At 67.9% G+C, this 55,279-nt stretch carries 54 protein-coding genes, 3 tRNA genes and 1 riboswitch (1 of these 58 cut by a window edge); of the genes, 34 read left to right on the forward strand and 23 right to left on the reverse strand.

From position 1 onward, the window contains the following. Positions 1-81 precede the first annotated feature (81 nt). The 5 genes from AC3WJI_RS11335 (at position 82) to AC3WJI_RS11355 (ending at position 7,734) form a co-directional block, all read left to right on the forward strand. Positions 82-1,089 carry a PfkB family carbohydrate kinase gene (locus AC3WJI_RS11335; RefSeq protein WP_492757377.1) on the forward strand — a complete coding sequence of 336 codons (1,008 nt, stop codon included), beginning with the start codon at positions 82-84 and terminating at the stop codon, positions 1,087-1,089. A gap of 24 nt (positions 1,090-1,113) precedes the next feature. Next, on the forward strand, positions 1,114-2,448 hold the full coding sequence (locus AC3WJI_RS11340) for a methyl-accepting chemotaxis protein (protein ID WP_492757378.1): 1,335 nt from the start codon (positions 1,114-1,116) through the stop codon (positions 2,446-2,448). Positions 2,449-2,457: 9 nt separating this feature from the next. Next, entirely contained in the window at positions 2,458-3,408 is a 951-nt protein-coding gene (locus AC3WJI_RS11345; RefSeq protein WP_492757379.1) for an alpha/beta hydrolase, read from the forward strand. Positions 3,409-3,867: 459 nt separating this feature from the next. Further along, entirely contained in the window at positions 3,868-7,263 is a 3,396-nt protein-coding gene (locus AC3WJI_RS11350; RefSeq protein ID WP_492757380.1) for an eCIS core domain-containing protein, read from the forward strand. A gap of 9 nt (positions 7,264-7,272) precedes the next feature. After that, positions 7,273-7,734 (forward strand): hypothetical protein, encoded by a 462-nt coding sequence (locus tag AC3WJI_RS11355; protein WP_492757381.1) that lies wholly within the window; start codon positions 7,273-7,275, stop codon positions 7,732-7,734. A 139-nt stretch (positions 7,735-7,873) separates the two neighbouring features. Here the strand turns inward: AC3WJI_RS11355 and AC3WJI_RS11360 are convergent. The 4 genes from AC3WJI_RS11360 to AC3WJI_RS11375 all read right to left on the reverse strand — a co-directional run bounded on the left by AC3WJI_RS11360 (position 7,874) and on the right by AC3WJI_RS11375 (position 10,698). Next, a tRNA-Thr gene (locus tag AC3WJI_RS11360) sits at positions 7,874-7,949 on the reverse strand. A gap of 17 nt (positions 7,950-7,966) precedes the next feature. After that, positions 7,967-8,914 (reverse strand): hypothetical protein, encoded by a 948-nt coding sequence (locus tag AC3WJI_RS11365; RefSeq protein ID WP_492757382.1) that lies wholly within the window; start codon positions 8,912-8,914, stop codon positions 7,967-7,969. A gap of 2 nt (positions 8,915-8,916) precedes the next feature. Beyond that, positions 8,917-9,264, reverse strand: a complete 348-nt coding sequence (locus AC3WJI_RS11370) for a hypothetical protein (protein ID WP_492757383.1) — start codon at positions 9,262-9,264, stop codon at positions 8,917-8,919. 114 nt (positions 9,265-9,378) lie between these two features. Beyond that, the gene (locus AC3WJI_RS11375) at positions 9,379-10,698 is read right to left on the reverse strand and encodes a replication-associated recombination protein A (protein ID WP_492757384.1); all 1,320 of its coding nucleotides are present in this window, start codon (positions 10,696-10,698) and stop codon (positions 9,379-9,381) included. Positions 10,699-10,823: 125 nt separating this feature from the next. Between AC3WJI_RS11375 and AC3WJI_RS11380 the strand changes: the two genes are divergently transcribed. From AC3WJI_RS11380 to AC3WJI_RS11390, 3 genes are all read left to right on the forward strand, one after another. Beyond that, complete coding sequence (locus AC3WJI_RS11380) at positions 10,824-11,420, forward strand: PadR family transcriptional regulator (RefSeq protein ID WP_492757385.1); 597 nt, start codon at positions 10,824-10,826, stop codon at positions 11,418-11,420. 59 nt (positions 11,421-11,479) lie between these two features. Next, positions 11,480-11,806, forward strand: a complete 327-nt coding sequence (locus tag AC3WJI_RS11385; protein ID WP_492757386.1) for a DUF2218 domain-containing protein — start codon at positions 11,480-11,482, stop codon at positions 11,804-11,806. A 249-nt stretch (positions 11,807-12,055) separates the two neighbouring features. Continuing rightward, positions 12,056-12,460, forward strand: coding sequence for a DUF7674 family protein (locus AC3WJI_RS11390; protein ID WP_492757387.1), 405 nt, complete (start codon positions 12,056-12,058; stop codon positions 12,458-12,460). Between the two features lie 125 nt (positions 12,461-12,585). On the opposite strand, the gene AC3WJI_RS11395 is transcribed toward AC3WJI_RS11390, so the two are convergent. Genes AC3WJI_RS11395 through AC3WJI_RS11405 form a run of 3 tightly spaced genes read right to left on the reverse strand, consistent with a single transcriptional unit; the run spans position 12,586 to position 16,694 of the window. Further along, positions 12,586-13,011 (reverse strand): hypothetical protein, encoded by a 426-nt coding sequence (locus AC3WJI_RS11395; protein WP_492757388.1) that lies wholly within the window; start codon positions 13,009-13,011, stop codon positions 12,586-12,588. Between the two features lie 30 nt (positions 13,012-13,041). After that, positions 13,042-14,202 carry a glycosyltransferase family 4 protein gene (locus AC3WJI_RS11400; protein ID WP_492757389.1) on the reverse strand — a complete coding sequence of 387 codons (1,161 nt, stop codon included), beginning with the start codon at positions 14,200-14,202 and terminating at the stop codon, positions 13,042-13,044. Between the two features lie 38 nt (positions 14,203-14,240). Then, positions 14,241-16,694, reverse strand: coding sequence for a sensor histidine kinase (locus tag AC3WJI_RS11405; RefSeq protein WP_492757390.1), 2,454 nt, complete (start codon positions 16,692-16,694; stop codon positions 14,241-14,243). A 55-nt stretch (positions 16,695-16,749) separates the two neighbouring features. Here AC3WJI_RS11405 and radA point away from each other — a divergent pair, with 55 nt between their 5' ends. The 9 genes from radA (at position 16,750) to AC3WJI_RS11450 (ending at position 24,728) form a co-directional block, all read left to right on the forward strand. Then, positions 16,750-18,117, forward strand: coding sequence for a DNA repair protein RadA (gene radA / locus AC3WJI_RS11410; protein WP_492757391.1), 1,368 nt, complete (start codon positions 16,750-16,752; stop codon positions 18,115-18,117). 43 nt (positions 18,118-18,160) lie between these two features. Then, the gene (locus AC3WJI_RS11415; RefSeq protein ID WP_492757392.1) at positions 18,161-18,529 is read left to right on the forward strand and encodes a ribonuclease HI; all 369 of its coding nucleotides are present in this window, start codon (positions 18,161-18,163) and stop codon (positions 18,527-18,529) included. After that, positions 18,526-19,065: a pseudouridine synthase gene (locus tag AC3WJI_RS11420; protein ID WP_492757393.1), complete on the forward strand. Its 540-nt coding sequence runs from the start codon at positions 18,526-18,528 to the stop codon at positions 19,063-19,065. The genes AC3WJI_RS11415 and AC3WJI_RS11420 overlap by 4 nt, the downstream gene beginning before the upstream one ends. A gap of 62 nt (positions 19,066-19,127) precedes the next feature. Beyond that, the gene (locus AC3WJI_RS11425; RefSeq protein ID WP_492757394.1) at positions 19,128-19,691 is read left to right on the forward strand and encodes a lipocalin family protein; all 564 of its coding nucleotides are present in this window, start codon (positions 19,128-19,130) and stop codon (positions 19,689-19,691) included. 148 nt (positions 19,692-19,839) lie between these two features. Then, entirely contained in the window at positions 19,840-21,513 is a 1,674-nt protein-coding gene (locus tag AC3WJI_RS11430) for an eCIS core domain-containing protein (protein ID WP_492757395.1), read from the forward strand. Positions 21,514-21,597: 84 nt separating this feature from the next. Then, on the forward strand, positions 21,598-22,146 hold the full coding sequence (locus AC3WJI_RS11435; protein ID WP_492757396.1) for a CvpA family protein: 549 nt from the start codon (positions 21,598-21,600) through the stop codon (positions 22,144-22,146). Between the two features lie 43 nt (positions 22,147-22,189). Further along, on the forward strand, positions 22,190-22,615 hold the full coding sequence (locus AC3WJI_RS11440; protein WP_492757397.1) for an iron-sulfur cluster assembly scaffold protein: 426 nt from the start codon (positions 22,190-22,192) through the stop codon (positions 22,613-22,615). Further along, on the forward strand, positions 22,615-24,396 hold the full coding sequence (locus AC3WJI_RS11445; RefSeq protein WP_492757398.1) for a cation:proton antiporter domain-containing protein: 1,782 nt from the start codon (positions 22,615-22,617) through the stop codon (positions 24,394-24,396). The genes AC3WJI_RS11440 and AC3WJI_RS11445 overlap by 1 nt, the downstream gene beginning before the upstream one ends. Continuing rightward, on the forward strand, positions 24,393-24,728 hold the full coding sequence (locus tag AC3WJI_RS11450) for a DUF423 domain-containing protein (protein WP_492757399.1): 336 nt from the start codon (positions 24,393-24,395) through the stop codon (positions 24,726-24,728). Before AC3WJI_RS11445 ends, AC3WJI_RS11450 begins: the two co-directional genes overlap by 4 nt. Positions 24,729-24,755: 27 nt before the next feature. On the opposite strand, the gene AC3WJI_RS11455 is transcribed toward AC3WJI_RS11450, so the two are convergent. The 5 genes from AC3WJI_RS11455 to AC3WJI_RS11475 form a co-directional block, all read right to left on the reverse strand. Next, positions 24,756-26,639: a M1 family metallopeptidase gene (locus AC3WJI_RS11455; protein WP_492757400.1), complete on the reverse strand. Its 1,884-nt coding sequence runs from the start codon at positions 26,637-26,639 to the stop codon at positions 24,756-24,758. 172 nt (positions 26,640-26,811) lie between these two features. After that, a complete protein-coding gene (locus AC3WJI_RS11460) occupies positions 26,812-27,183 on the reverse strand; it encodes a hypothetical protein (RefSeq protein ID WP_492757401.1) in 372 nt (123 codons plus the stop codon). Positions 27,184-27,188: 5 nt separating this feature from the next. After that, positions 27,189-27,629, reverse strand: a complete 441-nt coding sequence (locus AC3WJI_RS11465; protein ID WP_492757402.1) for a hypothetical protein — start codon at positions 27,627-27,629, stop codon at positions 27,189-27,191. Beyond that, positions 27,630-28,739, reverse strand: coding sequence for a 3-dehydroquinate synthase (aroB, locus tag AC3WJI_RS11470; protein ID WP_492757403.1), 1,110 nt, complete (start codon positions 28,737-28,739; stop codon positions 27,630-27,632). Further along, positions 28,736-29,275: a shikimate kinase gene (locus tag AC3WJI_RS11475; RefSeq protein ID WP_492757404.1), complete on the reverse strand. Its 540-nt coding sequence runs from the start codon at positions 29,273-29,275 to the stop codon at positions 28,736-28,738. Before AC3WJI_RS11475 ends, aroB begins: the two co-directional genes overlap by 4 nt. A 73-nt stretch (positions 29,276-29,348) precedes the next feature. On the opposite strand from AC3WJI_RS11475, the gene AC3WJI_RS11480 reads away from it, so the two are divergent. The 4 genes from AC3WJI_RS11480 (at position 29,349) to AC3WJI_RS11495 (ending at position 33,241) form a co-directional block, all read left to right on the forward strand. Then, entirely contained in the window at positions 29,349-29,486 is a 138-nt protein-coding gene (locus AC3WJI_RS11480; protein WP_492757405.1) for a hypothetical protein, read from the forward strand. Between the two features lie 46 nt (positions 29,487-29,532). Then, the gene (locus AC3WJI_RS11485) at positions 29,533-31,251 is read left to right on the forward strand and encodes a hypothetical protein (RefSeq protein WP_492757434.1); all 1,719 of its coding nucleotides are present in this window, start codon (positions 29,533-29,535) and stop codon (positions 31,249-31,251) included. After that, a complete protein-coding gene (locus AC3WJI_RS11490) occupies positions 31,248-32,168 on the forward strand; it encodes a tyrosine recombinase (protein WP_492757406.1) in 921 nt (306 codons plus the stop codon). Before AC3WJI_RS11485 ends, AC3WJI_RS11490 begins: the two co-directional genes overlap by 4 nt. Before the next feature lie 125 nt (positions 32,169-32,293). After that, positions 32,294-33,241: an acetyl-CoA carboxylase carboxyltransferase subunit alpha gene (locus AC3WJI_RS11495; protein WP_492757407.1), complete on the forward strand. Its 948-nt coding sequence runs from the start codon at positions 32,294-32,296 to the stop codon at positions 33,239-33,241. A 113-nt stretch (positions 33,242-33,354) separates the two neighbouring features. Here AC3WJI_RS11495 and AC3WJI_RS11500 read toward each other — a convergent pair whose 3' ends face one another. Both AC3WJI_RS11500 and AC3WJI_RS11505 read right to left on the reverse strand, forming a co-directional pair. Then, a complete protein-coding gene (locus AC3WJI_RS11500) occupies positions 33,355-33,522 on the reverse strand; it encodes a Flp family type IVb pilin (protein ID WP_492757408.1) in 168 nt (55 codons plus the stop codon). Between the two features lie 131 nt (positions 33,523-33,653). Next, positions 33,654-33,836, reverse strand: coding sequence for a Flp family type IVb pilin (locus tag AC3WJI_RS11505; protein ID WP_492757409.1), 183 nt, complete (start codon positions 33,834-33,836; stop codon positions 33,654-33,656). A gap of 41 nt (positions 33,837-33,877) precedes the next feature. Between AC3WJI_RS11505 and AC3WJI_RS11510 the strand changes: the two genes are divergently transcribed. Continuing rightward, the gene (locus AC3WJI_RS11510; RefSeq protein ID WP_492757410.1) at positions 33,878-34,306 is read left to right on the forward strand and encodes a (deoxy)nucleoside triphosphate pyrophosphohydrolase; all 429 of its coding nucleotides are present in this window, start codon (positions 33,878-33,880) and stop codon (positions 34,304-34,306) included. On the opposite strand, the gene AC3WJI_RS11515 is transcribed toward AC3WJI_RS11510, so the two are convergent. After that, positions 34,303-35,193: a methyltransferase domain-containing protein gene (locus tag AC3WJI_RS11515; protein ID WP_492757411.1), complete on the reverse strand. Its 891-nt coding sequence runs from the start codon at positions 35,191-35,193 to the stop codon at positions 34,303-34,305. The two genes, AC3WJI_RS11510 and AC3WJI_RS11515, sit on opposite strands and share 4 nt — an antisense overlap. Here AC3WJI_RS11515 and AC3WJI_RS11520 point away from each other — a divergent pair. From AC3WJI_RS11520 to AC3WJI_RS11555, 8 genes are all read left to right on the forward strand, one after another. After that, the gene (locus AC3WJI_RS11520; protein ID WP_492757412.1) at positions 35,192-35,923 is read left to right on the forward strand and encodes a ComF family protein; all 732 of its coding nucleotides are present in this window, start codon (positions 35,192-35,194) and stop codon (positions 35,921-35,923) included. The two genes, AC3WJI_RS11515 and AC3WJI_RS11520, sit on opposite strands and share 2 nt — an antisense overlap. A gap of 33 nt (positions 35,924-35,956) precedes the next feature. Next, positions 35,957-36,214: a glutaredoxin 3 gene (gene grxC, locus AC3WJI_RS11525; protein ID WP_492757413.1), complete on the forward strand. Its 258-nt coding sequence runs from the start codon at positions 35,957-35,959 to the stop codon at positions 36,212-36,214. Continuing rightward, positions 36,211-37,032 (forward strand): carbon-nitrogen hydrolase family protein, encoded by an 822-nt coding sequence (locus AC3WJI_RS11530; protein ID WP_492757414.1) that lies wholly within the window; start codon positions 36,211-36,213, stop codon positions 37,030-37,032. Before grxC ends, AC3WJI_RS11530 begins: the two co-directional genes overlap by 4 nt. Then, complete coding sequence (locus AC3WJI_RS11535; protein WP_492757415.1) at positions 37,029-37,487, forward strand: DUF1178 family protein; 459 nt, start codon at positions 37,029-37,031, stop codon at positions 37,485-37,487. The genes AC3WJI_RS11530 and AC3WJI_RS11535 overlap by 4 nt, the downstream gene beginning before the upstream one ends. Before the next feature lie 34 nt (positions 37,488-37,521). After that, positions 37,522-37,598: transfer RNA gene (locus AC3WJI_RS11540), tRNA-Arg, on the forward strand. Between the two features lie 131 nt (positions 37,599-37,729). Then, positions 37,730-37,972, forward strand: a complete 243-nt coding sequence (locus AC3WJI_RS11545) for an acyl carrier protein (protein WP_492757416.1) — start codon at positions 37,730-37,732, stop codon at positions 37,970-37,972. Between the two features lie 116 nt (positions 37,973-38,088). Then, positions 38,089-39,351: a serine palmitoyltransferase gene (spt, locus tag AC3WJI_RS11550; RefSeq protein ID WP_492757417.1), complete on the forward strand. Its 1,263-nt coding sequence runs from the start codon at positions 38,089-38,091 to the stop codon at positions 39,349-39,351. Positions 39,352-39,401: 50 nt separating this feature from the next. Continuing rightward, a complete protein-coding gene (locus AC3WJI_RS11555; protein WP_492757418.1) occupies positions 39,402-41,393 on the forward strand; it encodes an ATP-binding protein in 1,992 nt (663 codons plus the stop codon). A gap of 282 nt (positions 41,394-41,675) precedes the next feature. Here the strand turns inward: AC3WJI_RS11555 and AC3WJI_RS11560 are convergent, their stop codons facing one another. From AC3WJI_RS11560 to rplU, 4 genes are all read right to left on the reverse strand, one after another. Then, positions 41,676-42,260 (reverse strand): TetR family transcriptional regulator, encoded by a 585-nt coding sequence (locus AC3WJI_RS11560; RefSeq protein WP_492757419.1) that lies wholly within the window; start codon positions 42,258-42,260, stop codon positions 41,676-41,678. Positions 42,261-42,389: 129 nt separating this feature from the next. Continuing rightward, complete coding sequence (locus tag AC3WJI_RS11565) at positions 42,390-42,947, reverse strand: GNAT family N-acetyltransferase (protein WP_492757420.1); 558 nt, start codon at positions 42,945-42,947, stop codon at positions 42,390-42,392. 174 nt (positions 42,948-43,121) lie between these two features. Then, positions 43,122-43,391 carry a 50S ribosomal protein L27 gene (rpmA, locus tag AC3WJI_RS11570; protein WP_492757421.1) on the reverse strand — a complete coding sequence of 90 codons (270 nt, stop codon included), beginning with the start codon at positions 43,389-43,391 and terminating at the stop codon, positions 43,122-43,124. A gap of 24 nt (positions 43,392-43,415) precedes the next feature. Further along, on the reverse strand, positions 43,416-43,799 hold the full coding sequence (gene rplU / locus AC3WJI_RS11575; protein WP_492757422.1) for a 50S ribosomal protein L21: 384 nt from the start codon (positions 43,797-43,799) through the stop codon (positions 43,416-43,418). A gap of 260 nt (positions 43,800-44,059) precedes the next feature. On the opposite strand from rplU, the gene AC3WJI_RS11580 reads away from it, so the two are divergent. Continuing rightward, the gene (locus tag AC3WJI_RS11580; protein WP_492757423.1) at positions 44,060-46,648 is read left to right on the forward strand and encodes a TonB-dependent receptor plug domain-containing protein; all 2,589 of its coding nucleotides are present in this window, start codon (positions 44,060-44,062) and stop codon (positions 46,646-46,648) included. Between the two features lie 134 nt (positions 46,649-46,782). Here AC3WJI_RS11580 and hspQ read toward each other — a convergent pair whose 3' ends face one another. Further along, complete coding sequence (hspQ, locus tag AC3WJI_RS11585; RefSeq protein ID WP_492757424.1) at positions 46,783-47,163, reverse strand: heat shock protein HspQ; 381 nt, start codon at positions 47,161-47,163, stop codon at positions 46,783-46,785. 135 nt (positions 47,164-47,298) lie between these two features. Between hspQ and AC3WJI_RS11590 the strand changes: the two genes are divergently transcribed. Continuing rightward, positions 47,299-47,388, forward strand: a tRNA-Ser gene (locus tag AC3WJI_RS11590). Positions 47,389-47,406: 18 nt separating this feature from the next. Here AC3WJI_RS11590 and AC3WJI_RS11595 read toward each other — a convergent pair. Beyond that, complete coding sequence (locus AC3WJI_RS11595) at positions 47,407-47,880, reverse strand: Lrp/AsnC family transcriptional regulator (protein ID WP_492757425.1); 474 nt, start codon at positions 47,878-47,880, stop codon at positions 47,407-47,409. 98 nt (positions 47,881-47,978) lie between these two features. On the opposite strand from AC3WJI_RS11595, the gene putA reads away from it, so the two are divergent. Together putA and metE are read left to right on the forward strand one after the other, a co-directional pair. Then, positions 47,979-51,629 carry a trifunctional transcriptional regulator/proline dehydrogenase/L-glutamate gamma-semialdehyde dehydrogenase gene (gene putA, locus AC3WJI_RS11600; RefSeq protein ID WP_492757426.1) on the forward strand — a complete coding sequence of 1,217 codons (3,651 nt, stop codon included), beginning with the start codon at positions 47,979-47,981 and terminating at the stop codon, positions 51,627-51,629. A 67-nt stretch (positions 51,630-51,696) separates the two neighbouring features. Further along, positions 51,697-51,884, forward strand: a riboswitch (cobalamin riboswitch). A gap of 105 nt (positions 51,885-51,989) precedes the next feature. After that, entirely contained in the window at positions 51,990-54,269 is a 2,280-nt protein-coding gene (gene metE / locus AC3WJI_RS11605; RefSeq protein WP_492757427.1) for a 5-methyltetrahydropteroyltriglutamate--homocysteine S-methyltransferase, read from the forward strand. 91 nt (positions 54,270-54,360) lie between these two features. Here the strand turns inward: metE and AC3WJI_RS11610 are convergent, their stop codons facing one another. Then, positions 54,361-54,588 (reverse strand): hypothetical protein, encoded by a 228-nt coding sequence (locus tag AC3WJI_RS11610; protein ID WP_492757428.1) that lies wholly within the window; start codon positions 54,586-54,588, stop codon positions 54,361-54,363. Next, positions 54,585-55,279: the 3' portion of a M28 family metallopeptidase gene (locus tag AC3WJI_RS11615; RefSeq protein WP_492757429.1), read on the reverse strand. The gene runs 664 nt beyond the window's last position; only the last 695 of its 1,359 coding nucleotides appear in the window; the start codon falls outside the window, past its right edge; it ends in the stop codon at positions 54,585-54,587. Before AC3WJI_RS11615 ends, AC3WJI_RS11610 begins: the two co-directional genes overlap by 4 nt.

Below are 55,279 nucleotides of genomic sequence, written 5' to 3' on the forward strand. Positions count from 1 at the left end.
GACGCATCGCTCGCGGCCAGCCCCTCCCCCGACCCCTCCCGCAAGCGGGAGGGGAGCGATCCTCGCCCGGGGAGCGGCCGCATGACGATCGCCTTTTTCGGCGAGCTGATGCTGCGGCTCTCGCCCCCCGGGCGTGAGTTGCTGCTCCAGACCCCGAAGCTCGAAGTCAATGTCGGCGGCGCCGAGGCGAATGTCGCCACCGGGCTCGCCTGCCTCGGCCATTGCACGCGGATGATCAGCGCCGTCGCCGACAATCCGCTCGGCGGCGCGGTGATCGGCGAACTCCGCCGCCGCGGTGTCGACACGGCGCACGTCGCGAGCGAGGAGGGCCGGCTCGGGCTCTACTTCCTCACTCCCGGCGCTGGCCTGCGCGCCTCCGAAGTCGTCTACGATCGCGCGCATTCCGTCTTCGCCACCCGGGCCGCGGACAGTTGGGATTGGGACCGCGCGCTGGACGGCGCCACCCGTCTTCACCTTTCGGGCATCACTCCGGCGCTCGGCCCGAACACAGCCGCCGCCGCGATCGCCGCGGCCGAAGCGGCGTCGGCGCGCGGCGTACCAGTGTCGTTCGACGGCAATTACCGCGCCAAGCTGTGGGAAGCCTGGGACAGCAATCCGCGCAGCGTCCTCACGCAGCTCATCGGCCATGCCGACATTCTGTTCGGAAACCATCGCGACGTTTCGTTGCTGCTCGGCAAGCCATTTTCGGGCGAAGGCTCGGATCGCCGCCGCGAGGCGGCCGAGGCGGCGTTCAACGCCTTCCCTAAGCTCCAGGTCATCGCCTCGACTGCGCGCCATGTCGACGACGCCGACAGTCATCGGGTCTCGGCGCGCGTCGATGCCCGTGGCGGCGCGCACCAGACCGACGAAGTGCTGATCGCGGGCATCGTCGATCGGATCGGCGCGGGCGACGCCTTCGCCGCCGGTGTGCTCCACGGTCTGATCGAGAGCGACGGCGATCCGCGCGCTGCGGCCAAAGCCGGGCTGGCACTCACCGCGCTCAAGCATTCGCTGCCTGGCGATGCCAGCCTGTTCACGCGGGCCGATCTCGCGGCGTTCGACGGCGGGGGGCTGGACGTGCGGCGGTAGCAGAGGCGCAAGGGGGAGGGGTGAATGCTGGTGGAGACGGTCGACACCGCCGATCATGATGTTGCCCTGCCACGGCAAAGCGCCGCGGCGTTACGGCGAGACTATGCGATCGACGCACAGTTCGAGGCCGAGCTGCACGAGGCGTGGCGCTTCATCGAGCCGCATATCGCCGGCATCGCGCGTGACCTGCTCGAGCGGCGCGCCGGCGGGCCGGTGTCGGACGCGCTGGTCGCCTCGCGGGTCGATTATGCCCGTGCGAAGCTTGCCCGGCCGATCGACCAGGACTGGCTCGATGCGGTGATCGCCGAAGCCGATCGCATCTCGCAGAACGATCTCGACTTCGCGGTGGTGGCCGCATCGATGCTGGTCGCGCAGATGCGTATCCACGCCTTGTTCTTCGAGCTGACCCAGGATCCTGCCCAGCTCGAACGGCTCACCCGCTCCACCCAGAAGCTCGCCGGCATCGAGTTCGAGATCATCGCCAGCCGATTGCGCGCGATCGCCCGTGCGCGCAACCAGGCCGCGGTGCGCGCCGAGGCCAAGGCGGTGCGCCAGCAATTGGGCGAAGCGATCACCACCAGCGTCCGCGCCAGCCGCGACGTCGCCGGCTTCACCGAGCGTACCGCCGCCGAGATGCAGGCGCTCAGGCGGCCGGCCGCCGAAGTCGCGACGGCGGCAGACCAGTCGGCGACGGCGATGGGCCAGTCGGCGGAGAGCGCCTCGGTGCTGATCTCGGCCTTCGATCGGGCGCGCGAGGAGGCAGTCACCGCCACCGAAGTCGCCAGCCGCGCCGACGCAATCGCGGCACAGGGCGCGGAGAATGCCGCGAGCCTCGCCTCGCACACGGCTCAGATCGAATCGGTGCTGACACTGATCGCAGGTATTGCGCAACAGACCAAGCTGCTGGCGCTCAACGCGAGCATCGAGGCGGCGCGCGCGGGCGACAGCGGGCATGGCTTCGCAGTGGTCGCGCAGGAAGTGCGCAGCCTTGCCGACCAGGCCGCCGACGCCACTGGCGGGGTCACCGCCACGATCCGCCAGGCGCAGAATGCCAGCGAGATCATGGCGCACACCAACCAGGCCATCCTGGCGATCGTCAGCGAACTGATGGAACGCGTCCGCGGACTGTCTTCGGAAATGGAGGCGCAAGTGGCGACGGTCGGCGCCATTCTGGCTTCGATCGACGAGACCGCGATGTCCTCACGCGAGATCGCGGTGCTGATCGCGCAGATCAGCGACCGCGTCTCCGAGCTCGCCGCCGCGGCGCGGGACGCTGGGCGCCGGGCGGCCGAGGCGGGTGGCGCCCTTCATCACGTTGAGGAAACCGTGGCGCAGTTCATGGCCGAAGTGTCGCAATAGGAATTGCCGATGGACCGTCGTACCGTAATCACATCGGGGCTTGCGCTCGGGATCGCCGGCGTCGTGCACGCCGCAGAGCCTGCGGAGCGCATCGCGCTCTGGCCCGGCACACCGCCGGGCGGCGAAGGGCTAGCGGTCCGCGACGAGACCGTCCTGCGTTCGCTCGGCGGCGCGCCCGACGACATCGCCTGGCCGCGTATCGGTACGCCGGTGATGACCGTGGCGCGCGCCGCGAGGCCAAATGGCGCCGCGGTGCTGCTGATACCCGGCGGCGGCTATACGCGTGTTGCGGTGGGGCGGGGCTCGGGCGTCATCGCGCGAATGTTCGCGGCCCAAGGGATCACTGCGTTCGAATTGCTCTATCGCCTGCCGCACGATGGCTGGCGCGCCGGGCCGATGACGCCGGTGCAGGATGCACAGCGCGCGATGCGGCTGATCCGTGCGGGGGCGGCCAAATGGTCGATCGATCCCGCACGCGTAGCGGCGATCGGCTTCTCCGCCGGCGGGCATCTCGTCGGTCAATTGGGCGAGCGCGCGGAGAGCAAAACCTACGACGCGGTTGATGCCGCCGATCGCTTGTCGCCGCGGCCGGTGGCGATCGGAATGTTCTTTCCGGTGGTGTCGCTAATACCGCCGCTCGCGCACGAGCAGTCGCGGCGCGAACTGCTCGGCGCCAACCCTTCTGAGGCGCTGGAAAAGGCCTGGTCGCTCGAGCAGAACGTCCCTGCGAGGATGCCGCCGACCTTCGTCTGCCACGCCGCCGACGACAAGACCGTGAAGGCCGCGAACAGCCTGGCGATGTTCGCGGCGCTGCAGGATGCCGGGGTGCCGTCCGAGCTCAACATCGGCGAAGTCGGCGGGCACGGCGCACCGCTGCTCGGCCCCGACGGCAAGCCACTGCTATGGCTGCAGCAATTCCAAGCGTTTGCCGCACGGCACGGATGGCGCGCCGCTGCGTGAACGCCATTCGGAGTATGGTGCGGGCGCGGCAATATGCAGGCGATCGGTGCCGCGCTCACCGCGTCGATCGCGATCTCGGACTAACCGAAATGACGCCGCTCGCCTCAGCTGCGATACCTCGTTCCTCGCGCGCTGCGTTGGCAGCTTCTCGGGACCAGGCACGTACAGCAGCGTCGATCTACCTCCGCGGCGACGACCGACCTGGCGAGTGTCCGCCGCCGGGCCAAGCGCGCGTCTATCCTGATGTCGCCGCGGAGCGTCGAACCCGCCGCCCGGTAAGGTACTGAGAACTCGATGCGTGACGCCGGTGCACGGTCAAAATAACCACCGCAGGATTACTGGAATATATTTTCTGTACGCCGGCCGAATACATGGCACGTGCGAGAAATCCGAACGTCGCCTTTGCCCTCACCCGCCGATCAATTAGTATCGCGCCTAACACGAGTAGGGGAATCGGCGATGCAGCGTCCCGCACCCACGCGCGACTGGCGGCCTCTGGCTCCGGAGGAGCAGGGCCATACGCATGCGAGCGGGACGGCGCCGCAGCCCGATATCGGAGCGCCGCCTCGCATTTCCATCGGCAACCGGCTCGCCGAGATGCCCACCCATTCGGCCGGAAACGGCGTAACGGCACGGCGCGAGAAGGCGCCCGACGAGGACGCGCTCGAGCGCAAAGCCGACGATGCGGCGGCGATCGCGCTGCGCGGTGCACCCGGGGCACCGCCACCGGGCATTCCGCGCCCGGCACGCGCAGCGGATCCGGCGCGGCGCGGCGGATCGCCGCTCCCGCCCCAGGTGCGCGCCTTCTTCGAGCCGCGCTTCGGTGCGGACTTCTCGCACGTGCGCGTTCATGCCGACGGCGCCGCCGCACGCGAGACCGGGGCGATGGGCGCCCATGCCTTCGCCAAGGGCGGCGACATCGTGTTCGGCGCTGGCCGGTTCGATCCTGGCAGCAGCGCGGGCATGGACCTGCTCGCGCACGAGCTCGCGCACGTCGTCCAGCAATCCGAAACGGGCGAGCGGCTCCAGCGTCGCGACAAGGACGAGAAGCCCAAGGGGGTTTCGATCCCCTTCGCGGTGAAGGTCACCAAGCCGCTGAGCAGTGTCGAGCTGCTGGTCGAGGTGGGCAGGCAATATGCCGCCGCAGCTCCCGACGCCGAGACCGCCAAGCGCCGCGCCACGATTCCCTGGCAATGGGTGGGCGACCCGATGGTCGCGAGCGATGCCGATGTCCGCAAAGGCTATGTCATCGTGCCCATTCGCGACACCAGCATCGAGGCGGGCAGCCCCGAGGAGCAGAAAGCGCGCGACAAGTTCGCGGCATCGCTCTCCGCCGAAGACCGGGCCCAGATCGATAGCGCAGCGTATAAGGAATTTTGGGACAAGACCCAGTACAAGGTCGGCGAGAAGCTGGGAAATTCGGCCGACGATAAAAGATTCCGCGGCACGCTGGACACGATCCGCGACAATCTGCTGCGCAAGCGGGAGGCGATCGATGCACTGCCCCCCGAGATCAAGAACTTCATCTTCGATCCCGAGGCGCGCTCCGCGATCGAGCCAAAGGATTACGACACGGCGCTGCGCATCGCGCAGAAAATCTCCGAGCTGACACCCACCGAGCTGGCCGAGTACAAGAGCCGAACCAACGCCAGGACGACTGACTGGTCGGTCTATGAATCCTCGATCGACCGCTTCCTCACCGAGCGCGCCGAGCGCGCCCAGGTCACCAACGAACGGCGCGAAGTGGAGACGCGGCTGTTCAACATGGATGCGCTCTACGACCGCTACCGCCAATATATGTCGATGCTCAAGACGAGCACGAGCAACGCCATGGCGGGCGCGCACGGCGGGCCGGGCGCGGCGATGGGCGTGGGGGCGAGCATCGGCGCCCAGCCGACGCTCAACAAGATGCGCGCCGAGCTCGACGCCGACCTGATTACCGCCGGCTTCCCCGGCGGCATCTCGGACTTTGAGGCACTGATCAAGCGCTATGAGGCCGCGTTCGAGAAGGAGACGCTCGCGCTCGCGAAGGTGATGCTCGATCAATATGCCCACACATTGTGGAAGGAGGAGGAACGCTACGGCGCGGCGGGCAGCACCGACACGCTCCACCAGGCGCTCGAAGCGTCGGGCGCACGCGCCGATTATGAGACGGGGGACAAGATCCGCGACGAGCATGCGCAAATGCCGATGACCCTCGAGGAGATGCAGGACCAGGCCTATTGGGTAGGCAAGCGCAACGAAGCGCGAGCGAGCGGCGCTTCCAAGGTCGGCGCCGCCGGCGCGGGGCATCCGCTGATCCAACAGCGCGATTTCGACCGCGAGGCCATGGCCCGCGCCACCACGCCCGGCCAGCGCCGCCAGCAGATGCTCGATTATGTCGCGGCGCGGAAGAAGGACATCGAGACCACGCGCAAGGCGCTCGAAGAAAAGCCGACGATGATCTACGGCCTCGACCAGTTGCTGGCGACCTCGTTCAAGGCGCAGAATATCCAGGGCGGATCGATCCGCGACCGCATCATCCGCGACCATATCTCCGACGTGCATTGGGTCGAGGCGATCCCGCAAATCATCCTCGCCGTGGTCGCGATCGCCGCCGGGCTGGTCACCGGCGGCGGCGGGACGGTAGCGGTGCTCGGAGCAGGCACGGCGCTCGGCATCGGCGCGTATCAGGCGCTCGAGGAGTTCCGCCGCTACGAGCTCAAGTCCGCGGCTTATGGCGCGCAGCTGAGCTCGGACGACCCGACCATCGCCTGGGTGGTGGTGGCCGTGATCGGCGCGGGGTTCGATGCGGCGGCGCTTGCATCGGCGCTGCCCAAGTTGCGCCCGGCGATCCAGGCCTTCGAGGCCGGGGCCGAGGCCAATGACGTCGCCAAGCTCACCGCCAAGCTCAACGATGTCGAGGAAGGAATTCGCAACACCATCGTCCGCGCCGCCGAAGCGCGCGCCGAGGCGCGCGAGGCATGGAAGGCGATCCTGCGGCCGCCGGCGGGGCTGCGCATGGTGATCTTCCCCGGCGCCGAGGAATTCGGGCGGCTGATCTACGCCGTCTATCTGACCGCCAAGCAGGGCATCCGCGACTTCCAGGTCTTCGTGAAATCGAACGAGGCGATTGCGCTGATCGGCGACATCGGCAAGCTCTCGGCCGAGGACCTGGCGCTTCTCAAGACGGGCTATCTGCAGGCCGTGGCCGACATGGAGTCGGTCGCCGCGCATGCCAAGACATTGGGGCTCGACGCTGCGCAGACCGAGGGCTTCCTCAAGCTCTGGGCACGCACCAAGAACGGCTCGCTTTCCCAGACCAAGGCGGAGATGGACGTCTTCGCGGCAAGCAAGCAGGGCGGACTGCCGAGCCCGGCGCTCAACAAGCAATCGCTGATCGTCGACGAGAATGTGGTGATCGCGCAGCAGAAGCGCGCAGCCGGCACCCCGCTTCAGGCCGGCGAGGCCGCGGCGCTCAAGCGCATCGATGCCGCCGGCGGGGCGGAGCTGCGCGTGCCCAAGGTCGTCGGCACCAAGTCCGCCGGCGCGGGCACCGAGACGTTCGACATCGTCGTCCCGCGCGACAGCCAGCCGTACAAGGACATGATCACCGAGCTCGAACGGCTCGCGGTGGGCCGCACCAAGGGTGTCGAGGACCGCGGCATCGTGGCCGACGTTTTCTTCGCCAAGACCGAGCCCGGAGTCACCCCGACGCTCGCCACACACGATACCGGCATCTACAACCGGCTGCTGGTGGCCAGCGGCAAGGATCCGGCGAAGCTCGGCAAGAGCGTGCCCGAAGCCTTCCCCAACGGCTTTCCGGTGACGATCCAGGGGCGTACGATCAACGTGCTGCCGCTCCCCAAGAAGTAGAAAGCACAGATGGCATATAGCTACGACCTCTTCGTCGCCGCCCTGCGCTGTCCGATCACGGGCAAGGTGACGCCCGTCGATTCCGACACCGACATGTCCACATATCTGCGCGATGCGCCCGAAGGGGCCGAGCTCGGCGTCGGCGACACGCTTGAGCTCGATCCGGCGCGCGTGAACGCAGGAGACTATGATGGCTATCTCCCGGTCAACCCGGTCGCCCCCGGCGCACCGGTGCGGATCTGCCAGACCTGGCAATGCCCCTATTGCTCGGTGTTCATCCACTGGGCCGAGATCCGCGTCGAGGGCGGGACGATCGCCGCGATCGAGACCGTCCAGATCGACCGCGACACGATTGCGCGGATCAACCTGATCTCGGTCGACGTGGTCAGTGTCGTCGCCGATCTCACCGGCGAGCCGATCGAGACGCTGCCCGGAACCGACCTGGTCGGCACGCTACGCAAGCGGCTCTAGGTCGCGTTTGACATTCAGGACTCCTAGCGGGATGCGCATGATCCAAGCTGCCGGACGCGCTGCGAGCGCAAGCGCGCACATCTGCACGGTCGCGAGCATGGTGGACCACGACTCGCGATGTTCGTGGCCCACTATGTCCTGGTGCCGGTTGCAGGAATCGAACCCGCGACCTTCGGTTTACAAAACCGCTGCTCTACCAGCTGAGCTAAACCGGCGTTGGCGCTCCTTTGCGTCAGGGGACGCCGAAGGTCCAGCCCTCGGTTTGCGCACGTTTGGGGGTGAGCAGGTTTGGTGTCCAGAGTTCGGGCTGTCCGGCGGCGACGCGCAGCCAGGCGGCTGACAGGATCGCGTCGGTGGCGTGGTCGTCATAGCGGGGCAGCGGCTTATGCGGCGTGGAGCCGAACGCCGCGAGCAGGGAATCGAGCGTCTCGGCGTCGCGGATTTTCGAGATCCCCTTGCGCATGCCGGCGAGCCGGGCGGGGAGCGCAGTGTAAATTTCGACGAGCAACGGGCCGGTCTCGGGCACCGGATCGAACGGCCAGAGTCCGATCTTGCCGCGCAACCGGTGGAGCACACGCATGCCGGTGAGACTCGACTTGCCGACCTGCGATGCGCCGACGAGGTTGAAGCAGCTGTAGGGGGACAGCCGCATCGCCTCCTGGCCATGCTCGCAGATCCGAAAGCGGCCCCGGCCGGGCGGGAACAGATCGCCGCAATCGCCGTGCTGGCGGAAATGGCGGCGGGCGTCGGCATGCTCGACGAAGCTGGTCACGCCGAGATGCGGATCCTCTACGCTCAGTTCGTCGACCAGCTTCCACAGCGCGGGCCCGTCGGGCGGGGACGCCGACCATCCGGGGAAATAGGCGCCTTCGTCCTCGAACGGGAAGGCCGGCGAGAGATCGAGGCCGATCAGCGCGCGCGTGCCATCGACCGCCAGCGATTCGAGCCACTCGAGAATATCTTGTCGCGACCAGCGCCGGTCAAGAAGCACCGGGGCTTCGCCGCCAACGCGGGCATGCGCGACGGCGAGCCCCTTGGGCCGCTCGACCGCCTGGCCTGACCAGTCGATCGCGATGAAGTCGGTAAAGGCTCCGGGCTCCCGCGAAAGCAGGAGCCCGGTATCACCGGCGAGCCGCTCTTGGCTCTGGGCGCCTGCTTTCGCAGGAGCAGGATAAGGCATGTTCACGGCCGCTCCGCCATTCCCGCCGCGACGCGCTGGGGCTTCTTCGCCCGGTCCCACCAGGCGCGTCGGATATAGAGTTCGATCCGCTCGCGGCTGGGGGTGCCGTAACGGACGAGCAGCATCGGGTAATTGGCGTAGTGATCGGTCTGCCAGAAGGTCTCGGGATCGGTCTCGAACAGCAGTTCCTTTTCCGGTTTTGTAACCATCAGCGCAAAGCTGCCGGGCTCGCGGCCCGGTGACATCAGGCCCTTGCGGTTGATCTTGGGGCAAGGCGTGCCCCACCAGCTTTCGATCGCCACCTCGGGAAGCGAGCAAGCGAAGGCGCAGGCGTCTTCCCAGTCTTTCATACGCTGCTCCCCTGCGAAGGCAGGGGCCCAGCCCTACAACGATCGCACGCGGCAGCGTGTTTGGCGCTCCGCGCCAAGTCTGGGCCCCTGCCTTCGCAGGGGAACAAGGGAGGCCTATCCATCCCGCCGCTTCTCCCGCATCTCGTCCCACCAGGCCATGCGCTCGGCGATGCGCTTTTCCATGCCGCGGTCGGTGGGGGTATAGAAGGTCTGCGGGGGCAGTTCGTCGGGCCAGTAATTGTCACCCGAAAAACCGCCCTCGGCATCGTGGTCGTAGGTATAGCCCTTGCCGTAGCCGATCTGCTTCATCAGCTTGGTAGGCGCGTTGAGGATGTTCTGCGGCGGCATCAGCGAGCCGGTCTCCTTGGCCGAGCGCCACGCCGCCTTTTGCGCGGCATAGGCCGCATTCGATTTGGGCGCGGTGGCGAGATAGAGACAGGCCTGCGCGATCGCGAGCTCGCCCTCGGGCGAGCCGAGAAAGTCGTACGTGTCCTTGGCGGCGATGCACTGGACGAGCGCCTGTGGATCGGCGAGCCCGATATCCTCGACCGCCGCGCGGGTCAGGCGGCGGAGCACGTAGAGCGGCTCCTCGCCGGCGGTGAGCATCCGCGCGAGATAATAGAGCGCCGCCTGGGGATCGCTGCCGCGGATCGATTTGTGCAGCGCCGAGATCAGGTTGTAATGGCCCTCGCGGTCCTTGTCGTAGACCGCGACGCGGCGCTGGAGGAAGTCGCCGAGCGCGGCGGGATCGAGCGGCGCCGGGAAACTGACCGAAAACAGCGTCTCGGCCTGGTTGAGCAGGAAACGCCCGTCGCCGTCGGCACTCGCGACGAGCGCGTCGCGCGCCTCAGGGGTCAGCGGCAGTGGCCGGCCCTCGAGCGCCTCGCCGCGGTCGAGCAGCTTGCACAGCGCCTTGTGATCGAGCCGGTGGAGGATGAGGACCTGCGCGCGACTGAGCAACGCGGCGTTGAGTTCGAACGACGGATTCTCGGTGGTGGCGCCGACCAGGGTGACGGTGCCGTCCTCAACATAGGGCAGGAAGCCGTCCTGCTGGGCGCGGTTGAAGCGGTGGATCTCGTCCACGAACAGCAAGGTCTTGCGGCCGATCCGGGCATATTCGCGCGCTTCGGCGAAGACCTTCTTGAGATCGGCGACGCCCGAAAACACCGCCGAGATCGCGACGAAGCGCAGGCCCACCGCGTCGGCGAGCAGGCGGGCGATCGTGGTCTTGCCGGTGCCGGGCGGGCCCCACAGGATGATCGAGCTGAGCCTGCCCGCCGCGACCATCCGGCCGATCGCGCCCTCGGCGCCGGTCAGATGCTCCTGGCCGACGACCTGGTCGAGCCGTTGCGGGCGCAGGCGATCGGCGAGCGGGCCGCCTGCCGGCTCCTCGATGCGGGGCGGTTGTTCCTCGGTGGCAAAGAGATCGGGCATCGCCGACAAGATAGGCGCGCGGGGCGCCGGATACAAAAGTGACGAACATCGCCCATGATGGGCTTGTGCAAATCGATTCAAGATATATCTTAGACGCATCATGACTCGCTAAAAAAGGATTTGAGATGCGATTTGGATTTCACCACGGCCGCCATACGCGCGGCCATGAATGCGGCGGACCGCGCGGCGGCGGCTGGGGCCGGGGCGCCTGGGGCATGGGCGGCGGCTGGGGCATGCACGAGGGCGGCCGTGGCGGCGGCCGCGGGCGGCGGATGTTCGGCGGCGACGAGCTGCGGCTGGTTCTGCTCAAGCTGATCGAGGAGCAGCCGCGTCACGGCTATGACCTGATCCGCGAGATCGAGGAGCGCTCGGGCGGTGCCTATGCGCCGAGTCCCGGCGTGATCTACCCGACGCTGACGATGCTCGACGACATGGGCCTCGTCGAATCAAAGGCCGAGGGCGCGCGCAAGGCCTTCGCGATCACCGAGGCCGGCAGTGCCGAACTCGCCGAAAAGGCCGAAGAGGTCGCCGCGCTGTTCCAGCGGCTCGCCGAGCTCGGCGAGCATCACGCGCGCACCAGCGGGGGCCCGATTCGCCGTGCGATGGGCAATTTGCGCGCTGTGTTGCAGGAGCGACTGGGCGGTTCGGAAGTTGATCCCGAGACGCTGCATGCGGTCGCCGACATTCTCGACGAGGCGGCGCGGAAGATCGAGCGGCTCTGATGCCGCGACTGGAGATGCTGCGGCGCCGGCATGGGCTGGCGCCGCAGGGGAAGGAAATAATGATGACGATCACGACGGCGAGCGCGTCCGCGCTGGTGCCCACCGAGAGCGCGAGCAAATATCTCCAGCAATTGTGCAAGCATTGGGAGCACAATCTCCAGGTGGAGTTCACGCCCGAGAACGGGACTGTGATCTTCCCGAAGGATGCTCGCGGCGCGAACCATCCGGGGGACGCCGTGGTGACGTTCAACGTCGCCGAGACGGGGCTCGAGGTCCGGATCGACGCGTCGAGCGAGGAACAGCTCGAGGGACTGAAGGGCGCGGTCGCGCGCCATCTCGATCGTTTCGCGTTTCGGGAAGCGCCGCTGACCTTCGACTGGCTGTGATGGTCAGGACGTCTGCCAGCGCTTCGCCCGATCGAGGCGTTGCTTGTTCCACGTAGGGGGCGCGCCGAAGGCAAGGTCGAAGACCACGTAGCATGAGTTTCCATTCGTCAGCTATGCGTACCAGTGCCTGCCGGAGGACGAGAGCCGAGTTCGACAGCTCCAGGCCGAGAACCGTCGACTTGACTGGCAACTCATGTGACCCTTGAACGCGCGAACGACAGCTGACGCCCCGATTGCAGACGTTCGCAGGTGCTGGGATATGACGGACAGCCATGGACGACCGGGATAAATCGATCCGACATGTTTGTGCCGCTGTTGGAGGCGGATCCGTCATTTCGTCCGAAATGGGATGCTTTCTGCGCTGAATGGGCCGGTGAGCTCGAGCCGCCGCTCTATCTCGCGCTCGGCGACCTCGCCGCGCATTTGATCGAGCGCCTTGGCCGAGGAGACACGGAGGACTTTAGACACGTGTTCGCCGTGGTCGAGCAATGGCATGTGTGGGGCGACGCTTACGTCGCTGAAGCGGCGACCATCGGGCTACTGGAAAGCATGCAGAACGACCTCGGCGGCAACGACCGCCCACATCGTTCGCGAGAAGGCGCACGGGCAGCAGATTTCGAGCCTTGGCTCGGTCCTGAAACAAAACGTTGGTGAAACAAGCTCTACCGCTATTGGCACGGTGACTGGACGGCAGTTCGGCCGAACACGCCGTGACCGCTTCCCACCCGATCTGCGACGTTCCGCGCGCACGACGATGGCGCGTGCTTATGGAACGCGGTCTAATCCGGTTTCCGGTTCGCCGGGCATTTGGTGAGGAAAAAGCTGCGCTTCAGGTCGATCGCTTCCTGGCGCATCGTCTCCAGCCGGCGCTGGTCGTCTAGCGCGCGCTGGCGATCATCGAGCGCCAGTTGGCGCAAGGCGAGTTCCTGATCCGACACGCCGGTCGCGCCTTGCGGCGGTGTCGGGGCCGCCGCGCTTTCGCGCAGCGTTCGCCGCCGGTTGGCGGTGTCGAGGCGCTCGGCGGCGATCCGCGACTGCTCCTGATAGAAAGCGGTGACTGCCGCACTGCGCCGGCGCGCTTCCTCGGCGAATACCGGCAGCACGGCCGCGCGTTCGCACCGCTCGATCGCGGCGTCGAGCGCCGGCAAGTCGATCGGCTCGATCGCCTGGAGCATGGCGGCGGCGAGAAGGAAGGCCAGGGGCATGTGCGGCGCCTTTATCCGATGCGTATCGCGTCAGCGCGCCGAGGCGGCGCGGCGTTCCATCACTTCGAGATAGGTGTCGATCACTTTCTGGTTGATCGCGTCCCATTGATAGGCTTGCGCCTTGGCATGCCCGGCGGCGCCCTGCGCCTTGTGCAGCGCCGGATCGGCGACCAGCCGGGCGATCGCGTCGGCATAGGCCTCGCAGTCGCGCGGCGGGACGAGGAAGCCGTTGACGCCGTCCTCGATCAAGTCGACCGCGCCGGTGGCGCGCGCGGCGACGACGGGGACGCCGCACGCCATCGCCTCGAGCGTGACGTTGCCGAACGTCTCGGTGACCGAGGGGTTGAACAGCACATCCATCGAGGCGACCGCGCGGCCGAGATCGTCGCCGCGCTGGAAGCCGGCGAACGCCGCCTCGGGAACGCGCTCGGCGAACCAGTCGCGCGCAGGGCCGTCGCCGATCACCAGCACACGGTGCGGCACGCCGCGGTCGCGCAGCGCGGCACAGACGTCGGCGAAGATGTCGAGCCCCTTTTCGAGCACGAGCCGGCCGAGAAAGCCGACCGCGAATTCGTCATCGGCGATGCCGAGGCTGCGGCGCCATTCCAGGTCGCGGCGCGCAGGAGTGAAGCGGGCATGGTCGACGCCGCGCGACCAGATCCGCACCGGCGTGGTGACGCCCCAGGAGCGGATCAGCTCGGCCATGGATTCGCCCGGCGTCACTACCTGGTCGACGCGGTTGTAGAAGCGCGTCAGCAGTTTGATCATCGGCCGCTCGAGGAAGCCGATCTTGTAATAGCCGGGATAGGTCTCGAAGCGGGTGTGGAGCGAGGCGACCGTGGGAATGCCGCGCTCGCGCGCCCAGCTCACCGCGCGGTGGCCGAGCACTTCGGGCGCCGAGACATGGACGAGGTTGGGCTTGAACGCGGCGAGATCCTCGCGCGTCGTCTTCGGCAGGTGCCAAGCGAACTTATATTCGGCGCGGCCGCCGGGAACCGGCAGCGCGGGAACGCTCACCAGATCGCCGGTGGGCGGAAAGGCCGGGGTGTCGGTGGTCGGCGAATAGACGCGCAGCGCCACGCCCTGGCTGAGCAGATGCCCGGCGAGCTTGTTGAGCGCCTGGTTCGCCCCGTCGCGGACATAGTTGTAATTGCCGCTGAACAGGGCGACGCGGAGATCGGAAGGTTGCATTGGGCCGCGGGCTTAGCGGCGGCGAAGGTGGGGGGCAACTATGCCGCGCGCGCGTCGGCTTGTGTCAGGTCCTCGGATGCCAGCGACGCGGCCAATGCGGGAAGCGCCACGGGCTTCGCCAGCCAGCGGACCGCAGGCGCGGTCTGCCGATCGGTTTCGACGAAGGCGGGAGGGGCATAAAGGACGGTGATAGTAGCGCCGACGCTGTCCGCCGCAGCTGCGAGCTCGGTCAGTGCGTCGAGGGTGTGCGCCACCGCTTCGCCCTGGACGACGAGGTGATGGACGCCGCCTTCGGCCAGCCGGGCATGCGCGGCAGCGAGGTCGCCGACCGCCTCGGCCGATCCGACGAGCGGCTTGAGGCCATGCAGCATCACGCTCTGCGCCAGGCGATTGGGCTCGATGAGCAGCAGGCGCGATTCGGCGAGAGGCACGGCGTTCGCCGGCGCACGCGACGGGGCGGTAGATTCGCGCAGCGGCAGGCGGAAGCGGAATACGGCGCCGCTGCCGGGGCTGCTCTCGAGCGTGATCGATCCGTCCATCGCGTTTGCCAGGTCGCGCGCGACGGTCAGGCCGACGCCGACGCCGCCGAACCGCCGCGACGTGCCGGCATCGACCTGATGGAATTTCTCGAACACGCGATCGTGCTGGTCCGCGGGAATGCCGATCCCGGTATCGGCGACGCTGATCTCGACCTCGCCGTCACTGCTCGCGACCGCAAGCGAAACGCTGCCGGCCGGCGTGAACTTGACCGCGTTGGACAACAAATGCCCGACGATCTGGCCGATGCGGCGGGCATCGCCCTCGACGATGCCGGGACAGGCGGCGAGATCGCGGACGAAGACGATTTGCTTGACCGCGGCTTCTGCCTGCCAGTGATCGGCGAGTGCGCCGAGCGCCGCGCGCAGGTCGAACGGCGCAACGGCGAGCCGGACCTTGCCGCTGTCGAGCATCGCGATGTCGAGTACGTCCTCGACAAGCGTCTGCATCGCCTTGCCGGCGTCCTGCAGCAGCGCGAGCCGGCCGAGCGCACGCTCGGGCATCTCCGCATCGGCGAGCAGCACCTGGGTCATGCCGAGAATGCCGTTCAGCGGCGTGCGGAACTCGTGGCTCGTGGTCGCGAGGAAATCGGACTTGGCCTTCAGCGCCTCGGTCAGCGCTGCATTGGTCGCCGCGAGATCGACATTGGCGGCGCGGACCTGGTTGCGGCTGCGGCGGATCTGGAGGAGGCCGAAGCCGAGCAATGCGGCGCCGGCCACGACGACGAACAGGGCGCCGCCGAGCAGGATCGAGCGCGTGCGCGCGAGCTCGGCGCTGCGCTGCGCCTCATCGGCGCGCAGCTTTGCGATCTTGAGCTCCTTGTTGGTCGAATCGAAACGTGCCGACATCAGCAAGTTGCCGGTATCGGTGGCGAGGCGTGCTGCCGCGTCGTCAATCTGCTTGAGCGCGGTGAGTTGCGTGAGCGCATCGCCCAGGCGTCCGACCTGGCGATAGGCTTGAAAAGCGACGCTATGCACCTCCGCCATCGCCGACGTCCCTGCCGGATCGGGTTCGGCGAACAAGCGGTCGAGCAGCGCCGCGGCACGCTCGGGATTGCCCCGCGCCAACGCCAGCTTGGCGGCGACGACACGGAGTGATCGATCGCTGGTGTCGCCCCGGCGCGCGACCTGCGCTGCTTCCGCGAGCATCCGGTCGGCAGCTTCGAGCTTGCCCTGCGCGAGATGCACGCGCGCGACGTTGGTCATTACCGCCACCGATAGGCGCGGCGATTGCATCGTCCGGGCGATCTTCAGCGCCTCGCCATATTCGCGGGCGGCATCGTCATAGCGCTCGAGCGAATCGAACGTGTTGCCGAGATTGTTGCGGATCGAGAGGAGGAGGTTGCGATCCCCGCCGTGCAGCGCCTCGACCGCGTCGCGATAGTAACGCAGCGCCGTCTGATAGTCCCGCCCGTCCTGGTAGAGCGACGCGAGCATCAGCAGCGCGATCGTCTGACTGCGCGCCTCGCCGAGATCGCGGAACAGGTTGTGCGCCTGCTGGAACGAGGCGAGCGCCTCGCCCAGGCGGTTCTGTTCCTTGGCGATGCTGGCGCTGGTCATCAGCAGATCGGCATAGAGTTTGGTGCGTGGCCAGCGATGCGCCGCGACGTTGAGCGCCGCCGTTGCGATTGGCGCGGCGCGATCATTCTCGTCGAGCCGGGACAGCGCCTCGGCGCGCAGCCAGTCGGCGGTCGCCCGTGCGCGTTCGGCCGCATCGCCGCCATCGCGTGCGAGCAACTGCCGCGCCGTCTCCGCCTGGCCCAGCGCGGCGCGCGGATCGACCATCATCGCATCCTTGGCGGCGGCCAGCCGCGCATCCGCCGCCGTCGGCGCCTGGGCGCGCGCGATCGGCGCTGCGAACAGCGCGGCGATCAGCAAGGCGAGGCGCAGGGTCAGCGTCGAACTCCGGTCGGTCGCGCGTGAAACGGACGCGGACCAATCTGCATTATAGACCAAGTTTGCAGGCAGCTGGGGAGTTCCCTTTCTGTTCCGGATCGGTTACGCTGGCAGCATGGCAAAACCGAAGAAGCGCTATGTCTGCCAGGCCTGCGGGTCGGTAACCTCCCAGTGGCAGGGGCAATGCGCCGATTGCGGCGACTGGAACACGCTGGTCGAGGACGCCGGCGGGGTGGTGACGCCGTTCCAGGCCAAGCACAATCTCCAGTCGGGTGGCCGTTCGATCCAGCTGGTCGGGCTCGACACCGATATCGCGCTGCCCGAGCGTACCCCCAGCGGGATCGCCGAGTTCGACCGCGCGCTGGGCGGCGGTTTCGTCGAGGGTAGCGCGACTCTGATCGGCGGCGATCCAGGCATCGGCAAATCGACGCTTTTGCTCCAGGCGGCGGCGCTGATCGCGCGGCGCGGGCTGCAGGTCGCCTATGTCTCGGGCGAGGAAGCGGCGGACCAGGTCCGGCTGCGCGCGCGGCGGCTCGGGCTCGGCGACGCCCCGGTCCAGCTCGCCGCGGCGACATCGGTGCGCGACATCCTGACGACGCTGGGGCAGGGGCCTGCGCCGACGCTGCTGGTGATCGATTCGATTCAGACGATGCATTCGGACCTGATCGAAGGTGCGCCGGGCACGGTGAGCCAGGTGCGGGCGAGCGCGCAGGAGCTGATCCGCTTCGCCAAGGAGCGCGGCACCGCGCTGGTACTGGTCGGCCATGTCACCAAGGACGGCAGCATCGCCGGGCCGCGCGTGCTCGAACATATGGTCGATACCGTGCTCGCCTTCGAAGGCGAGCGCAGCCACCAGTACCGCATCCTGCGCGCGGTGAAGAACCGTTTCGGCGGGACCGACGAGATCGGCGTGTTCGCGATGCAGGCCGAAGGGCTGAGCGAAGTCGGCAATCCCTCGTCGCTGTTCCTCACCCACCGCGACGAGAATATGAGCGGGACGATCGTTTTCCCGGCGCTCGAGGGGACGCGCCCGGTGCTTGTCGAGGTGCAGGCGCTGGTCGTGCGACTGGCGAGCGGCGCGACGCCGCGGCGCGCGGTGGTCGGCTGGGATTCGGGCCGGCTGGCGATGATCCTCGCGGTGCTCGAGGCGCGCTGTGGGCTGAGCTTCTCGGCCTGCGAAGTCTATCTCAACGTCTCGGGCGGGTACCGCGTGCAGGATCCGGCCGCGGACCTTGCAGTGGCGGCGGCGCTCGTGTCGGCGCTGGCCGAGCGGCCGATGCCCGCCGACGCGATCGCGTTCGGCGAAGTCGCGCTGTCGGGCGAAGTGCGCCCGGTGGCGCATGGCGGGCTGCGCTGCAAGGAGGCCGCCAAGCTCGGCTTCGGGCGTGCGCTGGCGCCGGCGGCGCAGGCCGATACCGGGGGGCTCACGGTGGCGGGGTTCAAGTCGCTCGGGGCGTTCGTCGATCATCTGCTGGGGCGGTAGATCGGCCTCGACAGGAGCCGCCGATGCTGGTTGAGCGGCGGGCGTGAAGATATTCTTCGATGGCGGATGCCGCCCTAATCCGGGGGCGATGGAGATTGCGGTGGTCGCGGGCGGCCGGACGATGATCCTGCGCGACATCGGCAGCGGCACCAGCATGGACGCCGAATGGCTCGCGCTGATCCACGCGCTCGAGCTCGCGCGGGCGCTGGGCGTCGCCGATCCGGTGCTGATCGGCGATTCCGCCGATGTGATCGCCAAGGCCAATGGCGCGGTCAAGGCGCGCGGCGCCGCGGCCGAACATTGCGCGCGGTTTCGCGCGCTGGCGGCGGAGGGCACGCCGCCGCGCGTCCGCCACGTGAAGCGCTCGCACAATCTTGCGGGTATCGCGCTGGCGCGGCAGCACGCGCGATGACGCTGCTCCTGTTCAACAAGCCGTATGGCGTGCTGTGCCAGTTCACCGACGAGGGAACCGGGCCGAAGCGTCCGACCCTGGCCGATTTCGTCGACGTGCCGGGCGTCTATCCGGCCGGGCGGCTCGATCTCGACAGCGAAGGGCTGCTGCTGCTCACCGACGACGGCAAAATGCAGGCGCAGATCGCCGATCCCAAGTTCAAGCTGGCCAAGACCTATCTGGTGCAGGTGGAGGGCGCGGTCGGCGAGGCGGCGCTCGCGGCGCTGCGCGGCGGGGTCCGGCTCAAGGACGGAATGACGCGCCCGGCCGAGGCCGAGCGGATCGCCGCGCCCGAATTGTGGCCGCGCGATCCCCCGGTGCGGTTCCGCAAGACGGTGCCCGATGGCTGGATCCGGCTGACGATCCGCGAGGGGCGTAACCGCCAGGTCCGGCGGATGACCGCGGCGGTCGGCCACCCGACCCTGCGGCTGGTGCGCTGGCGCATCGGCGATTGGTCGCTCGACGGGCTGGCGCCGGGCGAATGCCGATCGGGCTGAGGCGCGCGGCCGGAGGTGCGGTAAGGCTATCAATTCGCGTCGCCACGTCGCAATGTGAGGGCATGAAGCAATCGACAGCCATTTCGATCGCCACTGGCGTCGCCGCCGCTGCCCTGGGCGGCCTCTTCCTTTATTCGCGCGCGACACGGCCCCCCGTAATCAACCGCGCCGTGCCCGAACCGGCCAAGCCGGTCGACCTCGATCGCTATCTCGGCAGATGGTACGAACTCGCGCGCCACGAGAACCGCTTTCAGAAGGGACTCGACGCGGTCACTGCCGACTATACGCTGCGCGACGACGGCAAGATCGGGGTGGTCAACAGCGGCTGTCAGGGCGGGCCGAAAGGCACGCGCAGCTCGGTCGAGGGCCGCGCGATCGTCGCCGACGAAGCGACCAACGCCAAGCTTAAGGTCTCGTTCTTCGGGCCGCTCTACACCGGTGACTATTGGGTGCTCGATCGCGGCGATGATTATGACTGGTCGATCGTCGGCGAGCCGAGCGGGCGCTATCTATGGCTGCTGAGCCGTGACGCGAAGCCGGCGCCTGCCGTGATGGAAGCGCTACTCAAGCGCGTCGAGGCGCTCGGCTATGATCGCTGGGCGCTACGGATGACGCAGCAGGGGTGACGGCGAGCCGGCGCTTCCCTTAGGTAGCGATCGGGCATACATCCAGCGGACATTGCACCCACGGCCACCGCGCTACTGCGGCGGGAGGAAGGTGGAGATGGCCATGGCGAGACGTGCGCGACCTCCCGCAAAGCCTGAAAGCCAGGGTATGCCGCTGGCCACTTTTGCGGTCGGCAACAGCACGGATGCTTTCGAACAGGAGGCCGACGGCGTCGCGGCCCAGCTGAATGGCGCTGAGCAGCAACCCGTCCAGGCAAAACCCCTCGATGCCGGCAGCTTTCGCCGAATCGAGGCACCGTCCGTCGTCCAGGATGCCATTGCCTCGTCCGGACAGCCGCTCCCGCCGCAGACGCGCGCTTATTTCGAGCCGCGTTTCGGGCGCGATTTCAGCGGCGTGCGGGTCCATAGCGACGATCGAGCACGGCAAGCTGCGCGCGCGCTCGGTGCGCGCGCTTATACCAGCGGCGACCATATCGTCTTCGGCGAAGGGCAATATCGTCCTGCCTCCGGCGACGGCCGTGGACTGCTTGCCCACGAACTGACTCATGTCGTTCAGCAGGATGGGCGACAGGGCGTGCTGCAGCGAAGCCCCTTGTCGGAATCGGTGAAGGCCGCATGGGAGAAAGAGCCCAAGATCGAGGCATTGCTCGCGCGCTTGTCCCAGGCCGACGTCCAGGGCGCGCAAGCCGACGCCGACGTCGATGCGGAGATCGCGCGGCTTCTCGTGGGGCGTCCGGACGAATTGTGGCTCGCGCAGAAGATCCGCGCCCGCGAGCTCGGCAAGACCACCGGAGAGTCGGGTCCGAAGGATGAGTCGCGCAAACCCGTGGCGCGCCCGGTCCAGGCATATTTCTTCCGCGGCTCGACCGAGCGGCGGGCGCTGGTGATCGCGGGCGTCCACGGCTCCGAGAGGCAAGGCATGGAAGTGGTGGAAATGCTCATGGCCGACCTTGCCGCGCAGCCGACGCCGCCTCTTCTCAGCGTGGTCGTCGTGCCAAGCCTGTTTCCCGACAGCAAGGCGAAGGCGGACAACCTCGTCGACAACAAGCAAAGCGGCTGGGCCCTGCAAGCGGCACGCGAAAGCGCCTTCGAGGGCCGGACCGTGGAGACCAATCGCAATTTCCCCGATCCCGCGAAAAACCTGGCGGCCTCGAGAAATGCCAAGGGCAAGCCGATCGACGCGGTCGGCAATCCGATCGCACCCGAAAACCAGATGCTGATGGAATTGATGGAGCGCTTTCGCCCGGAGCGGATCATCAGCGTCCATGGTACCTGGAGCGCGGGTTCCGCCGGCGTGTTCTACGATCCGCGCGAACTCCGCGAGGACGAACGCGCAGCATGGCAACCCGTGCCGCGCCAGTCGCGGTCTTCCGAAAGCGAAGGATATGGCGACGCGGTAAACGCTGCTCAGCGAAAGGCCTATGAAGCGCGGCTTCGGGCGGCAGCGTCAGGAACCGACCTAAATCTGTCGCTGCGCGCCGCGGCTGCGATCGACGGCGCGACATCGAAGATTGCGGGCCGCGACAGCCGCAAATTTGGAAACACCGATCAGGACAAGAAGCGCGCGCAGCACCCTTCAGTGGCGGGCAATGTTGGCGAGAGCGGCAATCTCGACTTCGGCTTCTGGAGCGGCGGCACGAGTAGAGGGGTGTCACTGGGCGGATATGCGCCGGCGCGGGGCATGTCGGTGTTCACCGTCGAGCCGCCGCTCAATTACCGCAGCGACGATCCCACGCGACTGGACAAGCTTACCGCGGCGGATCGCAAGCTCGAAATGAAAGCCTATGCGGACGCCATTCGGACCGTCCTGCTCGGCACGTAGCGCCTCGCCCCGGCGAGATCGAATTGCCGCCTTCCGCCGCGGCGGACAGCCGACTATCAGAGCCTCGGGGAGGGATGCATTCACATGGCTTTGACCGGACTCGATATTGCCGTTTTGCTCGCGATCGGCGGCGCGGCGGTGCTCGGATTCATTCGCGGATTAGTCACCGAGGTGCTTGCATTGGGCGCGTGGCTCGCGGTGGTGCTGGTGCTCAAGCTGTTCCACTCGCCGCTTGCCGGGGCAATGGCGGGGATGGTCGGCACCGCGCAGGGCGGGGCGGTGCTCGCCTTCGCGATCCTGGCCGGCGCCACCTATCTGGGCGGGCGGCTGGTCGCCAACACGATCGGGTCGCGGATGCGCGACAGCTTCCTCGGGCCGATCGACCGCGCGCTCGGTTTCGGCTTCGGCGCGCTCAAGGGGCTGGTGCTGGTCAGCATCGCCTTCCTGCTGCTCGTCCTGGTGTTCGACACGGTCGGGGGCGGCCCGGCCGGGCGGCCCGACTGGATCACCCACTCGACCACCTATCCTTTGCTCGACAAATCGAGCGCGACCGTCGCCGACTTCGTCGACCGCCGCCGCAAGGGCAAGCCGGTGTTCGGCGACAATGAGAGCGAAGCGAACACGACGCACTAAAGGGGTCGCATCTCGCGGCGCGCTTCCCTAAGTCGAGAGCGAAATGAACGCGCCGCTCTACAATACGCAGATCCTCCGGCTCGCCGCCGAGATCCCCTTTCACGAGCGGCTGGCCGATCCCGGCGCGAGCGTCGAGAAGCGCTCGCCGGTGTGCGGGAGCCGAGTGACGGTCGATGTGGACCTTGATGAAACGGGCCGGATCGCCGCGGTGGGGATGCTGGTGCGGGCGTGCGCGCTCGGGCAGGCGTCGGCCGCGCTGATGGGCGCGCACGTCGTCGGGCGGACCGCCGTCGAGTTGGAAACGGCGCGCGATCAGCTAACCGCGTGGCTGGCGGGCGAGCGCGATGCACCGCCCGATTGGCCAGGGATGGAGATCTTCGCACCCGCCCTCGCGCATCGCGGACGCCATGCCTCGATCCGCCTCGCTTTCGAGGCGGCGGCACAGGCTGCGGTCGAGGCGCGGCGCTGATGGAGGACCATTCGGGCCTTTCGCTGCTCCATGACGGCGTGCCGCTGCTCGGCTTCGCCTTGGTGTTCGTGCTGATCTTCCGGCGGCTCGGGCTCGGCGCGACGCTGGGCTTCCTCGTCGCCGGCGCGGTGGTCGGGCCGCAGGTGCTCGGACTGGTCGGCGACGCCGAGAGCAAGCTCGGTATCGCCGAGCTCGGCATCGCGCTGCTGCTGTTCCTCGTCGGGCTGGAGCTCAGCCCGTCGCGGCTGTGGCGGATGCGTCGCGACATTTTCGGGCTCGGGCTGTTGCAGGTGACTTTGTGCGGTCTCGCGGTGACCGCGATCGTCTGGGCGGCGGCGCACAGCTCGCTCGCGGCGGCGCTGGCGCTCGGCCTCCCGCTCGCGCTTTCCTCGACCGCGCAGGTGCTGCCGTTGCTGCAATCGGCCGGGCGGCTGCGCACGCCGTTCGGCGAGCGCGCCTTCGCGATCCTGCTTTTCCAGGACTTGTCGATCGTGCCGCTGATCACGATCGTCGCGGCGATGTCGCGCAACCCGGCCGACATGAACGGCCCGCCGGGCTGGCTGCTCGGAGTGTACACGATCGTCGCGATCGTCGGGCTGATCCTCGCCGGCCGCTACATATTGCGTCCGGCGTTCCGGCTGATCGGCAATCTCGGCGAGCGCGAGATGTTCGTGTTCGCCGGGCTGTTCACCGTCATCGCCAGCGCCGCGATCATGGAGATGCTCGGGCTGTCGGCGGCGCTGGGCGCGTTCATCGCGGGCGTGATGCTGGCGGATTCGCCTTATCGCCACGAGCTCGAAGCCGATGTCGAGCCGTTCCGCGCGATCCTGCTCGGATTGTTCTTCCTCGCGGTCGGGATGACGCTCGACCTGCACGCGATTGCGGAGCGGCCGCTGTTCGTCGCCGGGCTGGCGCTCGCGCTGATCGCGACGAAGACGCTGCTGATCACCGGGCTGGCCCTGTTGTTCGGGATGAAGCGGCGCTCGGCCTTCGCGCTCGGCGTGCTGCTCAGCCAGGGTGGCGAGTTCGGCTTCGTGCTGTTCGCCCAGGCGCAGTCGGCGATGCTGATCACCGGCGAGGCGGCGAGCATCTTCGGCGCGATCGTCACTTTGTCGATGGCGACCACGCCGTTCCTGATGATGGCGACCAAGCGGCTGCGCGCCGAACCCGAGCCGAGCGCCGAAGGGCTGGACGGCCCGCAGCAAGAGGGATCGAACGCCGTGGTGGTCGGCTATGGCCGCTTCGGCCAGACGGTCGCGCAGATGCTGATCGCGCAGGGGATCCCGGTGACGATCGTCGACACCGATGTCGAGATGATCGAGACCGCGAATACCTTCGGCATGAAGGTCTATTACGGCAACGGCACCCGCACCGATATCCTGCGCCAGGCCGGCGCCGCCGATGCCGAGCTGCTGCTGTTCTGCCAGGATGGCGACGGGCTCGACACCGAGGCGCTGGAAGGCATCCACCACGCCTTTCCCAAGGCGACGATCTTCGTGCGCGCCTATGACCGGCGCAGCGTGATGAAGATGAAGGGCGCGCCGATCGCGGGCGCAGTGCGCGAGGTGCTGGAGAGCGCGATCGTGATGGCGCGCCGCGCGATGGATGCGGTGGGCGTGACGGTCCAGGAGATCGACAAGACCGAAGCCGAATATCGCCGCCGCGATTATGAGCGCCTGAAGCTCCAGCGCGAGACCGGCGACCTCCGCGCGGGGATCGACGGCATGTTCACCCATACCGCCCAGGCCGCCGCGGCCGAGACCGATCTCGAGCCCAAATGAGACTTGTGACCGTGCTCGCCGCGCTGTCAGGCGCGCTTGCCGTGGCGGCCGGGGCGTTCGGCGCGCACGGCGTCGCGGGGCAGGCGGCCGAATGGCTCAAGACCGGCGGGCAGTATCAGCTGGTTCATGCGGTCGCGGCGCTGGTCGCAGTGCGGATGGAGCAGCGGGCGCCGGCCTGGCTGTTCGTCGCCGGCGGCGCGATCTTCGCCGGCACGCTCTATCTGATGGCGCTCGGCCTGCCGCACTGGCTGGGCGCGATCACCCCGATCGGCGGCGCGGGGCTGATCCTCGGTTGGCTGTGGCTGGGCGTTTCGGCGACGGGAAGTCGCTGAATCGGCAGGCGCAGTCCGGAAGCGGGCCTAGCCCGTCACGATCTTCTCGATCTGCGCGGCAGTCACCGGGTGGTAGGTCGGCCGCGCCTCATCGAAGAAGCGCCGGGCGATCGGCCGGCCCCAGTCGCCCTGCTTGATCAGCCCCTCATAGATCGGACGGATCAGCAGCCCGCGCCCGACGCTCTTCACGAAAGCGCGGATCGACGGAAGCGCGGGATCGTAGCGGTTGGCGATTGCCAGCTCGGCCCAGGCGCTTCGGACATAGGCATTGGTAGAGCGCGACAGCCCGAGCGTCTCGTCGAGTTCCTTGAGCCGCGCCGGGGTCTGCTCCCGCGGCAGGCCGTTTAGAAAGCGCAGCCATTGCTGCGTCGCCCAGCCCTTGGGGTCGACTGCCGACACCGGCCCGCCCGCCTTGACCGCGGCGAGCTGCGCATCGACCTTGGCGAGCGTCGCCGACGGAACGTGCACGGCATTCTCGGGAAGCCCGGGCTGATAGGTCCAGCGATCGAGCTGGAGCTTCGCCTCGAGCGCCTTGTCGCTTTTGATCAGATTCTTGCGGATATCGGCAAGGAAGCCCGCGCTGGTCTGCGGCTGGAAGGCGTGGCGGTCGAAATAGGAGCGCAAATACGCATCGAAGCGCGGTCGACCGACCGCGCGCTCGATCGTGCGCAGGAAGGTCGAGCCTTTGAAATAGTCGAGCTGGCCCGCGGTCGCGCCGGGATCACCGTGGAGGCGGGTGGTCGGCGCCGCCTGGCCGCCGGCCTCGGCGATGTCCTTGTTGAGCCCGTCCCAGTCGAGATCGGCGTACATCGCCGCCCGCTCCGGGCCATAGACCGCCTCCATGATGCGGTTCTCGAAATAGGTGGTGAAGCCCTCGTTGAGCCAGGAATCGGACCAGGTCGCGTTGGTGACGAGGTTGCCCGACCAGCTGTGCGCGAGCTCGTGCGCGACGACGTCGGTGTTCGAGCGGTCGCCGGTGACGATCGTCGGGGTGAGGAAGGTGAGCGTAGGATTTTCCATCCCGCCGAAGGGGAAGCTCGGCGGCAGCACGAGCATGTCGTAGCGGCCCCAGCGATAGGCGCCATACAGCGCTTCCGCGGCGTCGATCATCTTCTCGACATCGCCGACCTCGTACGCCGCGCCTTCGAGCTGCGAGGGTTCGGTCCACACGCCCGAGCGCGGGCCCGTCGCCTTGAAGGCGAGGTCGCCGACCGCGAGCGCGATCAGATAGGGCGGCACTGGCTTGTCCATGCGGAAGCGATAGCTGCGCTTGCCGTTGGCGGCGGGGGTGCCCGCAGCGCCGTCGCGGCGCTCGCCGCTCATCACCGCGACGAAGCCGGCGGGGACGGTGATTCGGGCATCCCAGGTCTGGCGGATGCCGGGACTGTCCTGGGTGGGAATCCAGCTGCGATTGTTGATCGGCTGGCCCTGGCTGAACAGATAGGGCTTGGCCTTGCCCGCGGTGAGCTCGGGGGCAAGCCATTGCAGCGCCGAGGCGCCGGCTTTGGTGCTGTAGCGGATCGCGATCCGGTTGCCGGTCGCCGGAAGGTCGATGGCGAGCGCCGAGCCTAGCTCCTTGTCGCGCGGGCCGACGGTGTAATGCAGCGGCCTGCCGTCGGCAGTGGTGACCGCTGCGATGTCGAGATCGTCGACATCGAGCACGATCTGCTTCGCGCCAGGCGCGCGCAGGATGTCGAGCAGGGCGCGGCCGGCGAGAGTCTCGGTTTCGAAATTCACGTCCAGATCGAGATCGACATGCGTCACGCGCGCGACCTGCGGCAGTGCGTGCGTCCAGACGTCCTTCGCTTCGGGGGTCGTGAGGATCGGCGCGGGCTGCGCCTGCTGGGCAGCTGCAGGCGCGGCAAGGGCGATCAGCGAAACGGCGGCGAGCGCGGAAGGGAAGATGTGCATGCGCCGCTGCTATGCCGATCGCGGCTGAACGGCAACTGCATGATCCTCCCCGGAACGGGGAGGGGGACCGCGCCCGCAGGGCGTGGTGGAGGGGGCGTGCCGCGAGGGGCGCCCGATGAGGAGAGCCCCCTCCGTCAGCGCTTCGCGCTGCCACCTCCCCGTGCCGGGAGGATCAGGGCAGTTCGCTCGGGGTCAGCCGGATGGGGATCGGCTCGATTGGGTGCCAGCCGCGCTCGGCGAGCACTTCGTTGCTCTGCACCGCGCGGCGCCCGGCGGCACGGTCGAGCGACCAGGTGATGTGATAGGTGCTGCCGTCGGGACGATCGGTGGTGCCGCCGATTTCGACGACCAGCGCTTGCAGGCCTTCGCCGTCATCGACCTCTCCCACGATTTCGCCGGCAGTTTCGGCAGGGAGGGGCGCATCGGTCTTGGATGCGAGTGTGACGTGGTGCGCGATCACTTCGGGCCAGATGGGCGGGAAGCGCGCAAGCAACGCGGCGCGGTCGCCTTCGTCGAGCAGCCAGCCGATGGTGCGTAGGGTCATGCCAATCAACGTTGCTGGGAGGGTTTCGGTTCTTCGACTATCCCTACGTGTTCCTCTAAGGGCGCAGATTCCCGGTAGACTATCTGCACCCCGGCGACTGAGGACTCCTTGCGGAATACCCGGCTCCGCTCGGCATAGACGATCGAAAGCTTCCTCGGTGCCGTCCAGCTCGGACGTAGCCAGATCGCCGGGCCTTCGGACCGCGCGGCGTCGTGGTCGCTATCCGCGGTGAACACGATCCGCGCCTCGGATTGGGGCTCGTTTGGTCGGCCGATCGCAACGTTGGTCAGAAAGTCCGTCGTCGCGCCGCAATCGCGTACGAAGACATAAGCGATGAAGCCCGAAGCCGGATCGCGGTGGCGTGAGAGTAGCGTGTTGCCGCACATGTTGTCGGCGCAGCCGCCCAGAAGTGTCAGCGCGGCGATCGAAACGACAGCCGGGCGCATCTAGCCGCCGGCGCGTGGTTGTTCGTCGAGGAAGGCGGCGACGTCCGCCAAGTCTATCGTCTTGTCCAGGAACGTCTGCCCGATCCCCCGCGCGAGCAGGAAGGGCAGGGTCCCCGCGGCCATCTTCTTGTCGTGGAGCATGTGCTCGACCAGCCGCTCGCCGCTCGCCGTGATCCCTGCGGCCGCGAGGCCATCGGGGAGGCCGATCGCGCGGAGATGCGCGGCGACGCGTTCGGCTTCCTGGCCCGAGCAAAGTCCGCGGCGCGCCGAATAGGCGAAGGCCAGCGCCATGCCGGCGGCGACGCCTTCGCCGTGGAGAAGCTTGTCTGAAAAACCGGTCTCGGCCTCGAGCGCGTGGCCGAAGGTGTGGCCGAGATTGAGCAAGGCGCGCTTGCCGGTCGTCTCGCGCTCGTCCTCGCCGACGATCCGCGCCTTGGCGGCAACCGAGTGCGCGATCGCATATTCGCGGGCGGACGGGTCCCCCGCGAGCAGCGCGGCGGCATTAACCTCGCACCATTCGAAAAAGGCGAAATCGTCGATCAGCCCGTATTTGACCACCTCGGCATAGCCGGCGCGCACTTCGCGCAAGGGGAGGGTGTCGAGCACCTGCGGGTCGATCAGCACCAGCGCCGGCTGGTGGAACGCGCCGACCAGGTTCTTGCCGGCGCGGCTGTTGATCGCGGTCTTGCCGCCGACCGAGCTGTCGACCTGGGCGAGCAGGGTGGTGGGGATCTGGACGAAGTTGCAGCCGCGCTTCAGGATCGCGCTCGCGAAGCCGACGAGATCGCCGATCACGCCCCCGCCCAGCGCGATGACATGGTCGCTGCGTTCGACGCCGAGTTCGAGCAGGCGATCGGTGAGCGCCTCGAGTTGCGCCCAGCTCTTGGTCGATTCGCCGGGAGGAAGCACGATCGCATCGCTGGCAACGCCGGCATCGGCAAGGCTCGCCTGCAGCGTCGCGAGGTGGGGCCGGAGATTTTCGTCCGTGACGATCGGCATCGAGCGGCCGCGGGCGAGCGGCGCCAGCGCGTCGCCGGCGCGGGCGAGCAGGCCCGCTTCGATGCGGACGTCGTAGCTGCGGTCGCCCAAGGCGACGGGGACAATGGTCAAGTGCGGATCGCCTTCAGGATTTCGTCGACGGTGGTGTCGTGCGGGGCGACGACGCTCTGCACGCGGATCGGGGCGAGCGCATAGAAAGGATTTCTTACCCCCGCCAATTCGGTGAGGATTTGCTCGGGATCGCGCCCGCGGAGAAGCGGTCGGGTGTCGCGGCGGCGGACGCGGTCGGCAAGCACCGCGGGCTCGGCGTCGAGCCAGATCGCGATCGACTGGTCGAGGATCAGCGCGCGGGTATCCTCGTTGATGAACGCGCCGCCGCCGGTGGCGATCACCTTGGGGGTGCCGTCGATCAGCCGGGCGATGACGCGGCGCTCGCCGTCCCGGAAATACGGCTCGCCGAATTTCTCGAAGATATCCGAGATGCTCATCCCCGCCGCCGCCTCGATCTCGTGATCGGCATCGACGAAGGGCAGCCGCAGCCGCTGGGCGAGGCGCCGGCCGACCGTGGTCTTGCCGGCGCCCATCAGCCCGACCAGCACGATCGGCTTGCCCTTCCAGGGCCAGTCTTGGGCATGCGCTTGCAACATCGTCGGGGGGCTATACAGCGAGGGCGGGTCTCGGGCAAAAGGCCCGCGTAATTCTCAAATTTTGGACCTTTCCATGTCCCGTTCGCTCGTCGCGCTCATTGTCGTCCTCCTCGTGTTGGTGGGGGGAATCATCTTCCTCTCGACGCGCAGCACCGAGAAGGAGCCGGTCCGCATGGAGAAGGTGGTCCCGCTTGATAACCTCACGAACTAAGGTTTCGCGGATCGGATGGGCGGCGCTCCTGCTCGCCGGCGTGGGGATGCCCGCGCTGGGGCAGGACACGCCCGAATCGCTGCTGCCGCCGGGCTTCGACGAGCCCGCACCGACGCCTTCACCAGCGCCAGGACCGTCGGCCGCGCCGACACGCAGTGCCGATCCGCTGCCGCCGGTCGACGGCGTGACGCCGCCTGCCGATACGACGCTGGGCAATGCTGCCGCCGGTGAAGTGGTGTCGGACGTTCCCGTCGATCTCTCCAAATACGAGCTGCCCGAATTTGCCAGGCATTCGCTCGGGCGGGTCGGCGCGTTCGCCGCGGGCAATGCCGCATTTCCCGCCGATTCGTTCGGAGTGAGCGACGGGCGCTTCCTGCAGGTGCTGATGCGGCGGATGAACGCGCCGGTCGCCTCGCGCTGGGCGTCGATCGTGCTGCGCCGCGCGTTGATGTCGCCGCTCGATACGCCGCGCGAAGTGAACGGTGCAGACTTCGCCGCCGATCGCGCCTGGACCTTGCTGCGGATGGGCGAGGCCAATGCCGCGCGCGCAGTGATCGAGGATGTCGATACCGACAACTATACGCCGTGGCTCTACCAGGTCGCGATGCAGTCGGCGCTCGCCTCGGGCGATCCAGCGGCGCTCTGTCCTATCGCCGACAAGGGCGCGGCGGCGATCGCCCAGCGCGGCTGGGCGCTGGCGCAGGCGATGTGCCTGGGGCTCGCCGGCAAGCCCAACGAGGCGGGGCAGTTGTTCACCCGCGCGCGTTCGGGGACGAGCCCATCGGACATCGACAATCTGCTCGCCGAAAAGGTGCTCGGCACCGGCGCGCAGGGACGCCGCGCCGTCACGGTCGAGTGGAATGCAGTGAGCCAGCTCACCGCGTGGCGCTGGGGGCTGGCCACCGCGACCGGCGTGGAGGTGCCCGCCGATCTCTATCAGAGTGCCGGTCCGCAGGTGCGATATTGGCAGGCGCTGGCGCCAAATATCGACCCGGCCGCGCGCGTGACCGCGGCCGAGCTTGCGGCGACCGCGGGGGTGTTCTCGAATGCCGGGCTGGTCGACCTTTATTCGGAGATCGAGCAGGGCGGCGATACGGGGCCGGCGCAGACCGTCGCCCGCGATCTGCGCACCGCATATACCGACGGCGATGTCGGCAATCGGGTCAAGGCGCTGCGCACCCTCTGGGACGGGGCGAGCACCCCGCGCACGCGCTACGCCCGGCTGATCCTCACTGCACGTGCCGCCTCGTGGATTCCGGCGAGCGCCAAGGTCGAGGAACCCGATCGGCTGATCGCATCGATGCTGTCGTCTGGCTATGATTCCGCGGCGTTCGAGTGGCGCGGCGTCGTCAAGCCGGGCAGCGAGGGCTGGGCGCTGCTCGCGCTCGCCGACCCGGGCAATGCCGGGATCGCCGCGGGCGACGTCACCGCGTTCGCCGACGGCGCGTCTCGTCGCAAGGCGCAGATGCTGCTCGCCGGACTCGCGGGGCTCGGCCGGATGAGCGCGAGCGAGGCACAGAACGCCGCGGCGACGCTCGACGTGCAGATCGGCGGGACCAATGCCTGGACCCGGGCGATCGATGCCGCCGGCGAGGGCGGCGAGCCGGCGACGGTGGCGCTGCTCGCCGGGATCGGCATGCAGTCGGTTAGCTGGGATTATGTCGCGCCCGAGGCGCTGTTCCACATCGTCGCGGCGATGCGCGCGGCGGGGATGGCCAATTATGCGCGGATGATCGCCGTGGAGGCGGTCACGCGGTCGGCTTGACCCAGGCTGCCGACCGCGCGCTGATCGAGCGCTTTCTCGAGATGATGCAGGCCGAGGCGGGCGCGGCGGGAAACACGATCGCGGCGTACGGCACCGATTTGCGGCTCGCCTCCGAGCTGCTTGAGGGCCGGCTCGGCACCGCGGGGCCGGGCGAGATCGAGCGGCTAGCGGGCGAGTGGCAGGCGCTGGCGCGCTCGACCGTGGCGCGCAAGGCGGCGGCGCTCCGGCGATTCTTCGGATTTCTCGCCGACGAAGGGCTGCGCCAGGACGATCCGAGCGCCGCGCTGCCGCGCCCTGGGACGACGCGGGCACTGCCCAAGGTGCTCAGCATCGAGGATGTCGACGCGCTGTTCGCGGTGATCGCGGCACGCCAGGCACAGGTGCCCGCCGATCCGCTCGACCTCCGCCTCGCGGCGTTGATCGAACTGCTCTACGGATCGGGGCTGCGCGCGACCGAATTGGTGTCGCTGCCGCGCAACGCAGTGGCACCCGACCGGCCCTATCTGATCCTCAAGGGCAAAGGCGGGCGCGAGCGGCTGGTGCCCATCTCGGACCGTGCGCGCGCGGCGGTGGCGGCGTGGCGCGAACATGTCGCGGTCGGGCGGCCGTGGCTGTTCCCGTCGGGCAAGGCGCATCTGTCGCGGGTGCGGCTCTACCAATTGGTCCGCGCGCTGGCCGCGGAGGCGGGGATCCCGCCCGACCGCGTGAGCCCGCACGTGCTGCGCCACGCCTTCGCGACGCATCTGCTCGAAGGCGGCGCCGACCTGCGCGCCCTCCAGGCGATGCTCGGCCATGCCGACATCGCGACGACCGAGATCTACACCCATGTCGACAGCAAGCGACTGGTCGAACTGGTCAATGCGCGACACCCGCTGGGAGAGGCGCTGAGCGCCAAGCCTTCATCCCGTTCGCCCTGAGCTTGTCGAAGGGCCGTTCTTCTTTGATGGCGCAGATAGAAGAACGGTGCTTCGACAGGCTCAGCACGAACGAGGTGCGGGCGGTCCTCGTTGACGCAAAGCGCGGCGCGTCCTAACCGCCAGCGATGGCAACCTTCCTCGACTTCGAGAAACCGATCGCCGAGCTGCAGAGCCGGATCGACGAACTGCGCCGCACTGCCGAGGGCGGTGCGGTAGACATCCAGGCGGAGATCGGACCGCTTCAGGTCAAGGCCGAGAAGCTGCTCCAGGACACGTACGCCAAGCTCACGCCCTGGCAGAAGACCCAGGTCGCGCGGCATCCGGAGCGACCGCACTTCAAGCATTATGTCGCCGGGCTGATCGAGGACTTCATGCCGCTGGGCGGCGACCGCGCCTTCGCCGACGACGACGCGATCATCGGCGGGCTCGGGCGCTTCCGCGGACGCCGGGTGATGGTGATCGGGCATGAGAAAGGCGACGATACCGCCAGCCGGCTCAAGCACAATTTCGGGATGGGCAAGCCCGAGGGTTATCGCAAGGCGATCCGGCTGATGCGGCTGGCCGACAAGTTCCGCCTACCGGTGCTGACTTTGGTCGACACGTCGGGCGCTTTCCCGGGGGTGCAGGCCGAGGAGCGCGGCCAGGCCGAGGCGATCGCACGCTCGACCGAGATGTGCCTCAACCTCGGCGTGCCGCTGGTCGCGACGATCCTCGGCGAGGGCGGCTCGGGCGGTGCGGTGGCGCTGGCCGCGGGCAACGAAGTGCTGATGATGGAGCACGCGGTCTATTCGGTGATCTCGCCCGAGGGCTGCGCGTCGATCCTGTGGCGCACCGCCGACAAGGCCGCCGATGCCGCCGAGGCGATGAAGGTCACCGCGCAGCACCTCAAGGAGCTCAAGGTGATCGACGGGATCATCGCCGAGCCGCTGGGCGGTGCGCATCGCGATCCCGGCGCGGCGGTGCTGGCGCTCGGCGATGCGGTGGAGAAGGCGCTGGACGGGCTCGACGGCCTGCCGCCCGAGGCGCTGCGTCAGGCGCGGCGCGCGAAGTTTCTCGCGATGGGCCGCATCTGAGGCGAAAATATCGGAGGCGTATGAACCGCTTCCGTGACCTTTGACTATCGCAAACGAAAAGGGCGGCGGAACCGAGGTTCCGCCGCCCTTCGCGTAGCTAGAAGCCGAAAGGCTTAGCCGACCTTCATGTTCGACGAAACGTTCGTGAAGGTCTTGTTGAGCTGGTTGCCCAGGCCCTGCATCGCGGCGATTGCGGCGACGGCAATGAGAGCGGCGATCAGGCCGTACTCGATCGCGGTGGCGCCCTTGGAATTCTTAACGAAGTTGCGAATCTTCTGCATAACCGGTCTCCAACGTTCGGAAGTACTTCATTCACCCGGCCGGCCCGGAGATCCGGTACGGCATCAACGTTCCTAGGGAAGGGAAGTAAATAAACGGCTAAATCGGGCAATTACGTAGCAATTAACCGTATTTAGCTCGCGGTCTGGACCTTGGTGCTGACGTTGTTCCATATGCCGGTCGTCACGTTGCCGACCTCGATCAGCGCCGCCATGATGGCGAGCACGATCAACGCACAGATCAAGCCATATTCGATCGCCGTCGCCGCCTTCGAATTGCGGATCAGGCGACGAACCGTCTCAACAAGGGCTCGCATACCGCCCACTTCTCCTCCACAGGATGGGGCGGAACTAGGCAATGAGAGTTAACGAAGTGCCCAACGCCGTCTCCGGACTATTGCTGGTCGTCGCGGCCGCGCTGGTCGATGGCGAGGGCAAAGTGCTGATTCAGCAACGCCCCGCGGGCAAGCCGATGGCCGGCCTGTGGGAATTCCCCGGCGGCAAGGTGGAGCCGGGCGAAGTGCCCGAGGCCGCGCTCGCGCGCGAGCTGGCCGAGGAACTGGGGATCGGCATTCCCGTGGATGCCATGGCGCCGATCGCCTTCGCCAGTGAGGGGCTCGAGGCGCGGCACCTGCTCCTGCTGCTCTACAAGGTACACACGTGGACCGGGATACCCGAGCCGCGGCACGCGCTTGCGCTGCGATGGGTGCGCCCGGCCGAGATGCGGACGCTGCCGATGCCGCCGGCAGACGTGCCGCTGGTCGATGCGCTGGAGCGGTTGCTCTAGCGCGGCCGCTTGCTCAGCGCGTCCGCGAGCGACGCCGTCGCGCTTCCCGGGCGCGCAGCCTTGGGCTGCGAAGGATCGGGCGCCCAGCCGGTCAGATAGACGATCTCGAAGCGCTCAGGCGTCCGGCCGTCGGGCTCGGCGCGATCGGCGAAGGCGGCGGAGGCCCGGACGAGCGTGTCGCGGGTGAGCGGTGCGGGGTCGGCGAGCAGATTGGTCGCGGCCATGCCGCGCAGGTCGCGCAGCAGATTGGGCAGGCCGGCATAGCGCACCACCAAGGTCTCGACATCGGAGACGGGCAGCGCGAAGCCGGCGCGGGAAAGCAGGTCGCCGCCGGCGCGCACGTCGATCTGCGGATGGAAGCGCGCAGCGGGGCGCTCGGCCTCGGCCTCGCGCAGGCACGCGCGCAGGGTCGCGAGCGAACCCGCTCCTGCAAAGGCGGCGAGGAACAGGCCATCGGGACGCAAGGCGCGGCGCGCAAGTGCGAGCGCGCCGGGGACGTCGTTGACCTGGTCGAGCACGCCGACCGAGACGATCAGGTCGAACGACGCGTCGGCGAAGGGCAGGCGGTCCTCGTCGGCCTGGACGCCGCCGGATGCCTTGGCGAAGCCGAAGCCGGCATCGAGCCGGGCGATGCGCGCGCCGTTGATATCCCAGCCGCCGGCGAAGCTGCCGAGGTCGAGCACGTCGCGAAAATCGCGTTTCACGGCGTCGAGCCGCTCGAGCAGGCCCTCGAGCATATGCTCGCGCAGGAAGGCGAAGCCGGCATAGCCGGGCGCGGCACGGTCGCGGCGGCGGCGGCGGAGGTCGCGGGCGAAGATTTCGGAGATTTCGGAGTCGGGCACATGCGGCTTGTGCAGCGTGGCTGCGCCCGCGACAAGGAGCGGCATGGCTGCGCTCGCTTCCCTTGCACGGCTCGCCGATCTCGCGTTGCCGCCGCGCTGCCCGGGATGTGGTGAAGTGACCGCAGCGGATCATCGTTTCTGCGCCAGCTGTTGGGGGAGCCTGCGCTTCCTCGGGCCGCCCTGGTGCGCACGCTGCCAGCTGCCGTTCGAATTCGATCGCGGCGAGGGCGCGGTCTGCGGCGAATGCCTCGGCGATTCGCCGCCGCATGACGGCGTGCGCGCGGCGGTGGCCTATGGCGATGTGGCCAGGGACGTAGCGCTCAAGCTCAAATATTCGGGAAGGCTCGCCTGCGCCGAGACGATGGCGCGCGCGATGGCGCGACTGATGCCGGCAGATGCCGAGCTGCTGGTGCCGGTGCCGCTGCATCGCTGGCGGCTCTGGTCGCGCGGGTTCAACCAGGCGGCGCTGATCGCCACCGCACTGTCACGGATCTGCGGCGTGCCAGCGGATGTGCGGCTGTTGCGGCGGGTGAAGGCGACGCCGGTGCTGCGCGGCCTCGGCCTGCGCGGACGGGCAAGCGCAGTGGCAGGCGCGTTTGCGCTGGCGCAGGATGCCCGGCCGAAGCTCGCCGGGAAGACCGTCGTCTTGGTCGACGATGTCCATACCAGCGGCGCCACCGCGGGCGCCTGCGCGCGCACTCTCAAGCGCGGCGGTGCGGACAAAGTGATCCTTCTGTGCTGGGCGCGCGTTCTGGAAGACGCGGCGCTGGATTGACAAGCGCCGCCGGGTCCCCAATTCGAGGCGCAAATGGCCAAGATCGAAATCTACACCAAGGCGTTCTGCCCCTATTGCACCCGCGCCAAGGCGCTGCTCGATTCGAAGAAGGTCGAGTATGAGGAAGTCGACATCAGCATGGGCGGACCGCGGCGCCAGGAGATGATCCAGCGCGCCAACGGCCGCACCACGGTGCCGCAGATCTTCATCGACGACCGGCATATCGGCGGATCGGACGACCTTGCCGCGCTCGACCGGCAGGGCGGACTGGACCCATTGCTGGCCGCATGAAGGCAGCTTTGCTTCAGATGACCAGCGGGATCGATCCCGCGGCGAATGCGCGCATCCTGGTCGAGGGCGTGGAGCAGGCCAGAGCGGGCGGAGCAGCGATGCTGTTCACGCCGGAAATGTCCGGGCTGCTCGACCGCGATCGCGACCGTGCGGCCGGATCCCTGGTCCACGAGGACGAGGATCGCGTGCTCACCGCGGTGCGCGAGGCGGCGGCGAAGCAGGGCATCTGGGTTCATCTCGGCAGCCTCGCGGTGCTGCGCGGCGACGGCAAGCTCGCCAATCGCGGCTTCGTCATCGACGATTCGGGCGCGATCCGCGCGCGCTACGACAAGATGCATCTGTTCGACGTCGACTTGCCGACCGGCGAGAGCTGGCGCGAATCGAACAGCTATGCGCCGGGCGAACGCGCGGTGACGGTGCAGACCCCGCTCGGCGTGCTCGGGCTGGCGATCTGTTACGACCTGCGCTTCCCCGACTTGTTCCGCGCGCTGAGCGATGCCGGCGCGACGCTGCTGGCAGTGCCGGCGGCGTTCACTCGGCCGACCGGCGCGGCGCACTGGCAGGTGCTGCTGCGCGCACGCGCGATCGAGGCGGCGGCGTTCGTGATCGCGGCGGCGCAAACCGGCGTGCACGAGGACGGCCGGGAGACCTATGGCCATTCGCTGGTCGCCGATCCCTGGGGTGACATGCTGCTCGACATGGGCGAGCCGGCGGGCCTCGGCTTCGCCGAGATCGACCCGGCGCGGACCGAGGCGGCACGCGGCCGCGTGCCGGTGCTGCGCCATCGCCGCGCGATCCCGCCGGTCGAGGTGTTATGATCGTCTTCGATCTCAAATGCGGCGACGGCCATGTCTTCGAGGCATGGTTCGGCTCGAGCGCGGCCTATGCCGAGCAACAGGCGGCCGGGCTGGTCGCCTGCCCGATATGCGGCAGCGGCAAGGTCGCCAAGGCCGTGATGGCCCCCAATGTCGCGGCCAAGGGCAATCGGAGCAACGCGCCGGCGCCGGCGGCGCCTTCCGGTACTCCGCCGCCTCCCGACGTGATGAAGGCGGCGATGGCGATGATCGCCACCGCGCAGGCGAAGATGCTCGAAAAGTCGGAGTGGGTCGGCACCGCCTTCGCCGACAAGGCGCGCGCGATGCATCTCGGCGACGAGCCCAGCGCGCAGATCCATGGCCAGGCGACCCCCGAACAGGCGCAGGAACTGGCCGAGGAGGGCGTGCCGGTCGCGCCCCTGCTCGTGCCGGTGGTGCCGCCCGAGCAGTGCAATTGACCCTCGCTGCGCCGCTTTGTACCAGCGGCGGCGTGGCCCGGTAGCTCAGCAGGATAGAGCAAGCGATTCCTAATCGAGAGGTCGGAGGTTCGAATCCTCTCCGGGTCACCACGTGCGCCCGCCCGTCAGGTCGCGGACCGCAACTCCGGCATGGCAACCTCCGCAAGGGCTGCTATAGGGCGCGCCCCACGCCCGCCGCATTTGCTTGGCAGGCGGCGAGCTTCACTTGCCAAGGAACGACCGTGAGCGACCGCGCCGAAACCTTTGAGACGATCAAGGCCCAGATCGAGCCCTTCAACAAGAAGGGCGTGGCGCTCAGCGACAGCACGACCTTCGCCGGCGATCTCGAATGGGACAGCCTCACGGTCATGGATTTCGTCGCCGCCATCGAGGACGAGTTCGACATCCTCATCACGATGAACATGCAGGCCGAGATCGAGAATGTCGGCCAGCTCGTCGATGCGGTGCAGAAGCTGAAGGGCTGAGGTTTCCCCGTTCGCCCTGAGCTTGTCGAAGGGCCGTTTTTCCTCTGACGATGCCGGAGAAAGAGGGACGGTGCTTCGACACGCTGAGCACGAACGGGTTTTGGGAAGATGATGAGATGACTGACGCGATCGACACCGCCGAGAAGCTGCCGCAGGATCCGCAGCCGGTCGCCCCCGAGCGCGACCTGATGAGCAAGTTCGACGGGCTCATCGCCGAGCGCCAGGCGCTGCTCGACAGCGGCGTCACCGATCCGTTCGCGATCGTGATGGACCAGGTCAAGTCGCCGACCGAGGCGGTGATCAAGGGCAAGGACACGATCCTGCTCGGCACCTACAATTACATGGGTATGACCTTCGACCCGGACGTCATCCAGGCCGGCAAGGACGCGCTCGACCAGTTCGGCTCGGGCACCAACGGCAGCCGCATGCTCAACGGCACCTTCCGCGACCATATGGAGGTCGAGCAGGCGCTCCGCGAATTCTACGGCACCACCGGCGCGATCGTCTTCTCGACCGGCTACATGGCCAATCTCGGCATGATCAGCACGCTGGCGGGGAAGGGCGAGTACGTCATCCTCGACGCCGACAGCCACGCCTCGATCTATGACGGCTGCAAGCAGGGCTATGCCGAGATCGTCCGCTTTCGCCACAACGACATCGCCGATCTCGACAAGCGCCTCGGCCGGCTGCCCAAGGATGCGGGCAAGCTGGTGGTGCTCGAGGGCGTCTATTCGATGCTCGGCGACGTCGCGCCGCTCAAGGAGATGGTCGCGGTCGCCAAGAAGCACGGCGCCATGGTGCTCAGCGACGAGGCGCATTCGATGGGGTTCTACGGCCCCAATGGCCGCGGCGTATACGAGGCGCAGGGTTGCGAGGGCGATGTCGATTTCATCGTCGGGACCTTCTCCAAGTCGGTCGGCACCGTCGGCGGCTTCTGCGTGTCGAACCACCCCAAGTTCGAGGCGATCCGGCTGGCCTGCCGGCCGTACATCTTCACCGCCTCGCTGCCGCCGAGCGTGGTGGCGACTGCCGCTGCGTCGATCCGTAAGCTCCAGTTCGCGCACAACAAGCGCGCGCATCTCTGGGAAAACGCCCGCAATCTGCACGCGGGGCTCAAGGAGATGGGCTTCAAGCTCGGCACCGAGACCCCCGACAGCGCGATCATCGCGGTGATCCTCGAGGACCAGGCGCAGGCAGTGACGATGTGGCAGGCGCTGCTCGACGGCGGGCTCTACGTCAACATGGCGCGTCCGCCCGCAACCCCGGCCGGTACCTATTTGCTGCGCTGCTCGCTCTGCGCCGAACACAGCGATGAGCAGGTGAAACGAATCCTCGAAATGTTCCGCGCTGCGGGCCGAAGCGTGGGCGTGATCGGCTGAGCCGAAAGGATTTGCTTCCTTCCTTGGTAAACCCTTCCTAAATTCCAGATATGAGTGAGGGGCAGGGTATAGCGCTGGAGCGCGTTCGTCGCGTTACCAACTGGCGCCTGCTGTTGCTGGGCCTGCTTGCGCTGCTCGGGCTGGGCGTCCTCGCCGCGATCATCGTCCTCCAGCAGCGCACCGACAAGGAGCGCGACCACGCCGTCGCGCGCCAGCAGCATACCTATGAAGTCGTCATCCGCGCCAATCAGCTCTCGGGCGCGATCTCGGCAGCCGAGGCGGCCTTGGGGCGCTATGTGGTCAGCGCCGACAAGACGCTGGGCCAGCAATATTCTGCCCAATGGGGCCGCGCGGGCGAGCAGCTCACCCGGCTTCAGCAGCTCACCCGCGACAGTCCGCGGCAACAAGCGCAGATCGCGCAGCTGCGCAGCGCCTTCGAGGCGCGCGGCCGCGAGCTCGCCGAGACCGCGCTCTATTCGACCTATGGCCGCCACAAGGACGCCTGGGGCAGCTATTACCGCGTCCGGCAGAGCCCGGCGCGGCAGAATGTCGAGATGCTACTCGCCCGCGTCGTCGACAGCGAGCGGCTGCTGCTGCGTGACCGCACGCGCGCCGCGGGCGACCTGATCGACAATTCGAGCTTCGCGTCGCGCATCCTGATGGTGTTCGGGGTGATGATCGTGGTCGGCGCGGTGCTGCTCGGCTGGCTGGCGATCGCCGCCGAGGGCGAGCGCGCCGCCGCCGATGCCGAGGCGACCGCGCAGCGCGAGCGCGCCGCCGAGCTCCAGCTCGCGGTCGATGCGGCGACCGCGGACCTCCGTGCCGAAGCCGAGGTCCGCGCACAGGCCGAGGCGCAGCTCCGCCAGGTCCAGAAGATGGAAGCGGTGGGCCAGCTCACCGGCGGGATCGCGCACGATTTCAACAATATGCTCGCGGTCGTTCTGGGCGGGCTCGAACTCGCCAAGCGGCACCTGCACAGCGGCGGTCCCGACGCGCAACTCCATATCGAGAATGCAATGGAGGGCGCTAATCGCGCCGCCGCACTGACCCGGCGGCTGCTCGCTTTCTCGCGCTCCGAGCCCCTGCTTCCCGAAGCCGTCGAGGGCGGCGCGTTGATCGCGGGGATGTCCGACCTGCTGGATCGTACCTTGGGCGATACGATCGAAGTCCGAACCGAGGACGCCGGCAAGGGCTGGACGGTCTGGGTCGACCGTCACCAGCTCGAGAACGCGCTGCTCAACCTCGCGGTCAATGCGCGCGACGCGATGGAAGGGCGGGGCACGCTGACGATCGCGACCGGAGGGCGCACCCTGGCCGCCGAGGAAGTCGGCGAATGCCCGGCGGGCGACTATGTCACGATCAGCGTGGCGGATACCGGCTGCGGCATGTCGCGCGAAGTCGCCGATCGCGTGTTCGAGCCGTTCTTCACCACCAAGCCGGTGGGCAAGGGCACCGGGCTCGGGCTCAGCCAGATCTTCGGATTCGTCCGCCAGTCGGACGGCGAGATCGCGATCGACACTGCGCCGGGCGAGGGCACCCGCGTGACGCTGTACCTGCCGCGCCACCAGGGCGAGCCGGCGAGCGCGACTGCGGAGGCGCCGGCACCGGCACCGGCGCTGACGCCGATCGTGGCAGTGGAGGAAGTGCCGCCCGCACGGAACTTCGACATCCTCGTCGTCGAGGACGATCCGCGCGTGCTGGGGGCGACGGTGAGCGCGCTCCAGGAATTGGGGCACCGGGTGACTTCGTGCCCCGATCCGCTGGCGGCTCCGGCCGCGGTGACGATGATGCCGCGGATCGACCTGATCATCTCCGACGTGCTGATGCCCGGACAGACCGGGCCAGAGATGATCGCCGGTTTGGGCGACCAGCTCGACGGCGTCGCGGTGCTGTTCGTCACCGGTTTCGCCGGCGAGGCGGATGCCGAGCTGTTCGGCGGCCGCGCGGTGCTGCGCAAGCCGTTCACGATGGCGTCGCTGGGCCGTGCCGTCGATGAAGCGGTGGATTTCGAGGCGCGCAGGGCGGCGCAGCAGGCGGCGTAGCCGCCCTTGCAATGTAGGATTTCGTCTGATTGGCTCGCGCCTGCCAGACTCGTCGGGCCGCTCTTTGATACTGTCATTCGATCCGCCAGCGGCGCGCATCGGCGTGACCTCGGCGTCGCGATATCGTCGCGTCAGTGTGACCTTGGTGGCGCGCGGAAGTAGCGTCGGTGTCGCCAAGCAGGCGCTTTCCGGTCGCAAACCGGGCGCTTTCCAGTCGCAACCGGGCAAACGTGCGCCAGAAACGCAACTTTCTAAACTTTGCCCCCGATGAAAGCGGGCAGCCTAGCCCGCCTTGGTCACCGAATGCCGCAATTGCTCGGTGGCGATCTCCCGGGCGCGTTCGCGCGGCAGGCCGACTGCGCGGGCCATCGGTCCGCCGAGCAAGGCGTCGCCCAGCGCCATCAGCGTGAGCTGGAGTGTTTCCTCGCGAAGCAGATGCGCGTCCATCGCATCGGCGCTGATCTCGTCGACCAGGCGGTGGATCGCCTCGAGGATCGGGTCGAGCGCGTCCTCATTGCCGTTGAGGATCATCCAGCTCGCCAGCGCGCCGGCACCGCCCTTGCCGAAGGCGTCGAAGGTCAGGTCGACAACCTCGCGCGGATCGTGATCCTCGCCGCGCGCGCGCACCACCGCCGCGACGATCTTGGCCGAGACGCTGTCGGCGATGTTGGCGGCGAGCGCCTTTTGCAATCCCGCGGCCGAGCCGAAATGGTGAAGTAGATTGGCATGGGTGCGCCCGATCCGCGCTGCGACGGCCTTGAGCGTGACGGCCTGCGGGCCGGCTTCGAGCAGCAGGGCGCGCGCGGCCTCCAGCGCGGCATCGCGCGATTCCTCGGGTGACAGACGCTTGCGTGCACTGGATGCCATCGGCCGAAAATTACTCTTGCCCCTGAAACCTCCGGCTTAGGGGAGGACACGCAGCGGCGAAAGCGCGGAATGCGCGCGACTTTCGCGACCGTGGCACAGTACATGCGATTGCCGGCGACGTGACCTGGGTCACGCCGCCATGCGGGCTCGCGGGTCATTGTCGACGGTGCCGGTCTCGACGAGGTCGATCTCGAAGCGCGCCGCGGACACGGCTTCACCGCGACCGCGCGAGTACATCGGTACGACCCGGCCCGTCGCGCGGAACCCGAGCTTGCGCAGCACGCGCCCCGACGCCGGATTGTCGAGAAAATGACAGGCGGTGACGCGGCGTATGCCCATTGCCTGCGCCGTGCGGAGGACCGCAGCCCCGGCTTCGGTGGCATAGCCTCGCCCCCAGGCGCTGGGCGTGATCCAATAGCCGAGCTCGTGCGGCTCGTCCCGCACAGCGTCGATGCTGATGCAGCCGATCAGCCGCACCACGCCGTCCTGATGTTCGAACATCAGGAACTTCGGCTCCGTCGCGTCTTCGAAGCTCGCGGCGAAGCTCTCGGCGGCTTCTTCGGTATAGGGCCAGGGCGCGCGGGCGAGATTGCGCACCACGCTCTCATGCCCGATTGCCCGGGCCAGCTCGGGGGCGTCCTCGCGCCAGCCGGGCCGCAACGTCAGTCTCTGCGTACGCACGAACATGACCAGTCTCCTCGGTCTTGCGGTGCCCCTGGCGTGTCCCTGTGACACCCAGTTTGCAGCCGCATTTCGAGGGAGCAATAAAAAAGGGAGCCGGGGTGGCCCGTCTCCCTTTTCAGCTGGTCCGTTCGCCGGACCCGGGCCACCCTGGTGGGCAACCCGTCCGGTTACCCGATGTTATTCGGCTGCTTCCGCAATAAGGTCTACCGAGCAGAACTTGCGGCCGAGCTTGCCGACCTTGAACGACACGCGGCCGTCGGTAAGCGCGAAAAGGGTGTGGTCCTTGCCCATGCCCACGTTCACGCCCGGATAAATCTTGGTGCCGCGCTGACGCACGATGATGTTGCCGGCGACGACTGCTTCGCTGCCGAACTTCTTGACGCCGAGACGACGGCCTGCCGAGTCGCGACCGTTGCGCGAAGAGCCGCCTGCTTTCTTATGTGCCATTTGCTATACTCCTCGAACTTGCGCTTATGCTTCGGCAGCCGGAGCTTCCGCGGTCGCGGGAGCAGCGTCGGCCTTCTTCGCCTTGGGCGCAGCCTTCTTCTTCTCTTCCTGGGCACCGATCGCGGTGATCTTCAGGATCGTGTGGTTCTGGCGATGGCCGTTCTTGCGGCGATAGTTATGCCGGCGGCGCTTCTTGAAGACGATGACCTTCTCGCCCTTCGCCTGCGCGACGATCTCGGCGGCGACCGTGAGGCCCTCGACCGACTTCAGCTCGCTGCCTTCGCCGGCGAGCAGGACGTCGCCCAGCGTGATCGACGAGCCGGCCTCGCCCTCGAGCTTCTCGACGACGATCTTGTCTCCGGCGGCGACGCGATACTGCTTGCCGCCCGTGCGCACGATAGCGAACATGGGTCTCTTCTCTAACAAAAGCATGTGCCCGCCAAGGGTTGCCCCGGCAGGAGGAAGGGCGCAGCTAAGGGAAGAGGGTGCGGAAGTCAACCGCCAGTGGTGCGATTCTTTGACTTTTGCTCAGGCGGCCATGTCCCGCCTGTATCGAGAAGAAAATCTATATCGAACTGGAGGAGGTTGCACTTTCGTTCTGAAGGTGCCGCCGCGTATCTTGCTGGAATCAGGGTAGGATGTACCTGAGGCTTCCAGGAGAGTAGCCCATGTTTGCACGTATTTCGTTTCTCGCCGGCGCGTCGCTGATCGCCTTTGCCGGTTCCTCCGCGGCGCAGACCGTCGATCCTGCCGCGGCTCCCGTGGCCGAGGAGACGGGTGGCGAGGAAATCGTCGTCACCGGCTCGCGCGTCGCCGAGCGCAGCGTCGCCGACAGCCCGGTCCCGGTCGATGTGATCGGCGGGGAGGCACTGACCAAATCGGGTGCGACCGAGACCAACCGCGTGCTGCGCGATCTCGTTCCTTCGTTCAACTTCCCGCAGCCCTCGCTGGTCGACGGCACCGATTCGCAGCGCCCCGCCACCCTGCGCGGACTTGCGCCCGATCAAGTGCTCGTGCTGGTCAACGGCAAGCGACGGCACCAGTCGGCGCTGCTCAACCTCAACGGTTCGGTCGGCCGCGGCTCGTCGGCGGTCGATCTCAACGAGATCCCCGCGATCGCGATCGACCGAGTCGAGATCCTGCGCGACGGCGCGTCGTCCCTCTACGGCTCGGACGCGATCGCCGGCGTTATCAACCTCCAGCTGCGCCGCAGCGAAGGCGCGCGGGCGAGCATCACCTACGGCAAGTACCTCACTTCGATGGACGGCGTGGGCGACGTGACCGGAGTCGCGAATAGCGGCGGCATCCCGACCGTGCTCACCCCCGGCGGCGTGACCAACGACATTCTCCAGCTCAACACCGACGGCGATCGCGAGCGGCACGACGGCGACACGCTGACTCTGGCGACCAATTTCGGGCTGCCGGTCGGCAAGGGCGGCTATCTCAACCTCACCGCGCAGTTCCGCGACCGCGACCCGACCAACCGCTCGGGCGCCGATCCGCGCCGTCAGTATCTGACCGTCGGCGATCCACGCGAGCTGACGATCGACCGCTTTACCCACCGCTATGGCGACGGCGAGGCGATCGACTACAATTTGTTCGCCAATGCCGGCTATGAATTGGGCGGCGGCTTCGAACTCTACGCCTTCGGCAGCTATGGCATTCGCGACGCCTCGGGCGGCGGCTTCTATCGTCGCGCTAATGACGTCCGCAACCGCGACTGGTCGGCCTCGACGACGACGTTCGTGCCGATCTTCGCCGACGGCTATCTCCCGTACATCGCTACCGAGGTCGAGGACGTCTCGGGCGCGGTGGGCATCCGCGGCGATATCGGCGGGTTCACCGGCGATCTGTCGGTGGTCTACGGCTCGAACCAGCTCGACTATAAGGTGACCAACAGCGTCAACGTCTCGCTCGGTGCGGCGAACAGCCCGCGCAATTTCTATGCGGGCGGGCTGCGCTCGGGGCAGACGGTGGTCAATCTCGACCTGAGCCGGAAGTTCGACTTTGCCGGGCTGCAATCGTTCGGGATCGCGTTCGGCGGCGAGTATCGCAACGAGAATTACAAGATCGTCGCGGGTGACGTCGCGAGCTACATCAACGGGCCGTTCTCCGCCGCGCCGTTCAACGCCGCGGGCGGATCGCAGGTGTTTCCGGGCTTCCGCCCGAACAACGCCACCGACGTGTCGCGCAATAGCTGGGCCGGCTATGCCGAGGCCGATGCCGACGTGACCGACTTCCTGTCGGTCCAGCTTGCCGGGCGCTACGAGCATTATTCGGACTTCGGCGACACTTGGAACGGCAAGGTCGCGGCGCGGCTCGAGCCGGTGCAGGGCATCGCCATTCGCGGTTCGGCCTCGACCGGCTTCCGCGCGCCGAGCTTGGCACAGCAATATTTCACGGCGACCTCCACGGTGTTCACCGGCGGCAATCTGATCGAAACCGGCACCTTCGCGGTCTCCGATCCGGTGTCGCGGGCGCTCGGCGCGAAGGACCTCAACCCCGAGAAGTCGACCAATCTCGGCGCGGGCGTGGTGTTTTCGCTGGTGCCGGGGCTCACGCTCACCGCAGACTATTACAACATCAAGATCCGCGACCGCGTGGTGCTGAGCGAATCGCTGAGCGGCGCGGCGGTGGTCGCCTTGCTGACCGGCGCGGGGATCACCAACGCCACGTCGGCGCGCTTCTTCGTCAACGGCGTCGACACGCGCACCCAGGGCGTCGACGTCGTCGCGACCTACAAGGTGCCCGATTTCGGCGCGGGACGCTTCACTTTGTCGGCGGGGTACAACCACAACCAGACCAAGATCACCGATCGCGCCTCGCTGCCGTCGCTGCCCGGGCTGATCGTGTTCGGCCGCTCCGAATCGCTGCGCCTTACCGACGGCCAGCCGCGCGACAAGATCAATGCGTCGCTGGATTGGGACCTGAAGCCGGTCGGGCTCACCGTGCGGACCAACCGCTATGGCCGGGTGCTGTCGACCGGCAGCTCGACCGACCTGGCGATCCCGGCAGGGCAGGGCGTCGCGGATTACTGGCTCGAGCCCAAGTGGATCACAGACCTCGAGGTGCGGGTCCAGGCGCTGCCGGGCGTCCAGCTCGCAGTGGGCGCGGACAATGTGTTCGACGTCTATCCCACCAAGGCGCCGGCGGGCGGGGTGTACGGCACGAACAATTATTTCCTGCCTTATTCGTCCTTCTCGCCGTTCGGCTTCAACGGACGCTTCGTCTATTCGCGAATCGCGTTCGATTTCTGATCAGACTCCCCTCCCGCTTGCGGGAGGGGTTAGGGGAGGGAGGTGCCTCAGGCGGCGCGGTTTGCGGCCAGGCCCTCCCCCGACCCCTCCCGCGAGCGGGAGGGGAGCGCAGAAGGCCGCCCGCGGTCGTTGGCTCAGTGCCGGTGATGTGGCTTCAGCTTGTAGCGGCCGCCGGCATAGCGCTCGAACAACCCGCTGATCGCCGGATGGTCGACCGGCTCGTCGCTCTCGTCGACGACGAGGTTCTGCTGGCTGACATACGCGATGTAGCTCGACTCGGTATTCTCGGCGAGCAAGTGATAGAAAGGCTGGTCTTTGCGCGGGCGGACGTCCTCTGGGATCGCCTCGTACCATTCGTCCGAATTGGCGAAGACCGGGTCGACGTCGAAAATCACCCCGCGGAAATCGAACAGCCGATGGCGCACGACGTCGCCGATCGCGAAGCGCGCGGAGGAAACCGGCGGCATCGGGACGGCGGCTTCGAGCGGCAGGCTGGGAGTGGGTGTACGCGACATGCCAACAATTTAGTGCCTCTTGGCCTCCGCACAAGCGCGGAGCTTGCGTCGCTCAAATGACTCGGCTAATGGCCCGCGCTCTATCGACCGGTGGCGCTCGTCGGAAACCCCGACAACGGCATCAAATGACCTCGCGGAGAGGTGGCAGAGTGGTCGAATGTACCGCACTCGAAATGCGGCGTGCCCTCACGGGTACCGTGGGTTCGAATCCCACCCTCTCCGCCACTTCCTTGCGCAGCGGGCTCAGCCCCGAACGGTCTCGCGGATCGTCTCCATCGAGATATAGGTCGAGGTGCTCGCGACGTGTGGCAGGCTCGAGATGCGCTCGCCCAGCACGATTCGGTACTTGCGGATGTCGGCGGTGCGGACCTTGAGCAGATAATCGAAGCTGCTCGCGATCATGTGGCATTCCTCGACCTCGGGGATGCGCCGGACCGCGGCGTTGAATTCGTCGAGCGCCTTTTCGCGCGTGTCGGACAATTTGACCTCGGCGAAGGCGACGTGATCGAGCGCGAGCTTGGCCGGATCGATCAATGCAGTGAAGCCGAGGATCACGCGCGTCTCGATCAGCCGCTTGAGTCGCTGCTGGCACGGAGTCTTGGACAGGCCGATGCGCTGGGCGAGATCGGTGACGGTGATCCTGCCGTCTTCGCGCAGGACGGCGAGGATCTTGCGGTCATATTCGTCCAGATCGACTGGATTTGGCGGAATTTCCATACGTATCGACTTTTGAGAGGCTAAAATTGGATCACCCACATAGTCTGGTCGAGTAAAGTAAGACAGATCGACTTTCGCCTTTCGGCTATGGGCGGATCATGCCTACCAACTCTGCCTTCGCGGCCTTTGCCCCGCCGATCCGCCCCCAGACGCCGCTGCGCGTCGCGATCACCCAGGCCTATCGCCGGGCCGAGCCCGAATGCCTCGCGCCGTTGCTCGAAGCGGCGACCTTGCCGGAGGTGGTTCGCGCCGATGCGGAGAGCACGGCGCGCGCGCTGATCGCGGCGCTGCGCAAGGAGGGCACCAAGAGCGGAGTCGAGGCGCTCGTCCAGGAATACACGCTGTCGAGCGAGGAGGGCGTCGCCTTGATGTGCCTCGCCGAGGCATTGCTGCGCATCCCCGACGATGCGACGCGCGACGCGCTGATTCGCGACAAGATCGCCGATGGCGACTGGCGCGCGCATCTCGGCGGCAGCCGCTCGCTGTTCGTCAACGCGGCGACCTGGGGACTGGTGGTGACCGGCAGGCTGGTCGAGAGCGCCGACGACAAGGGGCTGGGCGCCGCGCTCACTCGGTTGATCGCGCGCGCCGGCGAGCCGGTGATCCGCCGCGGCGTCGACCTAGCGATGCGCATGATGGGCGAGCAGTTCATCACCGGCGAGACGATCGCGGAGGCACTCAAGCGCGCCCGCAAGGAAGAAGCGCGCGGCTTCGGCTACAGCTACGACATGCTCGGCGAGGCGGCCGCGACTGCCAAGGACGCTGCGAGCTATTTCGACGACTATACCGGAGCGATCCACGCGATCGGCAAGGCTGCGGGCGGGCGCGGTATCTATGAAGGGCCGGGCATCTCGATCAAGCTCTCGGCGCTGCACCCGCGCTATGCGCGCGCGCAGGCCGACCGGGTGATGGGCGAATTGCTGCCGCGGGTGCAGGCGCTGGCGGTGCTCGCCAAGTCGTACGACATCGGTTTCAACATCGACGCCGAGGAGGCCGACCGGCTCGAGCTGTCGCTCGACCTGCTCGAATCGCTGGCGCTCGATCCGGCGCTGGCCAGCTGGAACGGACTGGGGTTCGTGGTGCAGGCCTATGGTAAGCGCTGCCCGTTCGTGATCGACTGGATCGTCGATCTCGCCCGTCGCGCCGGGCGACGGATCATGGTGCGGCTGGTCAAGGGGGCCTATTGGGACGCCGAGATCAAGCGCGCGCAGGTCGATGGGCTCGCCGACTTCCCGGTCTATACGCGCAAGATCCACACCGACGTGGCCTATGTCGCATGCGCGCGGAAGCTGCTCGCGGCGAAGGACGTGATCTTCCCGCAATTCGCGACGCACAACGCGCTGACGCTCGCGACGATCTACCAGATTGCCGGTCCCGATTTTACGCTCGGCGATTACGAGTTCCAGTGCCTCCACGGCATGGGCGAGCCGCTGTATCGGCAAGTCGTGGGCGCGGACGGCTTGGGCCGGCCATGCCGCATCTATGCGCCGGTGGGCACGCATGAGAAGTTGCTCGCTTATCTGGTCCGACGGCTGCTCGAGAACGGGGCGAACTCGTCATTCGTCAATCGTGTCGCTGATCCGGCGGTGTCGATAGATGAACTCGTCGTCGATCCGGTCGCACTGGTGCGTAGCGCGCCGCTGCCGGGCGCCAAGCACGATGCGATCGCGCTGCCCGTCGAGCTCTATCCCGATCGGCGCAACTCCGCCGGGATCGATCTGGCCAACGAGACCGCGCTCGCCGCGCTGAGCGAGGCGCTGCAGGAGAGCGCGGCGGTCCAGTGGCGCGCGGCGGTCCAGTGGCGCGCGGCGGTCCAGTGGCGCGCGGCGGTAGGCGAGGGGAGCGAGCGTCCCGTGCTCAACCCCGCCGATCATCGCGACGTGGTCGGCAGCGTGGTCGAAGTCACGCCCGAAGCCGCGCGCGACGCTGTTGCCTGCGCCGCGGGCTCTGACTGGCGTGCGGTCCCCGTCGACGCACGTGCGGTCATGCTCGAGCGCGCGGCGGATGCGATGGAAGCGCGGATGCCGCTGCTGATCGGGCTCACCGTCCGCGAGGCGGGCAAGTCGGTGCCTAATGCGATCGCCGAGGTGCGCGAGGCGGTCGATTTCCTGCGCTATTATGCCGTCCAGGCGCGGACGCTCGGCGACCGGCAGCCGCTCGGCCCGGTGGTGTGCATCAGCCCTTGGAATTTCCCGCTGGCGATCTTCACGGGGCAGGTCGCCGCGGCGCTCGTCGCGGGCAATCCGGTGCTCGCCAAGCCGGCCGAGGAGACGCCGCTGATCGCCGCCGAATCGGTGCGGCTGCTGCACGCGGCGGGCGTGCCTGCCGATGCACTTCAGCTGGTCCCCGGCGACGGCACGATCGGCGCGGCCCTGGTCGGTGCGCCCGAGACTGCGGGCGTGATGTTCACCGGCTCGACCGAAGTCGCGCGGCTGATCCAGCAGCAGCTCGCCGAGCGACTCTCGAGCGACGGCAAGCCGATCCCACTGATCGCCGAGACCGGCGGGCAGAATGCGATGATCGTCGATTCGTCGGCGCTCGCCGAGCAGGTGGTCGCCGACACCATCGCCTCTGCGTTCGACAGCGCGGGACAGCGCTGCTCGGCGTTGCGCATCTTGTGCCTGCAGGAGGAGGTCGCCGACCGCACCTTGGCGATGCTCAGGGGTGCGCTCGCCGAGTTGCGGATCGGCAATACCGATCGGCTCGCGGTCGATATCGGCCCGGTGATCACCGCCGAGGCGAAGGCGAATATTGAGAAGCATATCGAAGCGATGCGCGGCCGCGGCCGCCGCGTCGAGCAGCAGGAGATGCTGCCCGAGACCGCGCACGGCACCTTCGTGCCGCCGACGATCATCGAGCTCGACAATATCGCCGATCTGGAGCGCGAAGTGTTCGGGCCGGTGCTCCACGTGATCCGCTACCGGCGCGAAAAGCTCGACGAGCTGATCGATGCGATCAACGCCACGGGCTATGGGCTGACCTTCGGCCTGCACACCCGGCTGGACGAGACGATCGCCGAGGTCACCGGCCGGATCAAGGCGGGGAACCTTTACATCAACCGCAACGTCATCGGCGCGATCGTTGGAGTCCAGCCGTTCGGCGGGCGCGGGCTTTCGGGGACCGGGCCCAAGGCGGGTGGGCCGCTCTATCTGCCGCGACTGGTGCGCGACGTGGCGCCGGCGCCACGCGGCGAGGCGGTGGTCGATCCGGCGCTGACCGATCTCGCCGCTTGGCTGGACCAAGCGGGCGAGAAGCAGGCGGCGATGCTTGCGTTGCAGCTCGATGCGTCCTCGCCGCTCGGCCGCGAAGTCGAGCTTCCGGGGCCGGTGGGCGAGCGCAACGTCTACGCGCTGCATCCGCGCGGCACGATCCTGCTTGCACCGGAGAGCCGGGAAGGGCTGTTCCACCAACTCGCCGCCACGCTGGCGACGGGCAACGATGCGGTGGTCGAGGCCGACGCCGGTCTGACCGCCGTTCTGGCGGAGCTGCCGCCGAGCGTGCGCGCCCGGATCCAGAGCGATGCCGGCGAGGTTTCGGCGGCGCTGGTCGAGGGCGACGCGGACCGGGTGACCGAATTGCTGCAGGCTCTCGCGACGAAGCCGGGGCCGATCGTCCCGGTCCAGGCGGCGGCGAGCGCGGCGCTGACCGAGGCGGATGCCTATAGCCTCACCCTGCTGGTCGAGGAGGTTTCGATCTCGATCAACACCACCGCGGCGGGCGGCAATGCCAGCCTGATGATGCTCGGCTGACGCATCATATAAAGATTTCTTTATATGATGCTTGACTGCCCCGCGGGTCGGTGCGATCTGGAGAGGGTCAAGGTTCTTCGTCCGGGGCTCGCCCTGCGTCGGAGCTAAGACGGGAAGCCGGTGCGATGCCGGCGCTGCCCCCGCAACTGTAAGCGGCGAGCTGCGGTCCAACCATGTCACTGGGGCTTGCCCCGGGAAGACGGACCGCCGCGCTGACCCGCGAGCCAGGAGACCTGCCTTCGACGAGATAACGTCCACCGGCGGGGTGCCCGGATTGGCCGCTTGCGTGCCGGCCGGTTCCCGGGTTGCGTGCGCGTGCGTCTGGTCTCGGCGCTTCGCCTCTCTTCGGGGTTGAAGAAGATGACCACTACCGTTGCTACCTTGGGATTTCCGCGCATCGGCCCGCGGCGCGAACTGAAGCACGCGCTCGAAGCGCATTGGGCAGGGAAGTCTAGCGAGGCCGAGTTGCTCGAGGCAGGTGCGGGGCTGCGCACCGCCGCCTGGGCGCGGCAGAAGGCGCTCGGCGCCGACTGGCTGCCCTCGAACGACTTCTCGTTCTACGATCATGTCCTCGATACCAGCATCATGCTCGGGGCGATCCCCGAGCGCTACCGCAGCGCCGACGGCGAGGCGGGCCTGGCGACCTATTTCGCGATGGCGCGCGGCACCACCGGGGATACCGGATGCAGCCATGGCAGCGTCACGGCGTGCGAGATGACCAAGTGGTTCGACACCAATTATCACTATCTCGTCCCCGAACTCGCTGAGGGGCAGAAGCTCGCGCTCAACCGGCTCAAGGTGGTCGACGAGTATCGCGAGGCCAAGGTGCAGGGCTATGACACGCGGCCGGTGCTGCTCGGGCCGGTGACGTGGCTGAGCCTCGCCAAGGGACGCGGAGTCGATCCGTTCGACTATCTCGATGAAGTGCTCGGGCTCTATGCCGCGATCCTGGGCCAGCTCGCCCATGCCGGCGCCGAATGGGTGCAGATCGACGAGCCGGTGCTGGTGCTCGACCTCGACGACAAGCAGCGTCGCGCGCTGACCCGGGCCTATGCCAAGCTGTCGCGCTCGGGACCCAAACTGATGCTCGCGACCTATTTCGGCGGGCTGGGCGACAATCTCTCCTTCGCCGCGGCGTTGCCGGTGGCGGGACTGCATGTCGACCTCGTTCGCGCGCTCGAGCAGCTTGATCCGTTGCTCAAGGCCGCGCCCAAGTCGCTGCTGCTCTCGCTCGGGGTGGTTGATGGGCGCAACGTCTGGCGCGCCGATCTCGAGGCACTGCTCGACCGGATCGAGCCGATCGCGGCGACTCGCGACCTGGTGCTCGCGCCGTCCTGCTCGCTGCTTCACGTGCCGGTCGACCTCGCGCTCGAGAAGAAGCTCGGCGAGGTGGCCGAATGGCTGGCCTTCGCCGTGCAGAAGGTCGAGGAGCTGGCGGTGCTCAAGCGGGCGATCAACGAAGGGCGGGACAGCGTGGCCGCCGAGCTTGCGGCGTCGGCCAAGGCCAATGCGAGCCGGCGGGCGTCGCCATTGGTCCACAACCCGGCGGTCGCGGCGCGGACCGCGGCGGTGACCGATGCGATGATCGAGCGCCAGGCGGATATCGCCGAGCGCGCAGCGGCGCAGGCGGCGGTGCTCGATTTGCCCGCTTTCCCGACCACGACCATCGGTTCCTTCCCCCAGACCGGCGAGGTCCGCAATGCCCGGGCGCGGTTCAACCGTGGCGAGCTCGAAGCGGCGGCGTACGACGCGTTTCTGCGGGAGGAGACCGAGCGCACGATCCGCTGGCAGGAAGAGGTCGGGCTCGACATGCTCGTCCACGGCGAGTTCGAGCGCAACGACATGGTCCAGTATTTCGGCGAGCAGCTTTCGGGCTTTGCGTTCACCGTCAATGGCTGGGTCCAGTCCTATGGCTCGCGCTGCGTGCGGCCGCCGATCCTCTATGGCGACGTCTCGCGGCCCGAGCCGATGACCGTCGAATGGTGGCGCTACGCCCAGTCGCTCACCGACAAGCCGGTCAAGGGCATGCTCACCGGGCCGGTGACGATCCTCAACTGGTCGTTCGTCCGCGATGACCAGCCGCGGGCCGAGAGCTGCAAGCAGATCGCGCTGGCGATCCGCGACGAAGTGACCGACCTCGAGGCCGCCGGATGCAAGGCGATCCAGATCGACGAGGCCGCTCTCCGCGAAGGCCTGCCGCTGCGCAAGCGCGACTGGCAGGCCTATCTCGACTGGGCGGTGGCCGCCTTCCGGCTGTCCGCGGCCGGGGTGGGCGACGCCACCCAGATCCACACCCATATGTGCTATTCCGAGTTCAACGACATCCTTCCGGCGATCGGGGCGATGGACGCCGACGTGATCTCGATCGAGACGGCGCGGTCGCAGATGGAGCTGCTCGAAGGCTTCGCGGCGTATCGCTATCCGGGGGCGATCGGGCCGGGGGTGTACGACATCCACGCGCCGCGGGTGCCGGGCGAGGACGAGATGGTCGCGCTGATGCGGCTTGCGCAAGCGCATCTCCGGCCCGAGCAGCTTTGGGTGAACCCCGATTGCGGGCTCAAGACGCGGAAATGGCCGGAAGTGAAGCCGGCGATCGAGGCGATGGTCGCGGCGGCGAAGGCGTTGCGCGCCGAAGCGTGACGGGTGGGGTGGGGGTCTGGCCTGGCCCTCACCCTCCCACTCGGCTGCGCCGAGCGGGCCCCTCCCTCTCCCGACGGGAGAGGGAAGTTGGTCACTCCGTCACCAGCGGATAGCGCCCGCGGAAATCGTCGAGCAGGCGCTCGATGATCGCATTCTCGCCGTTGCTGCCGGACGGCGCGACCGACCAGTTGCAGTGCGGGTGGGTCTCGGCGCTGTAGACGCGGACCTTGCCCAGCGCCGCGCGCCAGTCGCGCTTGGTGCCGCCCGCCTGGCGGACCAGGGCGGTGACCAGCAGATCCTGGAGCTCGCCCGCGGTCATTCGCTCGGCCGGCCGCCCGGCTTCCATTCGGGCTTGGCCTTGCTGTCCGCCAGGCTCGCCAGCGGCGCGACCAGCGACTGGATCGCGCGCGCCATGAACGGCAGGTCGAGCCGCTCGATCGTATCCTCGGGGGTGTGGTAGGTGGGCACCGTCGCCCAGCCCGAGACGGTGTGCGCGACCACGCCCTTCAGCGCGAGCGCGTAATTGTCCGAGCGCTGGAAGAAGTTCTGCTCGGGATAGGGATCGGTGGTGACCAGGGCGCCGTGCGCCTTCAGGGTCTCGCCGAAGGTCGAGCGCTCATAGCCGGTCATCATCATCGTGCCGGCGGGGAGCTTGGGGTCCTGCTGGCCGATCATCTCGATCTCGAGATTGGCGACGATATCGCTGAGCGGCACCGGCGGATGCGCGCCGAACCAGCGCGCACCGAAGCCGCCCGCCTCCTCGCTGCCATAAGCGGCGAACAGGATGCCGCGGCGATGCTTCTTGCCGGCGAGGCTGCGCGCCAGCTCGAGCACCGCGGCGGTGCCCGAGGCGTCGTCATTGGCGCCGTACATCACCTTGCCGTCGGGGCGCACCCCGAGATGGTCGAGATGCGCGCTGACCAGCAGCACGCCCGCGGCGGGATCGGTGCCGGGGAGATAGCCGAGCGCATTGGTGGTGACCTGCGCCTGCTCGACCAGCCCGGGCAATT

Source organism: Sphingomonas sp. FW306-1B-B10E, assembly GCF_058782005.1.

Bases quoted from the DNA above. Each gene is read 5' to 3' on its own strand.
- AC3WJI_RS11335 (WP_492757377.1), top strand. From the start codon at position 82: ATGACGATCGCCTTTTTCGGCGAGCTGATGCTGCGGCTCTCGCCCCCC.
- AC3WJI_RS11340 (WP_492757378.1), top strand. From the start codon at position 1,114: ATGCTGGTGGAGACGGTCGACACCGCCGATCATGATGTTGCCCTGCCA.
- AC3WJI_RS11345 (WP_492757379.1), top strand. From the start codon at position 2,458: ATGGACCGTCGTACCGTAATCACATCGGGGCTTGCGCTCGGGATCGCC.
- AC3WJI_RS11350 (WP_492757380.1), top strand. From the start codon at position 3,868: ATGCAGCGTCCCGCACCCACGCGCGACTGGCGGCCTCTGGCTCCGGAG.
- AC3WJI_RS11355 (WP_492757381.1), top strand. From the start codon at position 7,273: ATGGCATATAGCTACGACCTCTTCGTCGCCGCCCTGCGCTGTCCGATC.
- AC3WJI_RS11365 (WP_492757382.1), bottom strand. From the start codon at position 8,914: ATGCCTTATCCTGCTCCTGCGAAAGCAGGCGCCCAGAGCCAAGAGCGG.
- AC3WJI_RS11370 (WP_492757383.1), bottom strand. From the start codon at position 9,264: ATGAAAGACTGGGAAGACGCCTGCGCCTTCGCTTGCTCGCTTCCCGAG.
- AC3WJI_RS11375 (WP_492757384.1), bottom strand. From the start codon at position 10,698: ATGCCCGATCTCTTTGCCACCGAGGAACAACCGCCCCGCATCGAGGAG.
- AC3WJI_RS11380 (WP_492757385.1), top strand. From the start codon at position 10,824: ATGCGATTTGGATTTCACCACGGCCGCCATACGCGCGGCCATGAATGC.
- AC3WJI_RS11385 (WP_492757386.1), top strand. From the start codon at position 11,480: ATGATGACGATCACGACGGCGAGCGCGTCCGCGCTGGTGCCCACCGAG.
- AC3WJI_RS11395 (WP_492757388.1), bottom strand. From the start codon at position 13,011: ATGCCCCTGGCCTTCCTTCTCGCCGCCGCCATGCTCCAGGCGATCGAG.
- AC3WJI_RS11400 (WP_492757389.1), bottom strand. From the start codon at position 14,202: ATGCAACCTTCCGATCTCCGCGTCGCCCTGTTCAGCGGCAATTACAAC.
- radA (WP_492757391.1), top strand. From the start codon at position 16,750: ATGGCAAAACCGAAGAAGCGCTATGTCTGCCAGGCCTGCGGGTCGGTA.
- AC3WJI_RS11420 (WP_492757393.1), top strand. From the start codon at position 18,526: ATGACGCTGCTCCTGTTCAACAAGCCGTATGGCGTGCTGTGCCAGTTC.
- AC3WJI_RS11425 (WP_492757394.1), top strand. From the start codon at position 19,128: ATGAAGCAATCGACAGCCATTTCGATCGCCACTGGCGTCGCCGCCGCT.
- AC3WJI_RS11430 (WP_492757395.1), top strand. From the start codon at position 19,840: ATGCCGCTGGCCACTTTTGCGGTCGGCAACAGCACGGATGCTTTCGAA.
- AC3WJI_RS11435 (WP_492757396.1), top strand. From the start codon at position 21,598: ATGGCTTTGACCGGACTCGATATTGCCGTTTTGCTCGCGATCGGCGGC.
- AC3WJI_RS11440 (WP_492757397.1), top strand. From the start codon at position 22,190: ATGAACGCGCCGCTCTACAATACGCAGATCCTCCGGCTCGCCGCCGAG.
- AC3WJI_RS11445 (WP_492757398.1), top strand. From the start codon at position 22,615: ATGGAGGACCATTCGGGCCTTTCGCTGCTCCATGACGGCGTGCCGCTG.
- AC3WJI_RS11450 (WP_492757399.1), top strand. From the start codon at position 24,393: ATGAGACTTGTGACCGTGCTCGCCGCGCTGTCAGGCGCGCTTGCCGTG.
- AC3WJI_RS11455 (WP_492757400.1), bottom strand. From the start codon at position 26,639: ATGCACATCTTCCCTTCCGCGCTCGCCGCCGTTTCGCTGATCGCCCTT.
- AC3WJI_RS11460 (WP_492757401.1), bottom strand. From the start codon at position 27,183: ATGACCCTACGCACCATCGGCTGGCTGCTCGACGAAGGCGACCGCGCC.
- AC3WJI_RS11465 (WP_492757402.1), bottom strand. From the start codon at position 27,629: ATGCGCCCGGCTGTCGTTTCGATCGCCGCGCTGACACTTCTGGGCGGC.
- AC3WJI_RS11475 (WP_492757404.1), bottom strand. From the start codon at position 29,275: ATGTTGCAAGCGCATGCCCAAGACTGGCCCTGGAAGGGCAAGCCGATC.
- AC3WJI_RS11480 (WP_492757405.1), top strand. From the start codon at position 29,349: ATGTCCCGTTCGCTCGTCGCGCTCATTGTCGTCCTCCTCGTGTTGGTG.
- AC3WJI_RS11485 (WP_492757434.1), top strand. From the start codon at position 29,533: ATGCCCGCGCTGGGGCAGGACACGCCCGAATCGCTGCTGCCGCCGGGC.
- AC3WJI_RS11495 (WP_492757407.1), top strand. From the start codon at position 32,294: ATGGCAACCTTCCTCGACTTCGAGAAACCGATCGCCGAGCTGCAGAGC.
- AC3WJI_RS11500 (WP_492757408.1), bottom strand. From the start codon at position 33,522: ATGCAGAAGATTCGCAACTTCGTTAAGAATTCCAAGGGCGCCACCGCG.
- AC3WJI_RS11505 (WP_492757409.1), bottom strand. From the start codon at position 33,836: ATGCGAGCCCTTGTTGAGACGGTTCGTCGCCTGATCCGCAATTCGAAG.
- AC3WJI_RS11510 (WP_492757410.1), top strand. From the start codon at position 33,878: ATGAGAGTTAACGAAGTGCCCAACGCCGTCTCCGGACTATTGCTGGTC.
- AC3WJI_RS11520 (WP_492757412.1), top strand. From the start codon at position 35,192: ATGGCTGCGCTCGCTTCCCTTGCACGGCTCGCCGATCTCGCGTTGCCG.
- AC3WJI_RS11515 (WP_492757411.1), bottom strand. From the start codon at position 35,193: ATGCCGCTCCTTGTCGCGGGCGCAGCCACGCTGCACAAGCCGCATGTG.
- grxC (WP_492757413.1), top strand. From the start codon at position 35,957: ATGGCCAAGATCGAAATCTACACCAAGGCGTTCTGCCCCTATTGCACC.
- AC3WJI_RS11530 (WP_492757414.1), top strand. From the start codon at position 36,211: ATGAAGGCAGCTTTGCTTCAGATGACCAGCGGGATCGATCCCGCGGCG.
- AC3WJI_RS11535 (WP_492757415.1), top strand. From the start codon at position 37,029: ATGATCGTCTTCGATCTCAAATGCGGCGACGGCCATGTCTTCGAGGCA.
- spt (WP_492757417.1), top strand. From the start codon at position 38,089: ATGACTGACGCGATCGACACCGCCGAGAAGCTGCCGCAGGATCCGCAG.
- AC3WJI_RS11555 (WP_492757418.1), top strand. From the start codon at position 39,402: ATGAGTGAGGGGCAGGGTATAGCGCTGGAGCGCGTTCGTCGCGTTACC.
- AC3WJI_RS11560 (WP_492757419.1), bottom strand. From the start codon at position 42,260: ATGGCATCCAGTGCACGCAAGCGTCTGTCACCCGAGGAATCGCGCGAT.
- AC3WJI_RS11565 (WP_492757420.1), bottom strand. From the start codon at position 42,947: ATGTTCGTGCGTACGCAGAGACTGACGTTGCGGCCCGGCTGGCGCGAG.
- rpmA (WP_492757421.1), bottom strand. From the start codon at position 43,391: ATGGCACATAAGAAAGCAGGCGGCTCTTCGCGCAACGGTCGCGACTCG.
- rplU (WP_492757422.1), bottom strand. From the start codon at position 43,799: ATGTTCGCTATCGTGCGCACGGGCGGCAAGCAGTATCGCGTCGCCGCC.
- AC3WJI_RS11580 (WP_492757423.1), top strand. From the start codon at position 44,060: ATGTTTGCACGTATTTCGTTTCTCGCCGGCGCGTCGCTGATCGCCTTT.
- hspQ (WP_492757424.1), bottom strand. From the start codon at position 47,163: ATGTCGCGTACACCCACTCCCAGCCTGCCGCTCGAAGCCGCCGTCCCG.
- AC3WJI_RS11595 (WP_492757425.1), bottom strand. From the start codon at position 47,880: ATGGAAATTCCGCCAAATCCAGTCGATCTGGACGAATATGACCGCAAG.
- putA (WP_492757426.1), top strand. From the start codon at position 47,979: ATGCCTACCAACTCTGCCTTCGCGGCCTTTGCCCCGCCGATCCGCCCC.
- metE (WP_492757427.1), top strand. From the start codon at position 51,990: ATGACCACTACCGTTGCTACCTTGGGATTTCCGCGCATCGGCCCGCGG.
- AC3WJI_RS11610 (WP_492757428.1), bottom strand. From the start codon at position 54,588: ATGACCGCGGGCGAGCTCCAGGATCTGCTGGTCACCGCCCTGGTCCGC.